This window comes from Sphingobium sp. SYK-6 (assembly GCF_000283515.1).
In the GTDB taxonomy this organism is placed as follows: Bacteria; Pseudomonadota; Alphaproteobacteria; order Sphingomonadales; family Sphingomonadaceae; genus Sphingobium; species Sphingobium lignivorans.
Genome location: NC_015974.1, coordinates 1 through 56,099 on the forward strand (window position 1 = coordinate 1; position 56,099 = coordinate 56,099).

52 protein-coding genes and 2 pseudogenes are annotated in these 56,099 nt (G+C 64.2%); 27 read left to right on the forward strand and 27 right to left on the reverse strand.

What is annotated here, in order from left to right:
• The first annotated feature begins 75 nt into the window (after positions 1-75).
• The 4 genes from SLG_RS19395 to SLG_RS19410 all read left to right on the forward strand — a co-directional run bounded on the left by SLG_RS19395 (position 76) and on the right by SLG_RS19410 (position 4,038).
• Positions 76-1,164, forward strand: a complete 1,089-nt coding sequence (locus SLG_RS19395) for a replication initiation protein (RefSeq protein ID WP_007688083.1) — start codon at positions 76-78, stop codon at positions 1,162-1,164.
• Between the two features lie 195 nt (positions 1,165-1,359).
• Positions 1,360-2,562 (forward strand): AAA family ATPase, encoded by a 1,203-nt coding sequence (locus tag SLG_RS19400; RefSeq protein WP_007688084.1) that lies wholly within the window; start codon positions 1,360-1,362, stop codon positions 2,560-2,562.
• Between the two features lie 47 nt (positions 2,563-2,609).
• Positions 2,610-3,623, forward strand: a complete 1,014-nt coding sequence (locus tag SLG_RS19405; RefSeq protein ID WP_013849890.1) for a ParB/RepB/Spo0J family partition protein — start codon at positions 2,610-2,612, stop codon at positions 3,621-3,623.
• Between the two features lie 64 nt (positions 3,624-3,687).
• The gene (locus tag SLG_RS19410) at positions 3,688-4,038 is read left to right on the forward strand and encodes a hypothetical protein (RefSeq protein ID WP_007688086.1); all 351 of its coding nucleotides are present in this window, start codon (positions 3,688-3,690) and stop codon (positions 4,036-4,038) included.
• A 44-nt stretch (positions 4,039-4,082) separates the two neighbouring features.
• Here the strand turns inward: SLG_RS19410 and SLG_RS19415 are convergent, their stop codons facing one another.
• The 3 genes from SLG_RS19415 to SLG_RS19425 form a co-directional block, all read right to left on the reverse strand.
• Entirely contained in the window at positions 4,083-4,766 is a 684-nt protein-coding gene (locus SLG_RS19415; protein ID WP_013041559.1) for an RES family NAD+ phosphorylase, read from the reverse strand.
• A complete protein-coding gene (locus tag SLG_RS19420) occupies positions 4,766-5,164 on the reverse strand; it encodes an MbcA/ParS/Xre antitoxin family protein (RefSeq protein ID WP_007686501.1) in 399 nt (132 codons plus the stop codon). The genes SLG_RS19415 and SLG_RS19420 overlap by 1 nt, the downstream gene beginning before the upstream one ends.
• A 96-nt stretch (positions 5,165-5,260) precedes the next feature.
• Positions 5,261-6,427 carry a hypothetical protein gene (locus tag SLG_RS19425; RefSeq protein ID WP_007686500.1) on the reverse strand — a complete coding sequence of 389 codons (1,167 nt, stop codon included), beginning with the start codon at positions 6,425-6,427 and terminating at the stop codon, positions 5,261-5,263.
• 146 nt (positions 6,428-6,573) lie between these two features.
• Here SLG_RS19425 and SLG_RS19430 point away from each other — a divergent pair, with 146 nt between their 5' ends.
• Entirely contained in the window at positions 6,574-7,812 is a 1,239-nt protein-coding gene (locus tag SLG_RS19430; RefSeq protein WP_014072599.1) for a site-specific integrase, read from the forward strand.
• A gap of 346 nt (positions 7,813-8,158) precedes the next feature.
• Here the strand turns inward: SLG_RS19430 and SLG_RS19435 are convergent, their stop codons facing one another.
• Entirely contained in the window at positions 8,159-8,770 is a 612-nt protein-coding gene (locus tag SLG_RS19435) for an SDR family NAD(P)-dependent oxidoreductase (RefSeq protein WP_231848818.1), read from the reverse strand.
• A gap of 98 nt (positions 8,771-8,868) precedes the next feature.
• Between SLG_RS19435 and SLG_RS19445 the strand changes: the two are divergent.
• A pseudogene (locus SLG_RS19445) lies at positions 8,869-9,752 on the forward strand (IS3 family transposase); the annotation flags it as partial.
• Positions 9,753-9,812: 60 nt separating this feature from the next.
• Here SLG_RS19445 and SLG_RS19450 read toward each other — a convergent pair.
• From SLG_RS19450 to SLG_RS19465, 4 genes are all read right to left on the reverse strand, one after another.
• Entirely contained in the window at positions 9,813-12,782 is a 2,970-nt protein-coding gene (locus SLG_RS19450) for a Tn3 family transposase (RefSeq protein ID WP_014072601.1), read from the reverse strand.
• A 91-nt stretch (positions 12,783-12,873) separates the two neighbouring features.
• A complete protein-coding gene (gene merA / locus SLG_RS19455) occupies positions 12,874-14,292 on the reverse strand; it encodes a mercury(II) reductase (protein WP_004213247.1) in 1,419 nt (472 codons plus the stop codon).
• Between the two features lie 37 nt (positions 14,293-14,329).
• On the reverse strand, positions 14,330-14,659 hold the full coding sequence (locus SLG_RS21130; protein ID WP_004213249.1) for a heavy-metal-associated domain-containing protein: 330 nt from the start codon (positions 14,657-14,659) through the stop codon (positions 14,330-14,332).
• A 12-nt stretch (positions 14,660-14,671) separates the two neighbouring features.
• Positions 14,672-15,067, reverse strand: coding sequence for a mercuric transporter MerT family protein (locus SLG_RS19465; protein ID WP_014072602.1), 396 nt, complete (start codon positions 15,065-15,067; stop codon positions 14,672-14,674).
• Positions 15,068-15,143: 76 nt separating this feature from the next.
• Here SLG_RS19465 and SLG_RS19470 point away from each other — a divergent pair, with 76 nt between their 5' ends.
• Positions 15,144-15,566 carry a MerR family transcriptional regulator gene (locus SLG_RS19470; protein WP_014072603.1) on the forward strand — a complete coding sequence of 141 codons (423 nt, stop codon included), beginning with the start codon at positions 15,144-15,146 and terminating at the stop codon, positions 15,564-15,566.
• A gap of 170 nt (positions 15,567-15,736) precedes the next feature.
• Positions 15,737-16,297, forward strand: a complete 561-nt coding sequence (locus tag SLG_RS19475; protein WP_004213255.1) for a recombinase family protein — start codon at positions 15,737-15,739, stop codon at positions 16,295-16,297.
• Here the strand turns inward: SLG_RS19475 and SLG_RS22310 are convergent.
• The 9 genes and pseudogenes from SLG_RS22310 to SLG_RS19515 form a co-directional block, all read right to left on the reverse strand.
• A pseudogene (locus tag SLG_RS22310) lies at positions 16,254-16,502 on the reverse strand (EamA family transporter); the annotation flags it as partial. The gene SLG_RS19475 and the pseudogene SLG_RS22310 sit on opposite strands and share 44 nt — an antisense overlap.
• Before the next feature lie 9 nt (positions 16,503-16,511).
• Positions 16,512-16,775, reverse strand: a complete 264-nt coding sequence (locus SLG_RS19480) for a hypothetical protein (protein ID WP_014072604.1) — start codon at positions 16,773-16,775, stop codon at positions 16,512-16,514.
• Positions 16,772-17,614 (reverse strand): prolipoprotein diacylglyceryl transferase, encoded by an 843-nt coding sequence (gene lgt, locus SLG_RS19485; RefSeq protein ID WP_014072605.1) that lies wholly within the window; start codon positions 17,612-17,614, stop codon positions 16,772-16,774. Before lgt ends, SLG_RS19480 begins: the two co-directional genes overlap by 4 nt.
• A 46-nt stretch (positions 17,615-17,660) precedes the next feature.
• Positions 17,661-18,047, reverse strand: a complete 387-nt coding sequence (locus tag SLG_RS19490; RefSeq protein ID WP_014072606.1) for a rhodanese-like domain-containing protein — start codon at positions 18,045-18,047, stop codon at positions 17,661-17,663.
• A gap of 34 nt (positions 18,048-18,081) precedes the next feature.
• Entirely contained in the window at positions 18,082-18,831 is a 750-nt protein-coding gene (locus tag SLG_RS19495; RefSeq protein WP_014072607.1) for an MBL fold metallo-hydrolase, read from the reverse strand.
• A 19-nt stretch (positions 18,832-18,850) separates the two neighbouring features.
• Positions 18,851-19,630, reverse strand: coding sequence for a sulfite exporter TauE/SafE family protein (locus SLG_RS19500; protein WP_014072608.1), 780 nt, complete (start codon positions 19,628-19,630; stop codon positions 18,851-18,853).
• A gap of 3 nt (positions 19,631-19,633) precedes the next feature.
• Entirely contained in the window at positions 19,634-20,071 is a 438-nt protein-coding gene (locus SLG_RS19505) for a DUF6691 family protein (protein WP_014072609.1), read from the reverse strand.
• Positions 20,072-20,075: 4 nt separating this feature from the next.
• Positions 20,076-20,501: a YeeE/YedE family protein gene (locus SLG_RS19510; protein ID WP_041393786.1), complete on the reverse strand. Its 426-nt coding sequence runs from the start codon at positions 20,499-20,501 to the stop codon at positions 20,076-20,078.
• Positions 20,502-20,503: 2 nt separating this feature from the next.
• Positions 20,504-20,824: an ArsR/SmtB family transcription factor gene (locus tag SLG_RS19515; protein WP_173385034.1), complete on the reverse strand. Its 321-nt coding sequence runs from the start codon at positions 20,822-20,824 to the stop codon at positions 20,504-20,506.
• Between the two features lie 247 nt (positions 20,825-21,071).
• Here SLG_RS19515 and SLG_RS19520 point away from each other — a divergent pair, with 247 nt between their 5' ends.
• Both SLG_RS19520 and SLG_RS19525 read left to right on the forward strand, forming a co-directional pair.
• Positions 21,072-22,541: a multicopper oxidase family protein gene (locus SLG_RS19520; RefSeq protein ID WP_014072612.1), complete on the forward strand. Its 1,470-nt coding sequence runs from the start codon at positions 21,072-21,074 to the stop codon at positions 22,539-22,541.
• A gap of 108 nt (positions 22,542-22,649) precedes the next feature.
• Complete coding sequence (locus tag SLG_RS19525; RefSeq protein ID WP_014072613.1) at positions 22,650-23,156, forward strand: DsrE family protein; 507 nt, start codon at positions 22,650-22,652, stop codon at positions 23,154-23,156.
• Between the two features lie 34 nt (positions 23,157-23,190).
• On the opposite strand, the gene SLG_RS19530 is transcribed toward SLG_RS19525, so the two are convergent.
• The 3 genes from SLG_RS19530 to SLG_RS19540 form a co-directional block, all read right to left on the reverse strand.
• On the reverse strand, positions 23,191-23,958 hold the full coding sequence (locus SLG_RS19530; protein ID WP_041393782.1) for a COG4705 family protein: 768 nt from the start codon (positions 23,956-23,958) through the stop codon (positions 23,191-23,193).
• A 277-nt stretch (positions 23,959-24,235) separates the two neighbouring features.
• Positions 24,236-25,114: an AAA family ATPase gene (locus SLG_RS21140; protein ID WP_009824028.1), complete on the reverse strand. Its 879-nt coding sequence runs from the start codon at positions 25,112-25,114 to the stop codon at positions 24,236-24,238.
• Positions 25,041-26,441, reverse strand: a complete 1,401-nt coding sequence (locus tag SLG_RS19540; protein ID WP_004212864.1) for a Mu transposase C-terminal domain-containing protein — start codon at positions 26,439-26,441, stop codon at positions 25,041-25,043. Before SLG_RS19540 ends, SLG_RS21140 begins: the two co-directional genes overlap by 74 nt.
• A 191-nt stretch (positions 26,442-26,632) precedes the next feature.
• Between SLG_RS19540 and SLG_RS19545 the strand changes: the two genes are divergently transcribed.
• Positions 26,633-27,205, forward strand: coding sequence for a recombinase family protein (locus tag SLG_RS19545; protein WP_009824027.1), 573 nt, complete (start codon positions 26,633-26,635; stop codon positions 27,203-27,205).
• A gap of 478 nt (positions 27,206-27,683) precedes the next feature.
• A complete protein-coding gene (locus SLG_RS19550; RefSeq protein WP_009824026.1) occupies positions 27,684-28,697 on the forward strand; it encodes an aspartyl protease family protein in 1,014 nt (337 codons plus the stop codon).
• Here SLG_RS19550 and SLG_RS19555 read toward each other — a convergent pair.
• Positions 28,691-29,110 carry a MerR family transcriptional regulator gene (locus SLG_RS19555; RefSeq protein WP_007406847.1) on the reverse strand — a complete coding sequence of 140 codons (420 nt, stop codon included), beginning with the start codon at positions 29,108-29,110 and terminating at the stop codon, positions 28,691-28,693. The two genes, SLG_RS19550 and SLG_RS19555, sit on opposite strands and share 7 nt — an antisense overlap.
• A 75-nt stretch (positions 29,111-29,185) precedes the next feature.
• Between SLG_RS19555 and SLG_RS19560 the strand changes: the two genes are divergently transcribed.
• The 13 genes from SLG_RS19560 to SLG_RS19620 all read left to right on the forward strand — a co-directional run bounded on the left by SLG_RS19560 (position 29,186) and on the right by SLG_RS19620 (position 43,830).
• The gene (locus SLG_RS19560) at positions 29,186-29,812 is read left to right on the forward strand and encodes a cation transporter (RefSeq protein WP_004212870.1); all 627 of its coding nucleotides are present in this window, start codon (positions 29,186-29,188) and stop codon (positions 29,810-29,812) included.
• Positions 29,812-31,779 (forward strand): cytochrome c/FTR1 family iron permease, encoded by a 1,968-nt coding sequence (locus SLG_RS19565; RefSeq protein WP_004212871.1) that lies wholly within the window; start codon positions 29,812-29,814, stop codon positions 31,777-31,779. The genes SLG_RS19560 and SLG_RS19565 overlap by 1 nt, the downstream gene beginning before the upstream one ends.
• A 73-nt stretch (positions 31,780-31,852) precedes the next feature.
• The gene (locus SLG_RS19570) at positions 31,853-32,149 is read left to right on the forward strand and encodes a hypothetical protein (protein ID WP_007406840.1); all 297 of its coding nucleotides are present in this window, start codon (positions 31,853-31,855) and stop codon (positions 32,147-32,149) included.
• Positions 32,150-32,209: 60 nt separating this feature from the next.
• Positions 32,210-33,487, forward strand: coding sequence for a TolC family protein (locus tag SLG_RS19575; protein ID WP_013039111.1), 1,278 nt, complete (start codon positions 32,210-32,212; stop codon positions 33,485-33,487).
• Positions 33,487-34,665, forward strand: coding sequence for an efflux RND transporter periplasmic adaptor subunit (locus SLG_RS19580; RefSeq protein ID WP_004212877.1), 1,179 nt, complete (start codon positions 33,487-33,489; stop codon positions 34,663-34,665). The genes SLG_RS19575 and SLG_RS19580 overlap by 1 nt, the downstream gene beginning before the upstream one ends.
• Before the next feature lie 3 nt (positions 34,666-34,668).
• Complete coding sequence (locus SLG_RS19585) at positions 34,669-37,914, forward strand: efflux RND transporter permease subunit (RefSeq protein ID WP_004212878.1); 3,246 nt, start codon at positions 34,669-34,671, stop codon at positions 37,912-37,914.
• A gap of 53 nt (positions 37,915-37,967) precedes the next feature.
• The gene (locus SLG_RS19590; protein WP_013849881.1) at positions 37,968-38,456 is read left to right on the forward strand and encodes an SRPBCC domain-containing protein; all 489 of its coding nucleotides are present in this window, start codon (positions 37,968-37,970) and stop codon (positions 38,454-38,456) included.
• Positions 38,453-38,830 (forward strand): hypothetical protein, encoded by a 378-nt coding sequence (locus SLG_RS19595; RefSeq protein WP_009824022.1) that lies wholly within the window; start codon positions 38,453-38,455, stop codon positions 38,828-38,830. The genes SLG_RS19590 and SLG_RS19595 overlap by 4 nt, the downstream gene beginning before the upstream one ends.
• Before the next feature lie 47 nt (positions 38,831-38,877).
• Positions 38,878-39,291 carry a hypothetical protein gene (locus SLG_RS19600; RefSeq protein ID WP_004212881.1) on the forward strand — a complete coding sequence of 138 codons (414 nt, stop codon included), beginning with the start codon at positions 38,878-38,880 and terminating at the stop codon, positions 39,289-39,291.
• A gap of 3 nt (positions 39,292-39,294) precedes the next feature.
• The gene (locus SLG_RS19605; RefSeq protein WP_004212882.1) at positions 39,295-39,981 is read left to right on the forward strand and encodes a ZIP family metal transporter; all 687 of its coding nucleotides are present in this window, start codon (positions 39,295-39,297) and stop codon (positions 39,979-39,981) included.
• Positions 39,978-40,586, forward strand: coding sequence for a cation transporter (locus tag SLG_RS19610; protein WP_004212885.1), 609 nt, complete (start codon positions 39,978-39,980; stop codon positions 40,584-40,586). The genes SLG_RS19605 and SLG_RS19610 overlap by 4 nt, the downstream gene beginning before the upstream one ends.
• Positions 40,583-43,084, forward strand: coding sequence for a heavy metal translocating P-type ATPase (locus SLG_RS19615; RefSeq protein ID WP_004212886.1), 2,502 nt, complete (start codon positions 40,583-40,585; stop codon positions 43,082-43,084). Before SLG_RS19610 ends, SLG_RS19615 begins: the two co-directional genes overlap by 4 nt.
• Positions 43,081-43,830 carry an HAD-IIB family hydrolase gene (locus tag SLG_RS19620; protein WP_004212890.1) on the forward strand — a complete coding sequence of 250 codons (750 nt, stop codon included), beginning with the start codon at positions 43,081-43,083 and terminating at the stop codon, positions 43,828-43,830. Before SLG_RS19615 ends, SLG_RS19620 begins: the two co-directional genes overlap by 4 nt.
• Before the next feature lie 196 nt (positions 43,831-44,026).
• Here SLG_RS19620 and SLG_RS19625 read toward each other — a convergent pair whose 3' ends face one another.
• Positions 44,027-46,918 carry a Tn3 family transposase gene (locus tag SLG_RS19625; protein ID WP_013849879.1) on the reverse strand — a complete coding sequence of 964 codons (2,892 nt, stop codon included), beginning with the start codon at positions 46,916-46,918 and terminating at the stop codon, positions 44,027-44,029.
• Between the two features lie 125 nt (positions 46,919-47,043).
• Between SLG_RS19625 and SLG_RS19630 the strand changes: the two genes are divergently transcribed.
• Positions 47,044-47,664 (forward strand): recombinase family protein, encoded by a 621-nt coding sequence (locus SLG_RS19630; protein WP_008832583.1) that lies wholly within the window; start codon positions 47,044-47,046, stop codon positions 47,662-47,664.
• Positions 47,661-48,191, forward strand: coding sequence for a GNAT family N-acetyltransferase (locus tag SLG_RS19635; protein WP_007686150.1), 531 nt, complete (start codon positions 47,661-47,663; stop codon positions 48,189-48,191). The genes SLG_RS19630 and SLG_RS19635 overlap by 4 nt, the downstream gene beginning before the upstream one ends.
• A gap of 66 nt (positions 48,192-48,257) precedes the next feature.
• On the opposite strand, the gene SLG_RS19640 is transcribed toward SLG_RS19635, so the two are convergent.
• From SLG_RS19640 to SLG_RS19660, 5 genes are all read right to left on the reverse strand, one after another.
• On the reverse strand, positions 48,258-49,553 hold the full coding sequence (locus tag SLG_RS19640; protein WP_013039108.1) for a hypothetical protein: 1,296 nt from the start codon (positions 49,551-49,553) through the stop codon (positions 48,258-48,260).
• A gap of 248 nt (positions 49,554-49,801) precedes the next feature.
• The gene (locus tag SLG_RS19645; protein WP_007683329.1) at positions 49,802-50,191 is read right to left on the reverse strand and encodes a copper-binding protein; all 390 of its coding nucleotides are present in this window, start codon (positions 50,189-50,191) and stop codon (positions 49,802-49,804) included.
• Positions 50,192-50,202: 11 nt separating this feature from the next.
• Positions 50,203-53,346: an efflux RND transporter permease subunit gene (locus SLG_RS19650; RefSeq protein WP_007406408.1), complete on the reverse strand. Its 3,144-nt coding sequence runs from the start codon at positions 53,344-53,346 to the stop codon at positions 50,203-50,205.
• Positions 53,343-54,833 carry an efflux RND transporter periplasmic adaptor subunit gene (locus tag SLG_RS19655; RefSeq protein ID WP_007406384.1) on the reverse strand — a complete coding sequence of 497 codons (1,491 nt, stop codon included), beginning with the start codon at positions 54,831-54,833 and terminating at the stop codon, positions 53,343-53,345. The genes SLG_RS19650 and SLG_RS19655 overlap by 4 nt, the downstream gene beginning before the upstream one ends.
• Entirely contained in the window at positions 54,830-56,092 is a 1,263-nt protein-coding gene (locus SLG_RS19660) for a TolC family protein (protein WP_013039107.1), read from the reverse strand. The genes SLG_RS19655 and SLG_RS19660 overlap by 4 nt, the downstream gene beginning before the upstream one ends.
• Positions 56,093-56,099 lie beyond the last annotated feature (7 nt).

Consider the following 56,099-nt stretch of genomic DNA (forward strand, 5'->3'; position numbering starts at 1 on the left):
ATGGATGACGAGCAAGCCCTAGATCACGCTGTAACGCCCTCCCCCACCGGCGATGACGCTTCTCCGGGACGGGCGATGCGGGTGGCTGCCGCCCTGCAGGCAAAGGGCGGTGACGAGTTCGCCAAGCCCGGCAGCATCGTCGAGGTCAAGTTCGTCAAAGGCCAGTCGCTTAGCCTGACTGCTTCGCGTTTGCTTGCGCTGATGATTTTGACCGCGGGCGGTGATGCCTGGGAGGACCGCCCGCACAAGATGCGAAAGGCGGACATTCGCCGCGGCCACAAGGGCAATGAGCGCATCTCGGATATGCTTGAGGAATTGCACCGCACGCTTTTCGCGGTCGACGACAAGTCCTGGCGCGGCAAGAAGGCGACGCTGCGCTTTTCGCTTATCTCGTCGTCGCGCGAAGAAGCGGAAGACGAAGAGGGCGCGGACGCTGGGTGGATCGAGTGGGAGTTCACGCCCGAAGCCCGAAAGCTGATCCAGGAATCGGAGACCTATGCGGTCCTGAACCGCCAGGCGGTGCTCGGCTTCCGATCAACCTATGCGCTCAAGCTGTACGAGATCGGGGCGCTGAGGCTGCATAGGCGCCAGTCGCTCTGGAAGGGCGACATGACGGCGCTGCGTGCGCTGCTCGGCATCGCGCCGGACGTCTACAAGGATTTCGCGCAGCTGCGCCGCAAAGTTCTCGAAAAGGCGAAGGCCGAAATCGACCAGCTCGCCCATTTTCGCGTGGAGTGGCGGGAGATCCGCCAGGGCAGAACTGTCACCGAAATCGAATTCCGCTTTGAGCCCAAGGATGCTCCGGCCCAAATCGCGACCGTGGATGAGATCGGTCGGCACTCTGCGGGCAGAAAGGCGCGGCGCGAGGACGAGGTGGAGACCGTTGCCGTCGAGGCTGTCACACAGGCGGCGGTGGCGGCCTTGGTGTCAAAGGATAAGGCTGGGGCAGGGGAGGTCACCTTCCCGAACGGCACGATCCGCTTTGGCTCGGACACGCTCGCGGCCATCGGCCGTTCGGCTGGCGGCGGTTGGGACATCGATCTCATTGCCGATGCCTATCGCGCGCAGATGGGCGAAAGGCTGGCGAAGCTCAAGGGCGCCAAGCTGATCGCATCCTGGACCGGCTTCTGCGAGAGTTTCCTGGCACGACGCGGGCGCCCCTGAGCCGAAATTGCACCGGTGCAATTTCGGGGTGAACTGCCCCCAAGGGGTCAGGTTGCGAGGGGGCGCAAAAGGTCTGCGGCGCAGATTGGGCAAGTTTCGCCCTTCGGGCTGGGCCGACTTGCGAAAATCAGCCTTCGATTGACCTAAAAGTGCAAATTGAGCTATGCCCCCTCTAGTTTCGCAAGGGGGCCTCTCTTGGCTGCATCACTCGACATTGAGGGCACGCAGGACCTGCTGTCCGTCTCGACGCTCGCACAACGGACCAGCTCTGTCCTCGAGCGGCTCCGCGACTCCGCGCGGAGTGCCCGGGCGGACGAGCGGCGCGAGCCGACGTTCCCGATTGGCAAGGCCGCGGAACTGGTCGGCCGAACCGCGGCGGCCATTCGCGAGGCCGAGAAGGACGGCCGCTTGCCGCCGCCTCCGCGAACCGAGAATAATCGGCGTGTCGGCTATACCCTGGCGCAGCTCAACGACATGCGCGGACTGTTCGGCACCCGGCCCTGGCGGGCCGCAACCGATCCCTGCTGCGTTATCGCGGTGCAGAACTTCAAGGGCGGGGTGGGGAAATCGACTCTTTCGGTGCACCTGGCCCAATATCTCGCGATCAAGGGCTACCGGGTGGCTCTCATCGATTGCGACAGCCAAGCGTCGGCAACCACGCTATTCGGCTATGTGCCCGACCTCGACCTGACCGAGGAGGACACGCTCTATCCATTCCTGCGGCACGACGACATGGAGTCGCTCGACTATGCCCTGCGCAAGACCCACTTCGACGGCCTCGAGCTTGTTCCGGCCAATCTGCGGCTGTTCCAGTCGGAATATGAAATCGCAGCGCGCATGGCGCGGGGGCAGGGGAACCTGATCGACCGCATGGCGCAAGGCATCGCGAGCATTGCCGATCGGTTCGATGTGGTGGTTCTCGATCCGCCTCCGGCGCTCGGCGCGATCTCGCTTTCGGTGCTGCGCGCGGCCAATGCGCTGGTGGTGCCGGTTCCGCCGACGGTGATGGACTTCTCGTCGACGGCGGCCTTCCTCGCCATGCTCGATGAGACCATAGAGACGCTGGCCGATCGCGGCTTGGCGCCGTCGCTGCAGTTCCTGCGCTTTGTGGCGTCCAAGGTCGATGAGAATAAGTCGATGCAGAAGGAACTGCTGAACCTGATGCGGACCCTTTTCGGTCACGCGATCGTCCGTACGCCGCTCAAGGATTCGGCCGAAATCGACAATGCAACGGCGCGGCTGATGACCGTCTACGAGCTGGACGGCCCGGTCACCAGTTCGACGGTGCGCAACCGCTGCCTTGCCTATCTTGATGGCGTGAACAGTGAAATTGAGGTCGACATTCGGTCGATGTGGCCGAGCCATTTGACGCGGCTTCGCAAGGAGGGACTCGCCTGATGCGAGCAAAATTGCACCGGTGCAATTCCGGGTAGAAGGGGTGGATGATGAGCAAGAAGAACGCCAACTTCGCGGCTGATCTGGTCGCCGGAATCGACCCGGGGGCGCAAGCCCCAGCGGCGCGGCGCCCTGGCATCGGTGCGAGCGTGCTGGCGGGCCGGGAAAGCCGGCTTGCCGAATTGGCGACGGGCAGCGTCGTCTCGCGCACCCATGAGCTTGTCGATCCCGCGCGCTGCCGAATGTGGGCGGGGCATAACCGCGAATATGCGCTCCTCAATGAGGAGCGGTGCGCCGACCTCATCGAGAGCATCAAGGCGCAGGGCAAGCAAGAAATGCCCGCCATCGTTCGCCGCGTGAAGGACGATCCTGCCTTCGATTTCGAGGTGATTTGCGGCGCGCGCCGGCATTGGACGATCAGTTGGCTGCGCGCCCACAACTATCCGGATTTCCGCTTTCTCGTCGATATCCGTAGCCTTACCGACGAGGAGGCCTTCCGTCTCGCTGACCTCGAGAATCGGGCGCGCGACGATCTCACCGATCTGGAGCGCGCGCGCGACTATCTGCGCGCGCTCGACGCCTATTATGAGGGGCGCCAGAAGGTGATGGCCGAGCGGATCAATGTCACGGAAAGCTGGCTCAGCCGCTATCTCGACCTTGCCCGGCTGCCGGCGGAACTGATGGCGGCCTTCGCCCTTCCGCAGGATCTCAGGATCAAGCATGTCACCGCGATCAAGCCTCTCTTGAAACCGGAGGATCGGCGGCAGCGTGTGTTCGCCGAGGCGGGACGTCTCGCTCAGGTGCAGTCCGATCGCGCAGCACCGATGCCGGTCCCCGATATCATACGCGCGCTCGCTCTGGCCGCCGATCCCCCCAAGAGGTCAGGATCCCCCAAGAAGTCAGGAAAGCCGGAAACGATCGTGTCCGAAGGGGGGAAACCATTGCTGAAAGTGGAGGCGGTGGATCGTAAGGGTCTCAAACTTACCTTGCTCCCGCATGCCGGTGGTACGCGGGCTGAAGCGGAGGCCGCGTTGAAAGCGCTGCTCGATCAGCATTGGAGCTAGGACAATCTTCAGCGGTTCTGAGACGTGAGAGTTTTGTCTTCACATGTTGAATATGGACTGCCCTATGACTGCAGCCTTCCAGGATGACATTCGCGAGAATGAGATCATCTCGCCCCGTCGTCTGGCGGAGCGCCTGCGCTTCTCCATGGCGCATTTGGCTCGCGTTGCTCGCCTGGATCCTAAGGCCATGACTCTGTATCCCTCCGCCCCGACCGTGCAGATTAAACTGGAGGAAATAGCCCGAGTTATAACGCGAGCGGCAGAACTTGCAGGCGAAGAAGGCAAGGCGGTTATCTGGTTCAAGCATCAACCCATTTCTGGAGTTGGGAAAACGGCCGCGGAATTGGTTGCGAATGGCGATATCGATATCGTCATGGAAGATCTCGATCGTATGGCTGCCGGGGTCTATTCCTGACAGGCGTCACTCAAGGCCGAAAGGTTAGCTTGTCCGCAGGACCTTTAGGCGAATGTCTTCTTCTCGTAGACGGTGACAATCGCCCGGCCATCCCAAACGTAGCACAGGTGCCGCTCCTGTCGGCTGTTGGCGAGTAGGCGAGGGCGGAACACCGCGGCGCACTCGCCGTCGGCGTCGCGCACGCTTTGGTACACGATGCCATCCGAACCTTGCTCACGCAGGTGCCGGCCAAGCGCCTGGCCGGCGGCATAGCTGTCCGGGGCGTAGAGGGCAGGGCGTTCATCGCGCAGGCCGCGAATATCGTGGAGCATGGCGTCCAGGTCGACCGCGTAGACGCGCATGTCGAGTTCCTGCGCCGGTTCGTGGGTGTACGCCATGAAGCGGGTTCGGTGATGGCGCGTCTCGGCAACCGCAGTCTCGATGGTGCTGGCAGCGTAGAACAGCCCGAAACTGCCGTCACAGAACCGGCTGCCATCGGGATTTAGGTGGGTGAACGCTGCCATGATCGCCGATGTTCCGGGTCCCGATACGCGGTCCTCCGGTGGGACGAGGGCGAGGTCCCCGACCTCGTCGCGAAGCCGGTCGTTGGTCATCGCCTCGATCGCATAGACCGCTTCCAGGTCGGCCGGATCCGCGACATCCTCAAACAGCGATATGGGCGGGAACCGGCTTGCGACGATCCGGTAGCACGGTTGCCACCGCACTTGCGTCGTCGCAATGGCATCCATCAGCCGCGCTGCGCGTCGATATATTGACGCACCACGTAGAGATCGGCGACATTGCCCGAGGCCATCCGCTCGATCGCCGGGCGTCCGGCGAACAGCGGCGCCTCATTGGGTTTGCGTACCCATTCGTTGGCGGTACGGGGCAGGAGCATCTTCAGCCCCTTGTAGATCCCCATGACATAGGAGATGCGCTCCAGCGCATCCTTGGGAATCGCCGCGACCGCGCCGCGCTTCCAGGTCTGGAAGGTCGAGCGGCTGTCGAGCCCGAGAAGCTTCATCTGCTCGGCTTCCTTGAGGTCCCAGGCGTCGGCAATGCGGAAAAAGGTGCGCAGCGCCGGACCGCTCAGATCCTTGCGGCTGGGCGCTTTGGCGGGGACGCCGGAATGGGCAGTTGTGGCCATTGGCCATCTCCTTCTTTCTCTGTCTATGTATGATATCTGTACATAACGTCAAGAAGAGATCAGTTTTCATACACGCCGAATGCGCGCGATGCCGCGTCAGGGATGGCCAGAACTGCCGGCGAGCAGCCGGTCGATCTCACCCATCGCCGCGTCGAACTCGGCAAGAGCCGCATGGGGGAGGGCGGTAGCCTGGTCCAAAGACGCCGGCTGCCCATCCCTTCCCGGTTCTTCGACGACCAGCAGGGCCTTCCCCTTGACCGTCTCCCGCCGTGCCATGCGCGCCGCCACAAGGGCGTCGCCGATCGCATAGGTGCCGCGCCGACTGATCCCGAACGCCCAGGTGATCTGATCGAGCCCGAGTGGCGCAAAACCAGCGAGCAGGATCCACACCTGCGGTGCCCGCGCGCTCGAGCGCAGGTGCCCCAACTGCTCGCGCATCAGCACCGCGCGCCGCCGCGCTTGCGCGACCAGCTCGGCAAGCCGGGTCACGCTGCGCTGGAGGCTGCGGGCCGCCAGCATGGCGCGTTCGCCCGGCCAGAGCTGCGGCTGCAGCGTTTGCGCCGTCACCGCGCCGGGGCAGGGGAGGGCGCGGGCCCACGCGCCGGACGCGGTCAGCAGCCGCCCCAGCGCGGCATCGACCGCCCAGAGCGGGGTGCGCGTGGCGGCCTGCTCGATCGCCACCGCGCGGTTCCCAAACGAACGGATTTGCACCGCGCGCTCCAGCGGCGCGAACCGCGGATCGGCGCGCAGCAGCGCGTGCAGGCGGGCCAGACCCGCGAAGGGCAGGGGGGTCTCGTCATCCGCGCCGGCCTGTTTCATTAGCGTGATCGCCCTGCCGATCGCTTCCTCCGCCAGCGCGTCTTCGGCTTGCATCGGGCGGTCGGCCCCGAAGCGAGCGGCCAGAGCGATGGTCTGCGCGGCATCGGCGAGCGGTTCCCACGGATGACGGCTGAGTTCGCCGAGCAGGGCGCGGACCACGGCATAGGCGGAGCAGCCGGTGAGGGGTGTCTCTTGGGGGCCGCGGTCGAGCCCGGCGAACCAGGCGTTGAACCGGTGTTCGGCGTCCGCAAATCCCGCTTGCGCCAGGGATGAAAGCAACACCTCCCGCAGCAGCCCTACGCAGAACAGCCGTTTTTCGATATCGGTGAGGCTGGCGAGGAGCCCGTCGAGCCGGCCGAGCGCCAGCGCGCATTCGCCTTGCGCGAGGGCGAGCTCCTCGGGTGGGACGTCGGTGTCGGCGGCGAGGGGATGGAAGCGCTCCATGCCGGATGTGTAGTGAATGCCAAAACACTGCACAACTACTCAGGTGGTTGGTGAACGAACATGTGATAATTGCACTTATCACATAAGCAGATTTGACCGTTCTTTATAAGGTGGGCTACAAGCGCGGCTGAGGAGCGAGGCGCGTCGTGAGCACCGAAACCGCCCGGGAAGGGCCAGAAATCCCCGTAGCGCCGCCTGAGGCTGTCCTGCCGGCCGTCAGGGCGCCGGCCGACCTTGCGTGGACGATCGTGCAGATGCGCGCCGGCGAGCGCATCACCGTCAACGAGGGCCTGATCGCCGCCTATCAGGCCGCTTCATCGCCCCATAGCATCCGTGCGCTCAAGTCCGACGTCGAGGCGTTCGATGCGTGGTGTAGGCGCAACAACCGGATCGCGCTGCCGGCCACGCCCGAGACCGTGGCCGATTATCTCGACGCGCGGGCCGGGAAGGGGAGCCGGCCGGCCTCGCTATCCCGCTACAAGGCGTCGATCGCCAAGATCCACCAGCTGCTCGAGCTCAAGGATCCGACGCCGGCGCCGCTGGTGAAGCTGCGGCTCCAGACGGTGCGCCGCGAGAAGGGGGCTGCGCAGAAGCAGGCGCGGCCGCTGCGGTTCAAGGGCCCGGTGCGCGACGTCGAGCGCGACAAGGCGCGGGGGCTCAACATCCGCGCGCTGCTCGAGAGTTGTGGCGAGGATCTGCCGGGGCTGCGTGATCGGGCGCTGCTATCGGCCGCTTATGACACCGGGCTGCGCGCCTCCGAACTGGTGGCGGTCGCCATTGAGCATATTGAGGAGGCGATCGATCCCGAAGCGCGGCTGCTGCAGATTCTGCGTCATAAGGGCGATCAAGACGGGGAGGGGGCGACCGCCTACCTCAGCCCGCGCACCGTCGCGGCGATCGCGGCGTGGACCGAAGCGGCGGGGATCACGACAGGGCCGCTGTTCCGGCGGGTGCAGGTGCGGCGCTACAAGGCGCGGGCAGCCGTGCGCGGTCGGCCGATCGACAGCATCTCGGGCCGGGAGACGTGGGATCTGCGCAAGACGCTGTCCAAGCCGGCGGTGAAGGCGCGCGTCGAATATGACATCGGCACCGTGGCGCTGCACCCGGGCTCGATCGGACCAATCTTTCGGTCGATCATCGGCCGCGCGTTCGACCGTGGCGCGCTGCCCGATTTGACGGCGGACGATCTGGCGCGGTTGCTGAAGGGGATCAGTGCGCACTCGACGCGGATCGGGCTCAATCAGGACCTGTTCGCCAGCGGGGAGGATTTGGCCGGCATCATGGACGCGCTGCGGTGGATGTCGCCGCGGATGCCGCTCGCTTATAATCGCAATCTCGCGGCAGAGCAGGGGGCGGCGGGGCGCCTTATGGCGAAGATTGGCTAGTCATGACGGCCTAAATAGGTCTTTGGATGATGCCGTGCGACCACACGACGGCGGCAGGTAGATCGAGGGATTTGCGCAGCGGCAAGAACCGGAGAAGGGAGGCTGAGCCCCCGGGGTCTTGAGCTACAACGTTAAGCCTAAGAAACGGGCAGGGGCCTGGTAGCGCGTAGTGTATGAGCGAAGCCACCATCGCTCAAACTCATCAGCACAGTCCAATTTCGAAGAGGAAACAAGAAGGGGTGACTACACGAAAGTGACGTATCTGCACGCTAAGGGCGAACAAATCCGGTACGATGCCAGCAGATGCTATTCGCAGGCTTTCCTGCCCCTTTTATGTGGTGCCGCCCTACGGGCGCCGATATGGGAGGGCGGCAATCCGATTGACCAACGATCGAGGTAGAACCCTGCTCGCCAAATATGTGAGCTGGTTGCCCATCCCCGGTATGGCGAAGGATTGCCGATAAACCAGAACGTGGACTGCATGGGCCGCGCACCGGTCAACGTCCATCAAACCCAACCTCCCCCACTTCAAATCGCTGAGGGCAGCCATGTCTGTGTCGATTCCACCGGGTGCAAAAGACCCAACACTCACTCCCGTCCCGGCAAGCTCCACGGAAAGCGCTCGCATGAGGGTGCTCACATAGGCTTTCGACGCGCCGTAGACCGCTTGGAAGGGCACGGATGTTTCGCCCGCCAGGCTCGACACGGCGATTACTGAGGATTCAAACGGCTGCTCCCTGAAAATCGCAATCAGGCGAGCCAGCAAATCCGTGAAACCGAGTATGTTTGTTTCAATTACCTCGGCATAAGTGTCGGCACGGCCTGCATCAAATGAACCAACGCTCGTCATTCCGGCAACCAACAAAGCGGCTGTTACTTGCAATTCTGCAACCTTAGCCGCGATTTTCTCCCTGCCCTCGATTTCACGTTGATCAGCCACTATAATCTCGCACGGCACATTGAACCGCTCGTCAATTTCGGTCTGTAGCTCCCGCAAGTTGTCGTGGACTTGCCCCGGAAAAGTGGAGAGTTCCCTTGAGGTGAAAGGCGAACTCGATGACGAAGCAGCGACGTTTCACGAAGGAATTCGAGGAGGAAGCGGTCCGACTGGTGGCGACCAGTGGACGCACGCAACGGGAGATAGCGGAGGATCTGGGTGTCGGGCTATCGACGCTGGTGCGCTGGATCGGCCGCAGCCGGGATCGTTTGGTGGAGGCACCCGGTCAAGCGCCGCAGGCAGATATGGCTGCCGAGTTGAAGCGGCTTCGGCGGGAGAACGAGATCCTCCGGCAGGAGCGTGACATACTGAAGCGGGCGACCGCTTTTTTCGCCCGGGAGGGAAGTCGATGAAGTTCACGCTCATCGATCGGGCGAGAAAGGATTTCCCGGTCCACCGCCTCTGCCAGGTACTCGGCGTCAGCCAGAGCGGCTATTTCGCCTGGAAGGATCGCCCGGCCAGTCGGCGCCAGCGCGACGACATGGTGATGCTGGCGCATGTCCGCTCGGGGTTCGCGCTGTCGAACGGCACGTACGGCAGTCCACGCATGACGCGCGAGTTGCAGGATGATGGCTTTGCCATCGGGCGGCGTCGCACGGCGCGGCTGATGCGCGAGAACGGCCTGCGCGCCCGGCAGAAGCGCCGGTTCAAACGGACGACCGACAGCGAACACGCCTGGCCGATCGCGCCGAACATCATCGACCAGGATTTCACCGTGACCGCGCCCAACCAGAAGTGGGGCGTCGACATCTCGTATGTCTGGACCAGAGAGGGGTGGCTCTATCTGGCCGTGGTCATCGACCTGTTCTCCCGTCGCGTCGTCGGCTGGGCTGTCGGCGACCGGCTGCACCGCGATCTCGCGCTGGCGGCGCTGCGCAAGGCCCTCGTCCTGCGGCGTCCGCCCCAAGGGCTCATTCATCATTCGGACCGCGGCAGCCAATATGGCGTCACCTCAAGGTTTGTTCGCCAGACAACGATTTCTCGGACATAAGCGGAACATGGGCTACGCTACACGCTTCAACCGCGCCATTGGCTCGTTGAGTGGGTGGAATTCACCTGCTGGAAGTCGCCTGGCCTGCTCCCAGAGGTAATCGCCGGTCAGACTGATGTGCGCCCAGCCCATCGGAGAAAGGTGCGCAAGCAGTGCCGCATCGAACGTCGTGCCGACAGCGTTGAGGTGCTGGGCGGCCCGGTCGAGATAGACCGTGTTCCAGTAGGAAATCGCCGCAATCAGCAGGTTCAGCCCAGATGCGCGAAATTCCTGATTTTCCAGCGAGCGATCGGTGAACCGACCCTGCCGGTTGGTATAGATGGCGGCGGCAAGCGTGTGCCTCGCCTCGCCTTTGTTGAGACCGGCCTGACAGGCACGTCGCAGTTCCGGTTGTTCAAGCCAATCGAGCGTGAACAAAGTGCGCTCGATACGGCCCAGTTCAGCCAATGCAAAATCCAGCCTGTTCTGGCGTTTGTAGGCGGCAAGTTTTCGCAAGATTACTGACGGCGCCACCGTGCCATCCTTGATTGAGGCGACAATCCTGACGATGTCATCCCAATCGGCCTCGATCGCTGCCGTTTTGATGGTGCGGCCCATCAGATTTTCGATGCCCTTGTATGTCGATGGCGCAGCGATCGAACCCAGCTTGCGGTCGCCAATATCGCGCAGCCGGGGCGCGAAGCGGAACCCGAGTAGGTGGCAGAGTGCGAAAACATGATCGGTGGCGCCGCCGGTATCGGTATAGTGCTCATGCAACGGAAGGTTGCCGGCGCCCAGGACAAGCCCGTCGAGCACGTAAGGCGCTTCACCTGCCGTCGCGGACATGATCCGTGATCCGAATGATGCGAAGTGATCGGAAAGGTGAGAATAGATTTTCACGCCAGGTTCGGCGCCATATTTGGCATTGACGTCCGCCGCCCCTGAACGGCTCCGCCCCGACCGGAAGAACTGGCCATCGGACGACGAACTGGTGCCAGCGCCCCAATGCCGCGCGAAGGGTAATTCGTGATGGGCTGAGATGATCATGGCCAGCGCGGCCTGATAGTTCTCGGGTGAAAGATACCAGTTGTGGGTCCATGCGAGTTGGGCATAGCTGACGCCTTCGCTGGCATTGGCCATCCGCTCCAGCCCGAGGTTGGTGCCATCAGCCAGAATTGCGGCGAGTACCGTGCTGGGGTTGTCGTGCTCCTTGCCTGAGCGCAGGTCACGGAATGCGTTCAAAAAACCAGTGCGTTCGGCGACTTCAAGCAGCAGCTCGGTGATGCGCACGCGGGGAAGCAGGGTATCGAGCTTGCGATCGAGGGCTTCAGCTTCCGGTGGGGTGACAGGCGGCATTTGCTGAAGCTTGAGCCGGTCTCGTTCGAGCGACACTCCCTCAAGCTTGTTTGTTTTCAACTGCTTGGCAAATCGGCGCAGCCGCCAGTCAAGATTTCGTGCCCGGTCAGCGAGGTAGGATGCAGCATTTGAATCGAACGGAAGCACATCCGCCACTTTGGCGGCGTCGCGCCGACCCAGCAAATAGGCATCGAAGCGCTGATAGTTGCGGGTTCCCTCGATCCATACATCACCGGCGCGCAAACGATCACGCAAGGTTGCCATGATCGCAATTTCATAACGTCGGCGGTCGATACGGCCGCTTTCGGTGATGAGACGCTTCCACTGCCGATTGGGGAATGGCAGTGGAACGCCATCGGGAAGGTCGCGCGACTTTCGTGTGTTCGCATCGCGAATGACATCGATGGCTTTGATCAGTGCCGTCCCTGTTCCAGACGCCTTGAAGGTGAAGGCGTCCAGAAATGCCGGGCTGAAACGCCGTAGCGTGGCGTAACGCTCGGTTGCCGTTACCAGTGCGTCCTCGCCGGCAAGATCAGCAAGGGCATCTACTTGGGCCTTTGCCGCAACAAGCCGGTGCCAGCCCACCGCTTCGTCAATCAATTCGAGCGGATCGCCGCCATTCTGGACAGCCTCATCAAGTGCTGTAATCGTGGCGCCAAACAGCCGCATGAGTTGCCCCACCGACTGAATACTATCTTGGTAGCGACGCTCGCGCCCACGCCGCGCGCGCGTGAACATGCCGCCGATAAGTCGGTCAAACATTTGGATCGCGGCATCGGCAAGTCTGGCCTCAAGGTCGATCACTGCGGCCGTCAACGTCGCCCGCCTGCGATTGACGCTGTAATCCGAAAGCAGGAATGCCGGTGCCACGCCGCCCTCGCGGACAAATTGGGCAAAGCGGAATTCCGGAATGGCGCCCCCAACTACCGGGTGGATACCTATGCCGCGAACATAGCGCAGGCGCTCAAGCAAGCCATTGATATTGGCCGCAGTCGGGGCTTCTTCGAAATTACGCAACCACGCCAGCGGTGTCATGCCGAAATCCGGGTTGTTGATTACGAGTTCGTCTAGCCGTGTCAGTTCAGCAGAGCTGAGGCCTTCGACGATTGCGGCTGCGGCAGCTTTGCGTGCGCGTGCCCGGCCAGCAAGACCGGCGCGTTCCAGTGTGTCGCCTGACGGAAGAATGAACCGCTCACCCTTCAGGCCAACCATGAGGGCGCGAACAATCGGTTCACCTCTGTCTGTATACTCGGCGGCTTGCGCGGCAAGATTCAGGGCAAGTGCCAGGTCGCCGCGTCGAAACGGGCGTATGCCAAGATAACGCGCCACGAGATCGGCATGATCGGTACGGGTTTGCGCGCGCTGACCATATGCAGAGAAGGAGGAAGGATCGACGAATAACTGTGCCGCGAGGTACTGAAGAATGACGTCGGGAAGCCCGATCTCGGGTTGCAGACCAAAGCCGGGATGTCGCATCAAAGCGATTTGTGCAGCCAGACCGAGGCGATTTGCTGGACCATAGCGGCGCCCAACCAATTCAACATCTTCCGCAGAAAGGGTATAATGCCCAATGATCGCGGTTTCTTGGACAGGAGGATCGAACAGGCGCCGGCGCTCGTCTCCGGTCAGAAGTCGGCGTCGTGCCATTTTGCTCTCCCGCTGAGGCGAATAACAAAATTGACACCAAAGCGGCTTGCACTGGAGGGAGGCCATTCGTTGCCGGTTGATCCCCGAGCAATCACCCGGCGCAGCAAGACAGTTTGGCGACATCCTTATCAAACGTTTGGGCCGCCAGTTTGAGGCCTTCCACAGTGGTCAGGTAAGGAAATATCGTTGCACCCAATTCCAGGGTGGTCATGCCGTGTTTGATCGCCAGCACCAGTGTCTGGATCGAATCCGCGCCTTCGGGTGCCATGATCTGGCCGCCCAGCAAACGGTCGTTCGCCTTGTCGGCAATCAGTTTGATGAGACCCCGCGTATCGCGTGCTGCCAGTGCCCTTGGCACAGCATCGAGCGGGAGCAGCGAAACCTTGATGTCCAGGCCTTGCGCCCGTGCTGTCGTTTCAGTGAGGCCGGCGCTGGCGACTTGCGGGTCGGTGAAGACGACGGATGGCATGGAGGAATTGTCGTAGCGGTATTGGTTGCCCGTCACCGCGTTGCGCGCGGCCAGTTTTGCGCCATAGGCGGCCATGTAGACGAACTGGTCCCGTCCCGTTACATCGCCCGCCGCGTAAATGCCTGGAACCGACGTTTCGAGGTGGTCATCGACGACGATTCCACCATTACGGGCAAGCACTATGCCGCGCTCCTCCAGCCCAAGCCCGTCGCTATTGGGTCGGCGTCCGGTGGCGATGAGCACCTGTTCCGCCGCGACGGTGTCACAATGCCCCTCGCAGGTCAATTCGACCCCGCTCTGTGTTTGGGCGATACGCTGATAGCCGACACCTGCGCAAACCCGCACGCCCTCGGCTTCCAAATAGTTTTTCAGCGCGGCACTCACTTCCGGGTCCATTTCGGGGAGCAGGCGGCTTCGGCAGCAGATGGTGACATCAACGCCCAGACGCGAAAACATCTGTCCCAGTTCTACCCCGATCACCCCGCCACCGATCACCAGCAGCGATTTGGGCAAGCGATCCAGCGCCAGCGCCGATGTGCTGGTTAGGTAGGGCACGCTGTCCATCCCCGGAATCGGCGGCACGGCGGCGTGCGCACCCATCGCCAATATGACCTTGCCGACCTTCATGGGCGCATCGCCGACAATCAGCGCACCATCGGCAAAGCGTGCCTTGCCCTCGATATAGCTCACACCGTCATAGGCGGGCAGCAGATCGACATATTTTTTTTGGCGCAGCGTCGTGACAAGATCGTCCTTCGACGCCGCCAATACGGACCAGTCATCCATCTGGACAGCGCCCCCAAGGCCGGGAAAGCGCGCGGCGGCAAGCCCACCATGCACCGCTTCGGCGGCGCGGATCAGCGTCTTGGAAGGAACGCAGCCAACATTGACACAGGTGCCGCCAATCGTGCCGTGACCGACGAGCGCCACTTTCGCGCCCAGATCGGCAGCGGCGATCGCGGCGGAGAACCCGGCAGAACCCGCGCCGATGACGGCCACGTCAAATCCTTCCTGCCCGGGGCGGTTGCAACAGTCGTTCATTGCTTATCGCTTTCTTGAGGCGCTGGCGGCGCCCCGCTCAGTTTTGAATAGCGCGCGCCGGATAACCCGCGTTGGTTGATGCAGCGGCAATCGCAGCAGCATTGGTGCGGCGCGGGTTATAGGTTGCGCGCGCGGTCTTGGCTGCGAAATCGACCGTGACCGCCGTTACCCCGGCGACGCCTTCCATCGCCTTCTTCACGGTGATCGGGCAGGTGGCGCAGGTCATGTTCTCTATGGCAAAGGTGGTTTGCTTCTGAGCGGTTGCGGTAGCCGCGGGGCGATCTTGCGCCGTGCCACTAACTGCATAGGCGACCCCGCCGCCAGCCATAGCCAGCACGGCCATAGCGATACATACTGTCTTTTTCATGGGTATTTCCTTTCAATAGAACCAGGGTGCCCACCAGTCGATGGTGAGCGCCAGGATGGCGACGGCAAGGCCCAGCCACAGCACCGCCTTGGTGGTCCAAGCCGATTGTGGACGAGCGCAGTAGGAACCGTCTTCACAGGGCGGTTTCGGCTTGAAATAGACATGCCAGAAGCCGTAGCCGAGCAGCGCGAGCGTTACGCCTGCGACATAGGGCTTGTAAGGTTCGAGCGCCGTCAGGTTGGCGATCCACGCGCCGGAAATTCCGAGCATAACCAACAGTAGCGGGACGACGCAGCAAGCCGAGGCGAGCCCCGCGCCGATCAATGCGCCCGCCGCAACCCAGTTTGCCTGCTTCGGCTCGTGGTTTTCGGTGAGGGCTGGCTGTCCCGCTTCCGGCGTTGAGACCATGGCTTGAATCCCTTGTTCCAACTGAGTGATTCGCAGTGTAGGCTCTGTAGCCACTACAGACTCAAGAGGTATTTTCATGGAGCAACAGGTCGGCATCTTGCGTGCCCAGCTTGCCCGGAAAACAGGCTGCAATCTCGAAACCATCCGCTATTACGAGAAGGTGGGATTGCTGCCGGGGCCGCCTCGCAGTTCCAACGGCTACCGCGTCTATTCGCCGGAACTGGTGCAAAGGTTGCAGTTCATCCTGCGCGCGCGCGACCTTGGCTATGCAATGGATGAGATACGGTCATTGTTGTCGCTCACCGATACCGGTGCACAAACCTGCGCGGAGGTTATGGCGAGAACCGAACTCCACCTTGAAGATGTCCGCCGCCGCATTGCAGATTTGCAGAAGATAGAGGTGACGCTGGCGACCACGTTAGCCAGATGCACTGGAGATGACGTTGCCGAATGTCCCATCCTGGAAGCACTCCAGTTTTTACCCCATCAAGGCAATTGACGCCATCTTTGAGGGATTTGATTTTGTGATGTCAGCTTGGAGTATAGCCTAACCGGACGTCAGGGCGCTACCGCGGTTTCTGTCAGATTAGGGTACTAAACGGAATTTGTTGACGAATGTCGTTGCGTATCATAGATTTCAACCTGACATTTTGATGGAGAGAGTGCGCAGTGAAGGGGCAACGGATCGGCTATGTCCGGGTCAGCACGTTCGATCAGAATGTGGATCGCCAATTGGAAGGTCAGTCGCTCGATCGGACCTTCACCGACAAGGCATCGGGCAAGGACGTCAACCGCCCCCAGCTTGAGGCTCTGCTCACTTTCGCCCGCGAAGGCGATACCGTCGTCGTCCACAGCATGGATCGGTTGGCCCGCAATCTGGATGACCTGCGCAAGCTGGTCCAGGGCCTCACCAAGCGAGGTATCCGGATCGAGTTTGAGAAGGAAAGCCTGTCCTTCTCGGGGGAGGACTCCCCGATGGCCAATCTGATGCTCTCGGTCATGGGTGCGTTTGCTGAGTTCGAGCGCGCCCTGATCCGCGAACGGCAACGCGAAGGCATTGCGATCGCTCGGCAGCGCGGCGCCTATCGGGGGCGGAAACGGTCGCTCTCGGATGAGATGATTGCCGATCTGCACCGCCGCGTTGCCGCCGGTGAACGCAAGGCGACCATCGCGCGCGACATGGGCATCAGCCGCGAAACCCTCTACCAGTACCTTCGCGCCGCTGCCTGACACCAATGTTCACATTATGTCCGGAAAATCGTTGTTCAGCGTACAAAGCTTGAGGTGACGCCCTGTAGGCCACGAGGACCGCGCCGGCAGCGATCAGGGCCACGCCCAGCCAGTTAGACCCGGACAGACGTTCGCCGAGGAACACTACCCCGAACACCGCAACGAGCACGACGCTCAACTTGTCGATCGGCGCGACCCGTGCGGCTTGCCACGCTCATAGAAAAGCGCCGCGTCGAGCGAGAAGGTAGCGCCGTCGCACATAGCTTTCCGAGACGATGCCCAAGACGCGGTGATCGGCGGACAGCACCGCCAGCTCGCCCGTGCGCGCCTCGTCAAAGCTCGCCATGACCGCGCTGATGTCCATGTCGGGAGAGAACGCCTCGCTCGCGCGGAGCCATCCCCGGAAGTCGCGGGCCAGCAGGCGCGTACACCGACGCGACAGGACCTGGACGGCCGCCATGCGCCGGGCGTCGATCATGCCTTGACGCTATCGGCCGCCCTTTCCAGGTGCGGCGCGCGACGGCTCGCGGTGGAGATCAGGTAGAGCCCGGCGACGAACATCGGCAAGGTGAGCCATTGGCCCATATGGAGTCCAGTTCGCGCCGCGAACGCCACGAGCTGGGCATCGGGCTCACGGAAGAACTCGACGGTGAACCGGGCCAGTCCATAGCCGATGAGGAAGGTGCCGACGAGAAGCCCAGGCTTGCGCCGCGCATCGGTGAACCAGAAGAGGAAGGCCAGCACGGTGAACAGGGCCAGCCCCTCCAGCCCGGCCTCGTAGAGCTGGCTGGGATGACGGGCTAGGCCATCGTGGCTTCCGGGGAAGACGATCGCCCAAGGGATGTCGGACGGCTTGCCCCAAAGCTCGCCGTTCACGAAGTTCGCGAGGCGGCCGAGGAACAGGCCGATCGGCACCGTGCAGGCGACATAATCGTGGACCCGCAGCCAATCGAGACGGTGCCGTCGCGCGAACAGGATCAGCGCGAGCGAGACGCCGGCGGCACCCCCGTGGAATGACATGCCGCCGTCCCAGAGCTTTAGGATTTGCAGGGGGTGAAGGATCATCTCGGGGCCATAGAAGATCACATAGCCTAGCCGACCACCCAGGATTACGCCGAGCGTTGCGTAGAATACGAGATCATCCGCCTGCTGGCGGTTCATGGGAGCGGCCGGTTGAGCGATCAGCCGCAGCAGATACCACCATCCGGCAATGATGCCGATGATATAAGCCAGCGAGTACCACCTGATGTCGAGCGGCCCGATGGAAAGGGCGATCGGACTTAAGCCGAGGCTGGAAAAAGCAATGTGGCTATCCAATGATCATTTCCTCCAGCGAGAACGGGCGCCTGATCGCACTTTGGGCCTATTCCGGTGCGATCGAGGCACCAGCCTCTTTGAGCGCCGAAAACCCGCCCGGAACGTGGACGACGTTCTCAACGCCCATTTCCTTGAGTGATTTCGCGGCAAGAGCCGAGCGGGCACCGGACCCACAATAGAGCACCAACCGCGATGAGGCGGCGAGTTTCGCATTGTGAGTAGGGCTTTCCGGGTCAACCTGGAACTCCAGCAGGCCACGCGGCACATGCACCGCGCTAGCGACGAGGCCCGTTTTCGCGACCTCCGCCGGCTCTCGGATGTCAACAAATTGCACGTCGGGAGCCCCGACGAGCCGGGCCGCATCCTCGGGCGAGAGACTTTCAACAACGGCATTGGCTTCAGAAACCAGCTGTTTCGAGGTACGTGTCAGCATCAATCTTCTCCTAAAATGAACCTGTATAAGTCTCTCAGCCTTGTTCGGACTTGCCGCCAATCTGGCGTAGCAGCTCGGGCAGGTCTGTCGGGCAATCACCGCACAGCTTGTTCGCGGGAACGGCAACATCGATCTTCTTGGGATATGGAAGATCGAGAGCATCCATGATCGCCACGAATTCCTGAACGGTCTTGCCCGCAAGACGGGGGTTCCGCTCGCGCTCCTGCGCCACCGTCGTGATATGGCGATGATTGTAGTCATGGGCGGGGAAGATCAGGCCATCGCCTGGCAGGGTGAAAATCTTCTGCGTCACCGACTGATAGAGCGTGGCGGCGTCACCGTTCTGGAAGTCGGTGCGGCCACAGCCGTCGATGAGCAGTGCGTCGCCCGTGAAAGCGCGGAGAACGCCGGGCTGATCAACAAGGTAGGTGTGATGGGCGTCGGTATGCCCCGGCGTAAACAGTGGCTGAAGGGTGAGCGCGCCGACCGTCAATGGCTGGTCCTCGGCGACCCCAACGTCAGCACAGGGCAGGCCGTCCATGGCGGGGTACGCGATTTTGGAGCCGGTCAGGCTTCGCAGGTAGCAGGCCGATGTGACGTGGTCCGCATGCACATGGGTTTCCAGCGTATAGGCCAGTTCAAGATCCAGTTCCTGAAGTGCCGCCAGGTCGCGTTCGATCGTCTCCAGGACAGGATCGATCAGGACTGCCTTGCGCGTCTCGGGACAGGCGAGGAGATAGGTGTAAGTCGAGGACTCCGGCTCGAAAAGCTGACGAAAGATCATGATCGGTCTCCAAGGGTGCTTAGCTGCCGATCGCGCCCAGGCTGCGGAACAGCATGTAGGCGGCCACGGCCAACAGGACGAAGGCGAAGATTCGAGTGAGCAGGCTCTTGTGGTCGGCAAGGCGGACTGCGGTTCGCATGCCAGCGATGCCGCCGCCGACGCCGCCCGCGATGAAGAAGCCGGCCACGCGCCAGTCCACGAGCCCTGACAGTGCGTAGTTGAGGGCTGTCGCCGAGCCGAACGCTCCCACGGAAAACAGCGAGGACCCGACCGCATTGAGGATTGGCATGCCGCTTCCCAGCATGATGCCGGGTACGATCAGAAAGCCGCCGCCGATGCCGAAGAACCCGGACAGCAGGCCGGCGAGAAGCCCGATAACGACGAGCCGTACAGCGATCGGCCGCGTGATGTGCACGCCGGGATCACCGCCGCCGGATTTACCTCTCAGCATGGAAACCCCGACCACGACCATGACGCCTGCGAACAGCACCAGCAGGTGCTGACCCGCCACCATCTTGCCGAGGGTCGAACCAATCAGGGCACCGGTGACACCCGATGCTCCGAAAACAAGGGCGCACGGCCACTTCACGGTTCCGGCGCGTGCGTGCTGGACCAGGTTAGCAAAGGCATTGGCGGCGACCGCCAGCGCGCTCGTGCCGATCGCGACGTGCGGGTCCTTCATGCCGACGACGTAAAGGAGCAACGGCATAGCCAGGATCGAGCCGCCGCCGCCGATCACGCCCAACGTGAAACCAACGATCACGCCGGATAGGAGGGTGAGGAGATCGACCGGCGTCATAGGTTAGCTTCCCACCCTCGCCGCCCGATAGCGTTCGAGAAGAGCGAAGGAGCCCATGCCGACCAGCATCGCCATGACGAACACCAGCGCCGCCGGCGCACCCAGGCTCAAGGCGACGAGGGCGGGGCCAGGACAATATCCGACAAGGCCCCATCCGATGCCGAACAGGGCGGCGCCGACGAGAAGCTTTCCATCAAGGGCCCGGTTCGATGGTCCGTTGAACGTAGCGGCGAAAAGCGGGGCAGTGCGCCTTCGGCCGAGTGCGAACCCTAACGCTGCAACGATGACCGCCGAGACCAGCACCAGGACGAGGCTCGGGTCCCAAGATGGCGAGGTGACATCGAGGAACGCCAGAACCTTGCTTGGGCTGACCATGGCGGAGACGATCAGGCCCAAGCCGAAAATGAACCCCGAGGCTAAGGCGGCGAGGAGCTTCGTCACTGTCTCAGAGTCCGACGATGTGGCGGGCGACATACACAGTCACCGCAGCGGTGATGAGGAAGACGCTGGTTGCGGCAAGTGAGCGCGGCGAGAGCCTGGCTATCCCGCAGACGCCATGCCCGCTGGTGCAGCCACTTCCTAGTCGCGTCCCAAATCCTACCAGGAGACCGGCCGCGACCACGACCATGAGGGGTGCAGGCATCGTGAGGTCTGGCAGCGCGCGCCCTGCCGCACGATAGAGCAAGGGCGCGGCGATCAGGCCGGCCAGGAACGTTGCGCGCCACGCTGCATCGCCTCGAGCCGGCGCAAGAATGCCTCCGACGATGCCGCTGATGCCGGCGATCCGTCCGTTCGCAATCCAGAGGAGCGCGGCCGAGAGGCCGATGAGCGCACCGCCCAGGATAGCCGAATATGGGGTGAAGCCCTCCATCATCAGGATGGACCTTGCTCGACGCCGCCCTCGGCGCAGAACAGCTTGTAGAGTTCGGTAAGGATCGGCAGCACGCGCTCGGACGTGATCCGGTAGTAGATCGTAGTTCGCGCGCGGCGCGTTCCCACCAGGCCTTCGTCGCGCAGCGTTGCCAGATGCCGGGACAGATTGGACTGTGTCAGCCCAAGGCGTTCGCCCAGTTCGCCGACCGACAATTCCCCGCCAAGCAGGCTGCACAGGATCATCAGCCGGTGCCGGCTCGCAAGCGAGCGCAAGAACGCTTCAGCTTCGCCGGCTTTTTCCTCCAAAAGCTCCGGAGACATCGCAGCGAGAAAAAGTGACACGGCTACTCCAAGAATCCTATATGAGGCATATATGATAGAACGGCGTTGAATCAAGCGCCCGCTTAGGAGGTTCGTTGTGAGCTGCTATTTCGCCAGAACTGTCGAGGCACCTTGTAAGCGAACGGTAAGCCGAACCGCTGAGGCGCTTGAGCGCCAAGCGGCGGAGCCGATCGACGCGACTGCCCAGCTGGCTTCCAGGCTGCGTCTCGTCTTGGATCAGATGTAGATGTTGGACCGACGCTCGCTGTTGGTCGGCGGAGCGGCCTTGTTCGCCACCGCCGCTTGCTCGCGCTCCGCCTCGACTGGCAGCGGCGGGCAGACTCCGCTTCCGGTGCCGCCCCTGCTGGACGCAGGGGCGAGCCGCTCGTTCGCCCTACGTGTCCAATCGGGAACGACCTCTTTTTATCCCGGCCGCCCGAGCGACACGCTCGGGTACAATGGCAGCTATCTCGGGCCAACGATCAGGGTGCGTCGCGGGGATGATGTCGCGGCTGCCGTGACCAACGGGCTTGGGGCGGACACGACTGTGCATTGGCACGGGCTTCTGGTCCCCGGAGAACTGGACGGAGGCCCTCATCAGCTGATCGCGCCGGGTGCGACCTGGCGACCCACGCTCCCGATCCGGCAGCCAGCAGCGACGCTGCTTTATCACTCTCACGTCCATGGTTTGACGGCCGAGCAAGTCTATTCAGGGTTGGCCGGGGCATTGCTGGTAACCGATGACGAAGAGCAGGGCCTGGGCCTGCCCTCCGAATATGGCGTGGATGACCTGCCGCTGCTTATTCAGGATCGCCAGTTTGAAGATGGTCGCCTTGTCCTGCCGGGCGGCATGATGGTCGCCATGCAGGGGCGACGCGGCGACACGATCCTGGTGAACGGCGCGGTTAACCCTTCCGCGGTGGTCCCCAATCGGTTGGTCCGCCTGCGGCTCGTCAACGCATCGAACGCCAGGATCTACGAACTATCGTTCAGCGATCAGCGCAGCTTTCACTGGATCGGCACCGAAGGCGGCCTGCTAGAAAGGGCAGTGGAGATCGCGGCTATAGCCTTGGCCCCAGGGCAGCGCGCTGAGCTTCTCGTGGATTTCACGGACGGCAGAGCCGCTTCGCTTGTGACGGCGATCGATAGCAACAACTCGATGACGGGCGGGATGGGGATGATGGGGCGAAGCGCCGGCAGGGGCAATGCCAACGCGCCCGCGACCGTGGTGCGGTTCGAGCCGCGGCCGATGGGACAGGCTCGTGCCAGCGGGGCGGTGCCGGCCCTTCTCGCATCGCGAGCTCGGCCTGACGCCAGCAAGGCGGTGCGCCGCCGCCGCCTCGTCCTTAACATGGGCATGGGCGGCATGATGGGATCAGCAAGCGGAGGTGGCGGGCTGACGATCAACGGCAAGCCATTCGACATGAACCGCATCGATGAGACCGTGAAGCTCGGCTCCACCGAGATATGGGAGGTGTCTGGCGAAATGATGCGCCACCCGATCCATATTCATGGCGTCCACTTTGATGTTCTCAGCCGGGCCGGCGGGAGGCCGGACGTTCTTGATCAGGGGCCGCGCGACACGGTGCTTGTCAGGGAGCCCGTGGAGCTTCTCATCCGCTTCGATCATCCGGCCAAGAGTGCTCCCTTCATGTACCACTGCCATATCCTTGAACATGAGGATAACGGGATGATGGGCCAGTTTAGTGTTGCTTAGCGGCAGGTCACCGTTTTCGCGGTGCGCATCCAGCCTCTGCGGCTCAAGGGGAGAGCAACGTTGTCGAAAAGAGTTCTTACCGGGCTTTTACTCGCGGCCACGACGCTGATGGGCGGGACTTCGGTGGCGGCACCACCTGACCTCCTCTATCCCGTGATACCGCGTTTTGGCGGCATAGTGGCCGTGCCGAGCGCCGCTGAGCGCCCCGATCCCAAGCTCCGCTACCGTGTCCTGTTCAACATCACCAAGGCCGCAAGCGCACCCGACCACTTGAATCCCAGCCTTGAAAAGGTTGCGCGCTTCGTCAATCTGCTCGGCGCCGACAAGGTGCGTCCAGGGCCTGGCGATATCGTCGTGATCATCCATGGCCCCGCAACCCCCGTCATCCTGCAGAACGCGCCCTACGCCGCCCGCATGAAAGTGGCCGAGAACCCGAATGTCATGCTCATCGAGGCTCTCCGGACCGCGGGCGTTTGGGTCCATGTGTGCAGCCAAGCCATGATCGCCAACAAAATAACGTCGGATCAGGTAACGCCCGGCGTGGTGATCGACGATTCCGCGCTCACGACATTAGCCAATCTCCAGCTTCGAGGCTTCGCGCTAATACCCGATTGATAAGGGACACTTACTGGGGCGAGGCGCAGCAGTTTTAATCGCGGCTCGGTCGATTGGGATGCTCTCCGGCCCGTTGGGGGAGGACCACGATCAGGAGCAGGATTGCGGCCGTTAGCACCGCCGACGCGAGCGGCCGACTGAAGGCGAGGCCGCCATGATCGAGCGGCTTGTCAAGAAAATCGCCGACCGCTGCGCCCAGCGGGCGGGTCAGGATGAAGGCCGCCCAGAACAGCAGCACGCGGCTTGCATTGGTCAGGTAGTAGAGCAGCGCCAACACGGCGAGCAGCGCCGCGAAGATACCCGCTGCGCCGATATAGCCGAGGTTGCCGGTATCGGCCGTCCAGTCCCCGAGCGCCGTGCCAAGCGTTTGCGAGAGGGTGATCGTGATCCAGTAGAACAGCTCGGCTTTCGGCTCGCGCACGGTATCGACTGAAATCGATCCGAGCGCCCGATGCCAGACGATCAGCGAGGCCAGAACGCAGCCGAGCAGCAGCGCCGATCCTCCGGTATAGCCAATACCGAGCGAGCGCGTGGCGAAGTCCGCCATCGTCGTCCCCGCCGTCGTCGAGGCGATGATCGTTGCCCAATAGAGGAAAGGGTGAAAGCGTGTCGCCATTACCTGCCACCAGACCAGGGCGATCAGCACCGTCAGGAAGATCGCGGTGCCGACTAGGTAGCCGAGGTTCATGGTCATTGAGACGGTATCGCCGCCCGTCTCGCCGAGGGTGGTCGCGAGTATCTTAATGATCCAGAAACCCAGCGTGACCGCGGGCACTTTGCTTGCCAATTCCTGCTTTGTCATTTCGTTCACGGCGTCTTTCCTTTCAAGTTTCACGCCGCGCTGACGGTTTGATCAGAGGCGCAGGCCAAAACGCGGGCCGACCCCCATAGTCGCGAGGATAGGGCGATCGTCAGCAGGCAAGCGGCCACCCCCTTCCTACCAAATCGAATCGTAACGGCTATCAGCTATGCCTCAACCGGGTCAAAACCGGTCGGTTTTGACACCAGCAACTCGCCCCAGCTTTTCCATGGGTTGTAAACGCTCGCGCTAAATGGCGGCGTTCTGATCGCGCTATTTGTCAGTTGCCGGGTCCGATGACGAGGCAATCGCGCGCGGCCTGAACGATGTCAGCGGTGACCTCCTCGACGCGGTTGAGGGTCATGATCCGCCGCATCTGCGCGAACAGGCGCTCCATGAGCCGGAAGTTGCCGCGCGTGATGCGGATCACGGCTGCCTGCGCTTCGATCGCGTCGAGTTGGGCCGGGTCGAAGCTGATCCCGAAATCGCCGGCGTGGGTCGCGAGCAGCAGCCGCATTTCGGTCTCGGTAAGCGGTTTGAACTCGTGGACGAAGCCGATCCGCGAGTAGAGCTGGGCATAGCGGGCGAGGCGCTTCTCCAAGCCCGGCATACCCATCAGGATCAGCCCGAAGCCGTGGCGATCGGCCATGTCGCGGAGATGTTCGAGCGACTTTATGGTCAGGCGGTCGGCCTCGTCGACGATGACGAGGGGGCAGGCGATGCGGGCGGCGTCATGGGTGATTTCGTCCTGCGAGCCGCCCGCGACCGTCAGCCGGGCATAGCCCAGCTTAATGAGGTTGAGGCCCAACACCGCGTCGATCGTCTTGGGCGTGTTGCTGACCGACACGGTGTAGAAGACGGCGCGGCAGCGAGCGACCTTTTCGCCAAGGAGCGCGGCAATGGGACGGAGCGCGGCATATTCCCCCAGGTCGGGGAAGCTGGAAAACTCGCGCGCCGATCGCGTCTTTCCGACGCCCGGCCGGCCATGACACACGCCGATATAGCGGTAGTGCGCGCAGGCTTCGGCAAACTCGACGAACCGGGCATGTTCGCGGGTCGCCAGGAACGGCTGCTCGACCAGGAACTCAATCGTCAGCGGCGTAGAGCCGGAGCCCTCGGTAGGTGGTGGGCCGGGAAGCCGTATCCTCTTGGTCGCCATCGAAGGTCTCCGTGGGGGCAGGCACCTGCTTGTCGCGCTCCTTCGCGCCGCGCCGGGCGCGCTGGATCGCGCGCAACGACGGGTGCCCAGCGTGCTCGGAGCTGAGCGCACGGCAGACGAACCGGCCCTGGTGGTAGACGTGGATCTCGGTCAGGTCGCGGGGGTCATAGACCGCCTCGACCTGCTCGCCGACGAAGGCCGCGAGCGTGGGTTCGACATAGCGCCTGCCCATCAGACGGATGCCGTCGCGCAGCACTTTACGGGGCTTGGGCACGTGCACGAGCAGCATGTCGAGCTGTTCAAGGCTGTCGGGCATTGCGGGCAGGAACCCGCCCTTCTGCCAGCGCGTGATCGGCGGTTCGCCGGTGCTGCCATGCGGGCGACGATGATAGACGCCGCACACGAACGCCTCGAAGCGGGCGCGCAGCTCGTCGAGCGTGAGCACTGGCGCCGACAGCGGCTTGCCCGCGATCAGGTGGCCGGGCAGGTCGGGCAGGAACATGTCGTTGATGGTGCGGAACAGCCGCTCGATCTTGCCGCGCCCGCGAGGACGCCCCGGCAGCGAATGGATGAGGCGGATTTTGAGGGCGATGCACGCCTGCTCGATATGCTCGGAGATGAAATCCGAGCCGTTGTCGACGTAAAGCTGTTCGGGAATGCCGCTGACGATCCATTCGGGATTGGGCTTGCGCCAGATCGCCTGCCGCAAGGCGAGCGCCGTGTTGAGGGCACTGGGGGCATCGAGGCTGAGGAAGTAACCGGCGATGGCTCGGCTGTGATCGTCAACGATGACGGTCAGCCAAGGACGCACCGGGGTTCCGGCATCATCGAGCACGAGAATGTCGAGAACGGTATGATCGGCCTGCCACATCTCGTTCGAGGTCGCGGCTTCGCGCCGATGCACTAGCTCGTGCTGGTCGCGGTAGACGGCCGGATCGGAGGCTGCGGCGATCTGGCTTGCCGGTATCGCCCTGACGACACGCGCGACGGCCGCATAGCTGGGGGTTCGGTGTCCATGCGCGATGGCGAGTTCCTGCACCTTTCGGTGAATGGCGGCGACCGGGGGTCGCGGGCGCTTGGTGGCGAGAGTGCGGGTCAGTTCGACCAGATGTTCCGGCAGGTGCAGCCTGCCCCGATCGTTGCGCGGCAGACGCGCGAGACCGGCAAGTCCTTCGGCACGGTAGCGCCCGAGCCAGCGCTGCAACGTCCGCTCGCTCAGCGTGCCGGTGCGGGCGAGGTCCGCGAGCGGGATGCCATCGGCGAGGTGCGGTTCAAGGACGCGGTAGCGCTCGATCGCCAGCGGCGGGACAAGCGCCGGATGCGTCACCGCCGACGGTCCGTGTCGCAGGTAAGGAAAACGGAGATTTGCCTGCCCATCGCCATGCGAGTCCGCTCGCGTTGCCAAACCGGCCTGTTCGACGTAAATCTACCCGGTAAAGAAAACTAGGGCAACATAGACCTGCCGATGACGACTTTCTTCCCAAACCGCGCCCGATCGGGGCGCCACCGGCCCTACGCATGAAAATCGGTTACGCCCGCGTATCGACCGCCGAGCAGAACCTGGACCTCCAGCGTGATGCGCTGAAGGCTGCCGGCTGCGAGAAGGTCATCACCGACAAGGCCTCCGGGGCGACTGCCGCTCGCCCTGGATTGGAAAAGGTGAAGGAGCTGCTTCGCGCCGGCGACACACTGGTGGTCTGGCGCCTCGACAGGCTCGGCCGCTCGCTCCGTGATCTGATCGGATGGATGACCTACCTCGACGAGGAAAAGGTCGGGCTGCTGAGCCTGCACGAGGCGATCGACACGACCACCACGTCGGGCAAGCTTACCTTCCACCTGTTCGGGGCATTGGCGGAGTTCGAGCGCAACCTGATCCGCGAGCGGACCCAGGCCGGTCTCACCGCAGCCCGCGCTCGCGGCAAGAAGGGTGGCCGGCCGGCCGCACTCGGCAAGGACAAGCGCGACCTGCCCGTCAGGCTCTACCACGAGAACACGATGCCGATCGCCAAGATTTGCTCGATGCTCGGCATCTCCAAGCCAAAACTCTACGCCTATGTGCGATCGGCCGAGACCAAGCCGGTAGCCGCGTAGCGACGCTCGCCGACAAATAGCGCGATCAGAATGCCGCCACTTAGCGCGAGCGTTTACACCGTTCGCGGTCCCGATCGGCCCAGCGTCCCCCGGAACCGTTCGTTATCGGGAAGGCATCTAAGCGGTCTGCACCATCCTTCATCTAAAGTTCTCCAAGCGCTTCTGAGGATTTTCGGGCGCACCAAAAGCACTTGCTCCTCCAGTGGCTGGAGCATGTAACCGCAATTTGCTCTCCTGCGGACGGGGGGCTGGAGGTGGCTTTTTGACGGCCCGTGTTGAAGCAATCGGTATGTCTCGACGCTCATTAGTGGCGCGGCTGGTGGCCTGTGGAACCGGCTTGGTGCTCGGTTCTCCAACGCTCGCGCGACAGACTTCCCGGTCTGCGGGCTCGTGGAACTTCGGTGCGGCTCACCTCGAATGGGAGCCGCTGGAAGTCGGCACGGGTGATACCCTCCTTGTTTCGGCACAAGTGCGCGGAGTGCCGGTGCGGGCGGTGCTCGACAGTGGCAGCGGCGCGTCGATCATGAGCACGGCGCTCGCGGCGAAGCTCGGCTTGAACGATGGTGAGCGGCGCATGATTAGCGGGCTGAGCGCCAAGGCCCCGGTGCTGCTGGTCCGCGACATCGACGTACAGCTCGCCCGCGAAACCCGTCGCTTACCCTTTGCCGTCGTTGGTGATCTGAGTTCAGTGTCGGCGGCCTTCGGACGACCGATCGATATCCTCCTCGGTGCCGATATGTTCACGGGTAGCTGCATCGCGCTCGATTTCGCGAAAAGGCGTATGGCGGTCGTCAAGTCAGGCACGTTTCTCGCCGGTCCCGACTGGCGCGCTGTCGCGCTCGGGCGCGGTGCCAAGCAGGAGCTGTTCATTCGAGCTTCCGTCTCGGGTTTGCCTCCCGTGCCCTTGATGATCGATCTTGGCAGCTCGGCCGCGCTGATGCTCTCGTCGGCCTATGCCCGCGATCAAGGGCTGTTGAACGGGAAGCTCGTCTCGACCGCGGCGATCGGCGGCGTCGATGGTGTGCGTATCAACGATGCTTTCACGATCCAGAACATCAACATCGAAGGGCTTGGCGTCTCGAACGTCCCCACACTCGGGATGAGAGCTTGGCTCTCCACCAGCACGGTTGGCAATGTCGGCCTACCGCTGATCGCTCAATTCGACGTGGTGTTCGACGTGACCGCCGGATTCGTGTGGCTCCGGCCACTCGGTCCTCGTCGTCGCCTGCCGATGCTGAAGGACCGTAGCGGCCTTGGCCTCGCAGCCTCACCAACGGCGCTCACCGTTGTTCATGTGGCGGCGAACAGTCCCGCGGAAAAGGCTGGCTGGGCGGTCGGCGACCGGATCGTGGCGGTGAACGGCCATTCGATCGATGCGAACTATACGCGTGGGGAGCTCTGGCAAGTGCGCTCCCGGCCTGCTGGCACCCTCGTAAAGCTGACGATGGCCTCGGGTGATGTGCGCGAGCTCAGGCTGGCCGATTATTATTGATCGGCTTGAGGGTGGCCTTTGCCGATCGCCTTCATGATCCGACAATCGGCCATGCGCGCCTTGGTGCAGCTCTGGCTGAGCATTGCCAACTCATCCCGCAACACCGCGAGTTGCGCCAGTCTCTCCTCCACATCCTTGAGGTGCTGAGCAGCGATAGCTGAGGCGGCACCACAATCCTGGTCCGGGTTCTGCGCCAGCCCCATCAACGAACGGATCTCGTCGACGGAGAAGCCAAGCCGGCGACCGTTGCGGATGAAGTGCAAACGCTCAATGTCACTGGCATCGTAGGTTCTGCGACCCGACGCCGTGCGAGGGGCGGATCGGAGCAACCCGATCGACTCATAAAAGCGGATCGTCGTCACCTTCGTCGAGGTCTCGCTGGCGAGCTGCCCAATCATCACCGGCTTCATCATGCCATCCTTGCTTATGCGAACGTGTCGCACATTTCGCTTGCTTCTACAGCGACTGGAGGTGGTAAGGAAGGCCGCATGAATGCTTCTACCGAAAGCTGCGGGTGCCACGGGGAGCCCGCGCGCGCGCAAACCGATCCGGCCTATCGCCGTGCGCTGCTGACCGTCGTGGTGCTCAACCTCGGCTTCGGAGTCGCCGAGCTGTTCGGCGGGTTCATCGCCGATAGCCAAGCGCTGAAAGCGGATTCCCTCGATTTTCTCGGGGACGGGTCGATCAGCCTTATCGGTCTTCTCGCGCTTGCCTGGTCCGCACGGGCGAGGGCAAAGGTCGCGCTGACGCAGGGGTTGTTTCTCGGTGCGCTTGGCGTGGGCGTAATCGGTTTCGCGATTTGGCGCGCCCTGAACGCAACCGCGCCCGATGCCGAACTGATGGGCACAATCGGCGTTGTCGCGCTCGCGATCAATGTCGTGTCCGCCTTGGTGCTTGCGCGTTTCCGGGAAGGGGACGCCAATGTTCGCGCGATCTGGCTGTTCAGCCGCAACGACGCGCTCGCCAACGTGGCGGTGATCGCCGCGGCCGGTCTGGTGGCGTGGACAGGAAGCGCCTGGCCGGACCTCGCCGTCGCCGGCCTCATCGCCCTCCTGTTCCTCCACTCCGCTTATGAAATCGTCACTGGCGCTCGGCGCGAATTGGGAGAGCGGTAGTGCGTCTGCTCGCGTTGATCCGGGCAATGCTCTCGTTGCGGCTGCTCTCCGCGCTCGCGGCGCTGCTGATCCCTGCTGCGGCAATCGCCGAACCCGGCGACGTGCAAACCGCATGGCGGCTGCTCGACTATATGGCCGTCGATTATGGCGGCGCGGTCGCCAACGGTCGGATCAAGAGCACGTCGGAATATGCCGAGATGACGGAGTTCGCCGCGTCGGTCTCGACACGGCTTCAGGGCCTGCCGGCGAAGCCGGAGCGTCAAGCCCTCATCCAGCGGGCTGCCAACCTCCAGGCGGTGATCGCGGAAAAGGGACCGACTGAACAGGTGGCAACATTGGCGCACGGGCTCGCGGCCGATCTGTTGCGCGCCTACCCGGTGCCGCTCGCGCCCGATAAGGCTCCGAACCTCGTCTCCAGCGATGCACTGTTCCGACAATCCTGCGCGTCCTGCCACGGGATGACGGGCAACGGCCGTGGCCCTGACGCCGCCAAGCTCGCTACGCCCCCGATTGCTTTCACCGATGCCGAGCGCGCGCGCCAGCGCAGCGTGTTCGCGCTCTATCAGGTGGTGACGCAAGGCATCGACGGGACCGCGATGCAGAGCTTCGCCGATCTGCCCAACGATCAGCGCTGGGCGTTAGCATTCCGAGCCGGGAGCTTCGCCTTCACGGATGCGCAGGCGCGCGAAGGCGAGCGGCTTTGGAAATCCGACCCGACCCTTCGCCGGCGCATTCCGGACCTGAAAACCCTGGTCGCGCTCACCCCGGCCGCGCTCGGCGCGGCGATCGGCGACGCCAAGGCTGACCCAGTGCTCGCGTTCCTGCGTCGTCATCCCGAACAGGTGATACAACAGGCTCCCGGCTCGCTCGCGGTCGCCCGCGCCAAACTCGCCGAAAGCGTGGCGGCTGCGCGGCGCGGCGATGCGCGCATGGCGAAAGAGCTGGCGCTGTCGGCCTATCTCGATGGGTTCGAGCCGATCGAGCCAACACTCACCGCGCGCGACGCGACGCTGATGGGTCGAATCGAGGGCGCGATGGGGGAGTTCCGCGCCTCGATCGACCGGGGCGCGTCGCCCGATGATCTCGCGGAGAAGGTCGCAGTACTGGGCGGCCTTTTCGACGATGCGGAAGCGGCGCTCGCGCCTGATGCCGCCACCGAAGCGTCCACGTTCCTGGGCGCGTTCACGATCCTGCTGCGTGAAGGGCTCGAAGCCCTGCTCATCGTTGTCGCCATGATCGCGTTCCTGCGTAAAGCCGAGCGCGGCGAGGCGCTGCGGTACGTGCATGGCGGCTGGGTCAGCGCGATCATCGCGGGCGGGATCACCTGGGCGGTCGCCACCTATGCGATCGGGATCAGCGGTGCGAGCCGGGAGCTGACGGAAGGGTTTGGCTCGCTGTTCGCCGCGGTCGTGCTGCTCTCGGTCGGGATTTGGATGCACGGCAAGGCGCAGGCCGATCAGTGGCAGCGCTATATTCGCGAGAAGATGTCGCGGGCGCTCTCGGGCGGGTCGGGCTGGTTCCTGTTCGGGCTGGCGTTCGTCGTAGTTTATCGCGAGGTCTTCGAGACGATCCTGTTCTATGCCGCGCTTTCGGCGCAAGGTGACAACGGGATGCTTCTCGCGGGGGCCGGGTCGGCGATTGGACTGCTCAGCCTGATCGCTTGGGCCATGCTTCGCTACAGTCGCAAGCTGCCGATCGCGCAGTTCTTCCGCTATAGCTCCTGGCTCATGGCGGTCCTGACCGTCGTGCTGGCGGGTAAAGGCGTCGCCGCGCTCCAGGAAGCCGGCCTTATCAACATCGCACCGCTCGCGGACGTGCCACGGCTGTCGATGCTCGGCGTGTTTCCCACTTGGCAATCGGTGCTGGCGCAACTCCTGATGGCGGTCGCCATTGCGGTCGGGTTCGCCTGGAACGGGCGCGACCGATCCCGCTCGGGTTCCGGCTCAGTGACCCTTGGTTCGAATTAGTGCAATGACATGAAAACCCTTCCGTGATAGAGGCAAGCTAGTGCGAGCCTTTTTGCCTTTCCTGACATGCCTGATGCTGGTCCTGACCAGCTTCTCCGGCATGGCCCATGCCGCCGATCTGGCGGGGGGAAGCATCGCGGGCGTTGAGTTCACGGTCCATACCGCCGGTGACATCGATCAGGTGCCATCGGACTCGGACAAGAATGTCCCGCATCATCACAATTATTGTCACGGACACGACGTCGGCGCGCCTGCGCGCACGACGATGGAATATACCCCCGTCCTCACAGTGCCCAAGCCGACAATCTCCGCCTCTGCGTCGCTCGACGGCCGCACCGGCATGGTCCATTTGAGGCCCCCCCAAGCCTGACGTCCGATTTGGGCGTGCGTTGGCGCGCCCCTGTCGATCATCGTCAGGAGTCCTATTTTCATGAATCGTATCCTCGCGGCCATGCTGGCCGCAGCGTCTTGCGCCACGATGGCGCAGGCGCAGGTCGGACCGTCCGCGCCTGTTGCGCAGGATGCGCCGGTCTACACGCTTGACCAAGCGGTCAGTGCAGCGGGCGGTTCGGCCCCTGCTGCGGAAGCGGCGACAGCTGGAATCGACGCGGCCCGTGCAGGTCGCACAGTCGCCGGCTTGCGGCCCAATCCGGTGGTTCAAGGCCAAGTCGAGAATGTCATCGGCTCCGGGCCGTATCGGGGGGTCCGCAGCGCGGAAACCACGGTCGGCTTTGCGATCCCGATCGAGCTAGGCGGCAAGCGCGGCGCCCGCGTCGCGGTCGCCAATGCGCAATTGTCCCGGGCCGAGATCCAGGCCGCGATCATCGCGGCGGATGTCCGGCTTCAGGTAACGCAGCTCTATGTCGAAGCGGTCGCGGCCGATCGCCGGGTAATGACAGCCCGCGATCAGGCCCGGATCGCCAGCGATGCGCTGCGGGCCGCGAGCGTTCGCGTGCAGGCAGGGCGGGCATCGCCACTCGAGCAACAGCGCGCGGATGTCGCGCGTATCAATGCCGACGCCAATGTGGAGCGGCAGCTTCGCTTGGCCGAGGCGGCCCGCGCCAATCTGGCGCGTCGGATCGGACGGCCGATCGACGGCCTGCTCGATGACACGCTGCTCGATCGCCTTCCCGATGTGAACGTCTATGGGCCGTTGGCACCGGTCAACACGACCGGCACACTCGCGCTGGCGGCAGCCAACGCGGATTTCTCCATTGCCGAAGCCGGCGTGCGGCTCGCGCGCGCCAATCGCGTGCCTGACCTGAACGTCGGGCCGTCGATCCGCCGCCTGGAAGCGACCAACGACATGGCGGCGGTGTTCAGCGTGTCGATCCCGATCCCGGTGTTCAACAATGGTCGCGCCGCGATTGCGCAGGCGACCGCGCAGCGGACCCAGGCGGATGCGCAGCGCCGCGTGACCGCGCTCGACATCGAACAGGCGATCACGGACGCGCAGGCGCAGGCGGCCAATGCCGCAACGACGGCTCGTGCGGCGTCGGGGCCGGCGCTGGCGGCTGCACAGGAGGCCGCCCGCATCGCGCGGATCGGCTATCGCGAGGGCAAGTTCGGCCAGCTCGAATTGCTCGATGCTGAACGCACGCTCGCCGAAACGCGGGTCGCCGCGATCGACGCGCTTGCCAATTACCAGAATGCCCGCGCGCAAGTGGAGCGACTGACCGCTCGTGCGCCCAATGGGGGGAATCAGTGATGAAGAGCTTTTATCTCGCGGGCGCGGCGTCGCTCGCCCTGCTCTTGGCTGCCTGCGGCGGCAAGGATGGCGGAAACGAGGCAACTGCCGAAGGCGCAGCTGCCAATGAGACGGCAGCGGGCACGGAAAAGGGCGGTGCTGAAGGCGGTCATGCCGGTGAAGGCGTCGTCACATTGGGTGCCGACCAGATCGCCACAGCGGGCGTCCAGGTCGGACGGCCGATCATCGGCGGGGCCGGGACGATCGAGCTGCCCGCGATCATCGAGGGCGACCCACAGGGAACGCAGGTCGTCTCGGCCGCAATTGCGGGACGCGTGGTCGCGCTCACCCGTAACCTCGGCCAATCGGTCGGACGCGGCCAGACCATTGCGGTCATCGAAAGCCGCGAGGCGGCGCAGATCAAGGGCGAGGTCGAGGCGGCGCGGGCGCGGCTTCAGCTCGCTAATTCGAACCTCGCGCGCGAACAGCGGCTGTTCGCGCAGAGAGTCTCCCCTGAACAGGATCTGATCGCCGCCCGCACAGCGGCGACGGAGGCGCGGATCGCCCTGACGCAGGCGCAGAGCATGGTTTCGGCGGCGGGTGTCGGCGGCGGCGGGCTCAACCGGCTCGGCATTGCCGCGCCGATCTCGGGCCAGATCATTGCGCGCCCCGTGACGCTGGGACAAACGGTCGCGGCGGATGCCGAACTCTATCGCATCGCCAACCTGAGCCAGGTGTCGATCGCGCTTAATCTCAAGCCCGAGGATGCGGGCCGGGTGCGTCCCGGCAATACGGTGCTGGTGAAGGCGGCAGGCCGTCAGGCGACCGCCCGCGTGACCTTCGTGTCGCCGGCGCTTGATCCGCAGACGCGGCTCGTGCCTGCGCTCGCCACCCTCGACAATCGCGGTGGCGAATGGCGGGTCGGCGAGCCTGTGACGGCAGCCGTGCAGCTGACGGGCAGCGGCGGGAGCGGGGCGGTCCGCGTGCCGACGACGGCGGTCCAGAGTTTCGAGGGCAAGTCGGTCGTGTTCGTGCGCACGCCCACCGGCTTCAAGGCGACCCCGGTCCAGCTCGGCGATGCGTCGGGCGACACGGTGATCGTCCGGTCGGGCCTGACCGGCAACGAACAGATCGCCACCACCGGAAGTTTCACGCTCAAGGCCGAGATCGGCAAGGGCGAAGCGAGCCACGAGGATTAAGCCATGATCGCCCGTATCGTAACCTGGGCGGTCGAGAAGCGCTGGCTAGTCCTGCTCCTCACCGTCATCGTCGCCGCCATCGGCGCCTTTTCCCTCTACCGGCTACCGATCGACGCGGTGCCGGACATCACCAACAATCAGGTCCAGATCAACGTCCGCGCGCCTGCCCTCTCGCCCGAGCTGGTCGAGAAGCAGGTGTCGTTTCCAATCGAAACCGCGCTCGCCGGCACCCCCGGCCTGGAATATACGCGCTCGTTGAGCCGCAACGGCTTCGCGCAGATCACGGCGGTCTTTTCGGACGCGACGGACATCTATTTCGCCCGCCAGCAGGTGGGCGAGCGTCTGCGGGGCGTGCAAGAGAATCTGCCCGACGGCGTGAACCCTGAAATGGGTCCGATCGCGACAGGCCTGGGCGAGGTGTACATGTACACCGTTCGTCTCGATCATCGCGAGGACGACAAGCACAAGCCCGGTGAACCGGGCCAACAGCCCGATGGCAGCTACATCACGCCAGAGGGCGAGCGACTGACGACCGAAGAGGACAAGGCGACCTACCTGCGCACCGCGCAGGACTGGATCGTGACGCCGCTTCTGAAGACCACACCGGGCCTCGCCGGTGTCGACTCGATTGGCGGTTACGCCAAGCAGTTCCTCGTCGTGCCCGACGTGCAGAAGCTGGCCTCGCTCGGCATCACGCTGACGGACCTGGGAAATGCGCTGGAGCGCAATAACACCAGCGTCGGCGGTGGCTTCGTCAATCGCAATGGCGAAGGTCTGGCTGTTCGCTCGGATGCGCTCGTTCGCAATGCCAGCGAGTTGGCCAGGACCGTGATCGCGACACGTAACGGCGTGCCGATCACGGTCGAACAAGTTGCGACTGTGAAGACGGGTCAGGCGATCCGCATGGGTTCGGCATCGGAGAACGGTACCGAAGTCGTCGTCGGCACGGCGATCATGCGGATCGGCGAGAACAGCCGCATCGTGTCGACCGCGGTCGCTGAGAAACTGAAGACGATCAACGCTTCGCTGCCTCCTGACGTCGTAATTCAGCCGGTGCTGAACCGCACCGAGCTGGTCAATTCGACGATCAAGACGGTCGCGAAAAACCTGTCCGAAGGCGCGGTGCTGGTCATCGTCGTGCTCTTCCTGCTGCTCGGCAACTTCCGTGCGGCCCTGATCGCGGCGTTGGTCATCCCGATCACCATGATGCTGACAGGCTTTGGTATGCTGCGCGCTGGGGTCTCGGCCAATCTGATGAGCCTTGGGGCTTTGGACTTCGGTCTGATCGTCGACGGCGCCGTCATCATTGTCGAAAACGCGCTGCGCCGGCTTGCCGAGCAACAGCATCATGAAGGCCGATTGCTCAGCGTCAAGGAACGGCTCGCGACCGTGGCAGCCGCTGCGCGTGAGATGATCCGTCCCTCTGTGTACGGGCAGGCAATCATCATCCTCGTCTACGTACCGCTGCTCACGCTGACCGGCGTGGAGGGTAAAACGTTCGGACCGATGGCGCTGACCGTCATCATCGCGCTCGCCTTCGCCTTCATCCTCTCTCTCACCTTCGTGCCGGCGATGATTGCGATCTGGCTGTCGAAGAAGGTCGAGGAGAAGGACGGCCGCATCATCACGTGGCTGAAGAAGCGCTACGAACCCGGTCTCGACCGGGCCATGAAGCGCCCGACGCTGACGATCGGTGCGGGTGTGGGAAGCCTTGTGGTGGCGGCGCTTGCTTTCACTACGCTCGGCTCGGTGTTCCTGCCGCAGCTCGACGAAGGCGATTTGCTGATCCAGTCGCTCCGCATTCCGGCAACGTCGGTCCAGCAGAGCCAGGCGATGCAGGTGCCGATCGAGCGGATGATGTCGAAGCAGCCGGAGGTGCAATTCGTCTATTCCAAGACGGGCACCGCCGAGCTGGCGGCCGACCCGATGCCGCCGAACGCGACCGACATGTTCGTCATCCTGAAGCCGCGCAAGGATTGGCCGGATCCTGAGCTTCCCAAGGAGGAGCTGGTCAGCCGGATCGAGGGTAATCTCGCGAAGATTCCGGGAAATGCCTACGAGATCACCCAGCCCATCCAGATGCGCTTCAACGAGCTGATCGCCGGCGTGCGCGGCGACATCGCGGTGAAGGTGTTCGGGGACGACTTCAACCAGATGAACCGGACGGCCGAGCAAATCGCGGCGGTGCTGCGCAGAACGCAAGGCGCAGCGGACGTGAAGGTGGAGCAGACGACCGGTCTTCCCATGCTCGACATTCGCGTCAACCGCGACGCGATGGCGCGGTTGGGCGTTACGGCTCAGGATGTGCAGGACACCGTGACTGCGACGATCGGCGGGCGAACATCGGGCCAGATCTTCGAGGGCGACCGTCGCTTCCCCGTGGTGATCCGCCTGTCGGAGGCGCAGCGTGCCGACATCGGCCTGCTCCAACAGGTGCAGGTGCCGGTGGCAGGCGGCGGCTATGTACCGCTGTCCAGCGTCGCCGAGATCAAGGTGGTCGATGGTCCGAACCAGATCAGCCGCGAGAACGGCAAGCGGCGCGTGGTGGTGCAAGCCAACGTGCGTGGCCGCGACGTCGGATCCGTCGTGGCGGATGCGCAGGCGGCGATCGGCAGCCAACTCCGGCTGCCTGCCGGCACCTATCTCGAATGGGGCGGCCAGTTCGAGAACCTCCAATCGGCAAGCGAACGGCTGAAGCTGGTCATTCCGGCTTGCTTCATTTTGATCCTGCTGCTCCTCTACGGGGCGTTGGGATCGGTCCGCGACGCCGCGATCGTGTTCACCGGCGTGCCTTTCGCGCTGGTGGGCGGCGTCCTGTTGCTGTTCCTGCGGGGCATGGACTTCTCGATCTCGGCGGCAGTGGGCTTCATCGCCCTCTCGGGCATCGCGGTCCTCAACGGCCTCGTCATGGTCAGCTCGATCCAAGATCTGATCCGATCAGGGATGAGCCGCGAGGAAGCCGCGCATGTTGGCGCGATGCAGCGTCTGCGACCCGTCATCATGACCGCGCTAGTCGCCAGCCTCGGCTTCGTGCCGATGGCGCTGGGCGAAGGCGCCGGCGCAGAGGTTCAAAAGCCTTTGGCGACGGTCGTCATCGGCGGTCTGATCTCGGCGACGCTTCTTACGCTGTTCGTGCTGCCGACACTCTATGCCCGGTTCGGGCAGAAAGTGATCGAGAAACCCGAGCACTACAATGAGGAGCATGAAGGGGACGACCACGGTCAGACCTTCGTGAACAACTTGGCCTGATGGATGGGCGGGGCGATCCGCGATCGCCCCGCCCATCTCTGGGAGATGGGGATATGCCTCGCACCATAACCAGCTCGATGCTTCACGGCGGGCCACTGCGCATCTGGTCGGCACTCACCGATCCGGATCATCGCCGGGCGTGGAGTCCGCTCGTATTTCTCGATGATCCGTCCCGGCTCGGCGACACAGAATGCACCTTTGCGATCCAGGGCATCACCCGGCCAATTCGGACGCCAGCACGGATTGATCGATTCGATAAACCGCACGCCTTCGCTTGGTCCTGCGGCATCCCCTATCTGTTCACGCTCGAAGAGCGGTACGAGCTGGCGGGGGACGATGGCGGCACCAGGCTAACGCATAGCTGCACGCTGCGCGGGGCGCTCTCCCTGCCGTTCGCGGCGATGATGTTGCGCCGCCTGCGATCCCTGATGGTCGAATCTGACGATCGCCTCGCAACCTATCTCCGCTGGCGGGTAGGTCAGCCTGCCCGGGCTATCAATCGTCAGCGCGTCCCCTTCCGCTGCAGGAGGAAGGCGCGATGATGATGCACTGTAAGCGGGTGCTGCCCGCCGTCATCCTCGTTGTCGGGCTCGCGGCGTGCTCGGAAAGAAAGCCGCCAGCCCCGCCAACGGAGCAGCAGATCCATTCGTCCGACAGCGCCGTGGCGACCGGGGAAATGGGGCGGCATAGATATCGCTGTTCCGACGGGGAACCGCTGTTCGTCGATTACAAGGACAACGGCCTGCAGATCGATTTGCGGCGCTCCAACGGGGGACCGCCGATGATGCTGACCGCGCCAGCGCAGGGCCTGCAATATGTCGGCGAAACAGCCACCGCGACCTTCAAGGGGTCGCAGCTCACCATCGTGGAAGGCGATGGCCGTACCCGGATCTGCGAGCAGGAAGGCACGCGATGAACTGCCCTGCCTTCGAACGCCACAGGGCGCTTCGTCGGAAGAGACCGATGTCTGACACGTCGATTTCAAATGTGACAACCTTGTGCGGCCTGAATCGGGCCGGTCTGGCGATCGCGCGCCTCGGCGTCGTTCTCGTCTCCGGGGCGGTTATAGGGGCGTGTAATCCAGCGCCGACCCAGCCTACCGAGCCGGCGCATGAAAAGCATCTGACGTCGAAACTAATCGCGCAGCGCATCATGTACTGCGACGACGGCACACGCGCCGATGTCGACTTCATCGATGACGGCTTGAAAATGGCCGTCACCTGGCTGCCGAAGGGCAGGACCGAGATCCTGCGCGCGCAGCGAACCGGTGACGAGTTTCGCGGCGACCATTCGCGGGCTGTCGTGGCGGGCGGATCGATCGCGTTCACGCGACGCGGGAAGATCCGCGTCTGCCACCGAACCCCGGAGGAGTCCTAGGAAATGCAGGCACTGCTCTATACGCTTGCGCCTGTGCTGGCGGTCGTGCTCGGCGCGATTGTCGCGAGCCGCACCAAGTTGAAACCTGGCCTCGTGGCGGGCCTACAGCATCTCGCTGCCGGCGTCGTGTTCGCGGCGGCAGCGACCGAAATCCTGCCGCAGGTCAAGCATGAGGCATCGCCCAGCGCGACGTTGATCGGCGGGGCGGCGGGCGTCGCGACCATGCTGGGGCTCAAGGCTCTTGAGGCCCGCTTCAAGGGGCCGATGGCGCTACTCGCCGCGATCGGCATCGACATTCTGGTCGACGGCCTGGTGCTCGGCCTCGCTTTCGTGGCGGGCGAGAAGGCAGGTCTCCTGCTGACGATCGCGCTCACTCTGGAAGTGTTATTTCTGGGACTGACGCTGACCGACGAGCTGGCGGAAACCTATCGCTCGCGCTTGCGCATCATCGTGATCGTCTCGGCATTGGCCCTGCTGCTGCCGATCGGCGCGCTCGCTGCCGTGCCGGTCGCCGCGCTGTCGCCGGTGATGATCGCCGGCTTCCTCAGCTTCGGGCTGATGGCGCTGCTCTACCTCGTCACGGAGGAGTTGCTGGTCGAGGCGCACGAGAAACCCGACACCCCGCTCATCAGCTCGATGTTTTTCGTCGGCTTCCTGGCCCTGCTGACACTTGAGGAGATGATGGGATGATCCCGGGCAACGACAACAATGGCGGGCAGGAGCGCCGCACACTGTGGATCGTCCTGCTGCTGAACGCGGCGATCGCTGCGGGCTTCTTCGTTTCCGGCTTCTTCGCGGACTCGAGCGCGCTGATCGCCAACGGCGTCGACAACCTGTCCGATACGGCTGTGTATGCGCTGAGCCTTGTGGCGCTCACCCGGGGCCAGACATGGAAGACACGCGCCGCGGTCGCTTCGGGCGTCATGCTGCTGATCTTCGCGGGCGGCATCTTGATCGATGTCGGACGGCGCTACGTGCAGGGCAGCGAGCCCATCGGACCTACCATGATGGTCATGTCCGCGATCGCCGGCGTCGTGAATTACCTCTGCCTGCGGCTGCTCCAGCGCCTCAAGGATCCGGACGTCAATCTCCGGGCCGCAACCACCTTCAGCTTCAACGACTTCATTTCCAACGGCGGCATCCTGATCGCCGGCGTGCTGGTGCTGTGGTTGGGTACCAATTGGCCGGACCTGCTGGTCGGCTTCGCCACCGCCATCATCGCCATCAAGGGCGGTGTCGAAATCCTGCGCGACGCGCGCGCCGAAACCAAGAAAAGCGAAAGGAGGTCGTCATGAACGACAAGCTCGAACTCGACATTCCAGTGTTGTTGCCGGACCTTCCTGACGCGGCCGATGCCTGCCTGGACCGTCTCGTATCAACCCTGTCAAAGCGCGAAGGTGTCGAGCGGGCGCATGTGATCTGTCTCGACGGCAACACGCCAGCGGCGCTGTGCATCCATTTCGATGCCGCCAAGCTGCCGCTGCCACGGTTGCGCGAAATGGTGCGCGCCGCAGGTGCCGAAATCACCGAGCGCTACGGCCATGCGATCTGGCAGGTGACGGGGATCAACCACGAACGTCGGGCGCGCACGGTCAGCGATGCGCTGTGCGCCTTGCCCGGCGTGGTCCAGGCAAGCGCCAGCACCAGCGGGTCTGTCCGGGTCGAATATGATCGCCGCGAAACCACCGAAGAGGAGGTGCGCGCTGCGCTTCGCAAGCTGAAGGTGAGGGTGGGCAAGCGGGTCGCTGCCGATGAACATGCCGGCCACGACCACGGCCCCGGGGGCCACGGCGCGGGCGAAGAGAAGCACGGCCCCGGCGATGGCCACGACCATAGCCACGCCGAATTTCTCGGCCCCAATACCGAGCTGATCTTCGCGCTCGCCTGTGGCGCGCTGCTGGGGATCGGCTACGCGATCGAGAGGCTGGTCGCTGGCGCGCCCGAATGGCTGCCGACCGCCTGCTATATCGCAGCCTATTTCTTCGGCGGATTCTTCACGCTGCGCGAGGCGATCGACAACCTCCGGATGAAGAAGTTCGAGATCGACACGCTGATGTTGGTCGCTGCGGCCGGCGCCGCTGCGCTGGGCGCATGGGCCGAAGGTGCGCTGCTGCTGTTCCTGTTCAGCCTCGGCCATGCGCTTGAGCATTATGCAATGGGCCGCGCCAAGAAGGCGATCGAGGCGCTGGCGAAGCTCGCGCCCGAAACCGCGACCGTGCGACGCGGCGGGCAGACCAGCGAAATCCCGGTCGAGCAGATGGTCGTCGGGGACATTGCCATCGTCCGCCCGAACGAGCGCCTGCCTGCCGACGGCTTCGTCATCAAGGGCACCAGCGCGATCAACCAGGCCCCGGTCACGGGTGAAAGCATCCCGGTCGACAAGGTGCCGGTCGCAGATGCCGCAGCGGCACGCGCCAAGCCCGATGCAGTCGACGCGGAAAGCCGGGTTTTTGCTGGTACGATCAACGGCGGCGGCGCGATCGAGATCGAGGTGACACGCCGTTCCAATGAAAGCGCGCTTGCCAAGGTCGTGAAGATGGTGAGCGAAGCGGAGACGCAGAAGTCGCCGACGCAGCGCTTCACCGACCGGTTCGAACGGATCTTCGTGCCCGCCGTCCTGGTCCTGTCAGTGCTCCTGCTGTTCGCATGGGTGGTCGTCGACGAGCCGTTCCGCGACAGCTTCTATCGCGCGATGGCGGTGCTGGTGGCGGCAAGCCCGTGCGCGCTCGCGATCGCAACGCCGAGCGCGGTCCTGTCGGGCGTTGCCCGTGCAGCGCGGGGCGGCGTGCTCGTGAAGGGCGGTGCACCGCTCGAAAACCTCGGGTCGCTCAAAGCGATCGCTTTCGACAAGACGGGCACGCTGACCGAAGGTCGTCCGCGCATCACTGATGTCGTGCCCGTCGATGGCGCCGATGAAGGCGAGTTGCTGGCGCTGGCTGTCGCCGTCGAAGCGTTGAGCGACCATCCCCTGGCCCAAGCGATCGTCAAGGACGGCCGCGAACGTCTGAACGATCGTGCCGTGCCGACTGCCGGCGACCTCAAGAGCCTGACCGGTCGGGGCGTCACCGCGAGCGTGGATGGCGAGACGGTGTGGATCGGCAAGGCCGAGATGTTCGGAAGTGAGGGCATTCCGGCGCTGGGGCAGGGCGCGCAGGACGCAATCGCGAAGCTGCGCGAGAACGGCCGCACGACAATGGTGGTCCGCAAGGGGGACCGCGACCTGGGCGCGATCGGCCTGATGGACACGCCTCGCGAAGCTGCCAAGACCGCGTTGCGTCGGCTGCACGAGATGGGCGTGTCGCGGATGATAATGATCTCCGGCGATCACCAGAAAGTCGCCGAAGCGATCGCCGACGAAGTCGGGATCGACGAAGCGTGGGGCGACCTCATGCCCGAAGACAAGGTTGCCGCGATCAAGAAGCTCGCCGGCGAAGACAAGGTCGCGATGGTGGGCGACGGCGTGAACGATGCGCCGGCGATGGCAAGCGCCACGGTCGGCATCGCGATGGGCGCGGCGGGGTCGGACGTTGCGCTGGAGACAGCCGACGTGGCGCTGATGGCCGACGATCTGGCGCACCTGCCATTCGCAGTCGGTCTTAGCCGCCATACCCGTGGAATCATCCGGCAGAACGTCTTCGTCAGCCTGGGTGTCGTCGCCTTCCTGGTGCCTGCTACCATCCTCGGCCTCGGCATTGGGCCAGCGGTGGCGGTTCATGAGGGATCGACGCTGCTCGTCGTCATCAATGCGCTCAGGCTGCTCGCCTACCGCGATCCGGCAGGGAAGGCGGCATGAAGTGGCTGATCGCCTTCGACCTCGACGGCACGCTTGCCGAGAGCAAGCGGCCGTTATCGGAGGATATGGCCGCAATCCTCGCCCGATTGCTCGCCATCACGGATGTGGCGGTGATCTCGGGCGGGGACTGGCCGCAGTTCGAAAAGCAGATCGCCTCGCGCCTTCCTGCCGGCGTCGCGCTCGACCGTCTCTGGTTGATGCCGACCACAGGCACGAAACTCTATCGGTTCATCAATGGCGCTTGGCGCGCGGTCTATGCCGAACTGTTCGACGACGCGGAGAAGGCGAAGATCCGCACGGCCTTCGATCAGGCGCTGACCGATGCCGGTCTCGCCGACGAACGTATCTGGGGCGAACGGATCGAGGACCGGGGCAGCCAGATCACCTTTTCGGGCCTGGGGCAGGCAGCGCCGCTGAAGGAAAAGGAAGCGTGGGATCCTGACCGAAAGAAGAGGACCGCGTTGCAGGCCACGTTGCGCGCGAAGCTGCCGGAGCTCTCGATCAATCTCGGTGGCACGACATCGATCGACGTGACCAGAGCAGGGATCGACAAGGGCTATGGCCTGAAGCGCCTGAGTGCCGAGAGCGGTGTCCCGCTCGACGGGATGCTGTTCATTGGGGATGCGATATTCCCCGGTGGGAATGACTATCCCGCTGCTGAAATCGGCCTCGACACAGTGAGGGTGCGCGACGTCGCGGAAACCACCGCCGTCGTGACCGCCATCATCGCGTGTCTGCACCGATAGGATCAAGATACATGGTCGGCTCCATCGCGGAATGCCGCATTGTCAAAGCTCTGGCTTCTGTCGCTTAGGGCAGCGCTTCCTAAAACGAAAAGAAGGCAATGTGCGCGTCTCCGCGAACAAAGCCTCCAGCGATCAATCTAAGAGATTCCGCCGCGCTTCTCAATCGTAGGGGGCGTTTGCGGGAGGGGGCGGAATCCTACGCTAAGGATTTGGGCCAGCGATATTCCCCGGTTAGATTGATGTGTTCCCATCCCAACGGCGAGACGTGGGCGAGTAGATCAGGCGCGATATGGGTACCGCTGGCGGCCCGGGTATTGACGACCTCGCCGAGCTTCATGGTGTTCCAGAATATGATGATGGCGGCGAGCAGGTTCATTCCGGCGATGCGATAGTGCTGGCCTTCGCCGGATCGATCCCGGATTTCACCTCGGCGGTGGAAGCTGATGGCGCGCTTTAGGGCGTGGTGGGCCTCACCCTTGTTGAGGCCGATCTGAGCCTGGCGCTGGAGGCCGGCATCAAGAATCCAGTCGATCATGAACAGGGTTCGCTCGATGCGGCCCACCTCTCGCAATGCGAGGGCCAGCTCATTCTGGCGCGGGTAAGAGGCGAGCTTGCGAAGAATCTGGCTGGGGGCGACGATCCCCGCTGCGATCGTCGCCATGATGCGCAGGATGTCGGGCCAGTTGCGCTCGATGAGCGGTTCATTGATCTTACCTCCGACCAGCGCTCGCACATTGGCCGGCGTCGCGTTGGGCGTGAAGGCATAGAGTCTTTTCTGAGGGAGATCGCGGATACGGGGGGCGAACCTGTAGCCGAGCAAGGCGCAGGCGGCGAACACATGATCGGTGAAGCCGCCCGTGTCGGCAAAATGCTGGCGAACGCGGCGGCCCGCGTCATTCATGAGCAGCCCGTCCAGGATATAGGGAGCCTCGCTGACCGTTGCCGGGATCACCTGGGTTGCGAACGGCGCATATTGATCGGACACATGGCTGTATCCCTTGAGGCCCGGGACGTTGCCATATTTCGCGTTGATCAGATTCATCGCCTCGCCCTGCTCGGTAGCAAGGAAGAACTGCCCGTCGCTGGATGCCGATTGCCCTTGTCCCCAGAAGGCGGCCATGGGCAGGGCGGCGTGGGCCTCCACGATCATGGCGAGCGCCCGATCATAGGCGCTGCCTTCGACATGCCAGCGCGCGATCCGCAGCAATTCCCAGAAGCTGTGCGTGTTGGTCGCCGCCGCCATCTTGCGCAAACCGAGATTGACGCCTTCCGCCAGCAACACGTTCATCAGGCCGATCCGGTCGCTGCAGGGCGCGCCGGTGCGCAGATGCGTGAACGCCTCGGAAAATCCGGTTCGCTCATCGACTTCCAGCAACAGATCGGTGATCCTCGCGGGCGGGAGCTGTTGATAGAGATCGAGCACGAGATCCTCGGCCCCTTCGGGCGTGTCGGCCCTCAGCTTGTCGATGTGCAGCTTGCCGTTCTCGATGATGCCGCCTGGGATCGTGCCGGTTCGCGCCGCGCGGCCAAACTCCTTCAGCCGTGTATCCAGTCGAGCCCTGCGCTCGGCCAGCCATTCGCCGGGTCGCAGCGGCACGGCGAGCCGCGCGGTCTGCTCTATCGCCTGTGGCGGGACCAGAAGCTGCTTGAGGTCGCCATAGCGGCGCGATCCCGCCAACCATATGTCACCGGACCGGAAGGCGTCGCGGATGTGGAACAGCACCGCGATTTCCCAAAGCCGGTGGTCGCCGCTGGGCTCAGCGCAAAGATGACGATGCCATTTCGAGTTGGGACGTAGAAAATCCACCGGCGGATCGACCTTGATCCCGTTACGCAGCATCGCAACGGCCGCCAGAAGAGGCGTGGCGATCGGCGCCGCCTGCATGTCGAGCAGGCGCAGCATCCTGGGCGCGTAGAGGCGGAAACGGTGATAGCCGTCCAGCACACGGCTGAGCGGGTCGGCCGCGAGCACGTTGGTCAGCGCGGAGGCCGTGGCGACAAGGGTTCTGAACCGTTCCCAGCCAGGACCGGTGGCGATTATCCCGTCCAGGGCCGTGCCATCGTCCTGCGCTCCAAGCAAAGCACCACCGATTTCGGCAAAGGACTTCAGCGTGTCCCGAACGGCCGCCTTTTCGTCGGCGATCCTGGTGTTGCAAAGGCGTTCGGAGGCCCGATAGAGACGGCCTACGATGCGATCGTGGGTCTCCACGATGACATCGGCCAGCGATGACCGCCATTCCAGGGTGCAGACAGCGAGGATCGCAAGCCGCCTGTCTTCGGGCAGATCACGCATGCCGTCGGCGTAATAGCGCTCGCCCTGCCGGCGAAGCCGGGTCACACGATGCGCCGGCACGCCGTCCAGCAAATCCGCCGGAAGATCGAACCTTTGAAGATATTCCAGTCGATCCATCAGCCGGTTAGCGGCTGCTGAATTTGCGCCAACCTCGAACTGTCGCAGCCATACGAAGCGCGTGACGCGACCATCCACCGTATCCTCCAACAGGTGAGCCAAATTCTCGCTCAGGGTTGGCGTGATGCGATGGGCGATAAGATCCTCGATCCGGCGCTCGGCCTCAACCAGCGCATCGGCGCAAAGGCGCTCGATCGTCGAGGAGCCGGGAAGGATCGTGCGGGTGCGGCGACACTCCGCAACGAAGCGACGGGCAAGATCCTCATTCGATGTCGCCGCCTCGGCTTCCCGAGCGATCCATTCGCGCAAATCCCGTGCGCCCCGCCCCGAAAAGGAGCGATAGCCGTAGATTCGGCGAAGGTCCGCCAGATGCTCGTGCCGGGTCTCCTCGCGCGCGGCATAGAGGAGTAGATCGTCGCTGGTCAGGCCGAGCTGGGCCGCGATGAAATCCGATACCTGCGCCGGGATCAACTCGCCAGGAGCGAGCACCCGGCCCGGGTAGCGCAGGACGCACAGTTGCAGCGCGAAGCCAAAACGATTGTGGGCGCGCCGGCGCTGGCGGATATGCCCGAGATCCTCATCGCTGAGGGTATAGTGCCGCAGCAGCTCACCTTGATCGACCGGCAAGTGAAGCAGCGCCTCGCGCTGTCGATCGGTCAGGGTCACGCGACGCGGCATACATGCTCCTTATTCTTTCCGAGCTACGGTTTGAGATAGCTTGATTGAGATGCTGGTTAAGATACACAATAGCCCAATCTTATGTGCTCATGTTCGTCACCGCCTCAAACCTTCGTTTGTGATCCATGCTGATCGGCTACGCCCGCGTGTCCAAAGCCGACGGCTCGCAGTCGCTCGACCTGCAGCACGATGCCCTTCGCGCTGCCGGTGTCGAGCCAGGCAATATCTATGATGATCGTGCATCCGGTAGCCGTGATGATCGCCCCGGTCTTGCCGCCTGCCTGAAATCGTTGCGCGACGGCGATGTCCTCATCGTTTGGAAGCTCGACCGGCTCGGCCGAACGCTCACCCACCTGGTCAGCACGGTGCAGAATCTGTCGGATCGCGGTATCGGTCTGCGGGTGCTCACCGGCAAGGGCGCGCAGATCGACACCACGACGCCATCGGGCCGGATGGTGTTCGGCATTTTTGCCACACTGGCGGAGTTTGAGCGGGATATGATCCGCGAGCGCACCATGGCTGGCCTGGCCGCTGCCCGCGCGCGGGGACGCAAGGGTGGCCGCAAGTTCGCCCTCTCCAAGGCCCAGGTGCGGCTCGCTCAGGCTGCTATGGCCCAACGCGACACGTCCGTTTCCGACCTCTGCAAGGAACTCGGGATCGAGCGCGTCACTCTCTACCGCTATGTCGGTCCCAACGGGGAACTCCGGGATTACGGTCAGCGCGTGCTTGCTGCCAAAACGCGATGATGATGACGGGAGCCCCGATCAAACTTACCCAAGCGGACGCCGCAGACGTTGCAGACCTGTACAACCGTTGCAGCGACTATTTCCTGTTGCAGGACGGGGCCGCGCCCACGCTGGACGATGCTCGCGAGCTTTTCTCCGATGTGCCGCCCGAAAAGAGCGCCCACAATCAAGCTGTCCTGGGATGGAAGGGGCCTGGCGGCCTATATGCAATCGCGGCCATCCTCCGCGATTATCCGCGTGATGGCACATGGTATCTCGGCTTCATGATCGTAGATGCCGCACAGCGTGGTCGTGGCGTCGGACGCTCAATTTACTCGACGGTCGAAAGCTGGGCCGCTGCGAGAGGTGCCACAGAGATTCGGTTGGCCGTGCTGGAAGCGAATGAAGCGGCAGAGCGATTTTGGCGTTCTCTCGGCTTCATTGAGTATCGGCGCGTTGGGCCAGACACCTTCAAAATGCGTAGCCATCGCCGGATAGAACTGAGCCGTCGCCTTTCTGGCGCGACCGTAGAAGGCAGCAACAAGTAAGATCTCGCGCCGGCTATCTGGGCGAGCTTGGCGTAGGATTCCGCCCCCTCCCGCAAACGCCCCCTTTCAGGGAAGGGGGCTTGAGATCGCCTTGATGGCCTTCAATCCCGTTCCAAAACGAGCGATCGCGTCCCTGTTTCTCTCCAGCTCGCCATAGGGCAGATAGGCGAAGTCGAGATCGGCAATACGGCTGAAAGCCGGGCGACGGAGTTGCGCGCGAACGTCCTGCTCGCGCGCATTCGGTGCGACCAGGAATAGCCCGGCGGCAGCGTGCAGATCGCTCCCCGACAGCGCCAGATCGAGCATGCGCACGATCCCCGAGTAGATCGAGGTCGAATGTTCAACCTCGAACGCGGCGGCGACGCCGTCGCCACCCTTCGCCAGCCACAACACGTCGATGAGGCGGATCGAGTCCGCTCCGGGAGAGGTCGCAATGGCGTCTGGAAGGCGCTCGAGGCATCCCTGTCCAAGCGGGCAGCCAGCGTGAAGTCGACCGCGGTCATTGGCGGCGATCCACACATCGTAACCGAGGGCATGGCCGAGGTCGCGCAGCCAGGCCTGGATTTCGGCGTGCGTGCGATCGGTTTCGCCCTGCGCGGCGGCTGTCTTGTCGAGCCGGCTTGCCTCCGCTCTGGCATGTTCCAATCTGCCGAGCCAGTCGTCGGCCGCCGTTGCGTCATCCTCCAGCGGTGGCGCGGGATAGCGGCCCGAGCCAATGTCGAACAACAGTCCGCCGATCGCGCCGAGATCGTTGGAGAGCAACTCGCGGTAACGGTCGTTGAGGTCGAGGATGCCGGCGCGCATGGCGAGAAAATGATCCCATGACCCGAGCTTCACCTTGGCGCCGGTGACGGCATTGTAGCCCTTGACGATCGCGGTATTGAAGGGCGGCACCAGCGTCGGGTGAAGGAAATAGAGCAGGTTGGCCGCCGCCGGCCCCAGCCCCTTGATCTTGAGCGCGTCTATGCTGCGGATGTGGCTGATGATCTCCTCGGCGGTATCGCAGCACGAGCAATTGTCGAGCAGGCGACCGAACGCCCGCTGGTTGTCCGGGCTTTCGTAGATGTCTGGAATGCGCAGCTTGGGCTTCCACAGCCAGGCATGGTCGGCGCCCTTGAAGATCTGCCGCTGTTCGGCGATCGAGTGGACAACCGTTTCCAGTGACGAGCCGCGATAGGCGACGCCGAACCGCCCACTTTCGATTTCTGCGACCACCTGCTGCAGCCCGCGACGGATGGAGCGGAAGTTTTTCAGCCGTTCGTCCCACAGAAACCAGGAGCGATAGGTGGCGCCGGGATCGTCTCGCCAACGACGGACAAGCTCGCTCACGAGATCATGATGTGTCGCGGGTAACAAGGTCATACTGGCTGGGTCATCTAAACTGGGCTCCTTGCCGTTCAGGCTATCGCGAGCAAGGGCGGCTTGCACGTTCAATGTGCGATCCGCGAAGCGTGCTCAAATTGTCGGTGATCGCGCAGGGAAACGCCGCTGGCATTGGGCGTTGCCGGTCGCAACCGTCGACCGGGCGCACAGCCAGGCAGACGGCCGGCACGGGCGTCGCCGCCCGGGAGCGGCGCCGCAACCAGCTTTTTCCGGTCGAACTTAGCGGATCACTGCTTTGCGATCGCGGTGACCTCGCCATCGCTGCCCTTGAGCGAGAGGTCGAAATCGACCTTGTCGCCGACCTTGACCGCATCGGTGATCGACGGCGCGGCCTTGAACGCCATCGTCATCGCGGGCCACTTGGCCTCCGGGATCGGACCATGATCGAGCGTGATCGTGCCTGCCGCCTTGTCGATCGCGGTGACGGTGCCATGGCCCTTGGCCTTGATCGCGGCGTTCGCGTCAGGCGCCATCGACATGTTGCCCATGTCGCCGCTCATGGTCGCGGCGGGCGCCGCCTCGTTGGTCTCAGTCGCAACGGGGGCCTCCGCCTTCTTGCCGCACGCGGCAGTCAGGGCGGCGAGGCCGAGGGCAATGGTCAGTCGTGCATGGTTCATCGTCTTCTCCTTCATGATGAAACGGGTTGAGGGATGGGATCGGTCTTGGGCCGGCGCAACAGCAGGTAGGCGGCGGGCAGGACGAACATTGAGAGCAAGGGCGCGGTCAGCATGCCGCCGATCATCGGCGCGGCAATCCGGCTCATGACCTCCGAACCCGCGCCTGATCCCAGCAGGATCGGCAGCAGGCCGGCCAGGATCACCGCCACCGTCATCGCCTTGGGACGGACGCGCAGCAGCGCGCCTTCGCGCACGGCGGCCTCGACCTCGGCAGCGTCCGGATGTGCGCCGCGCTCGGCCAGCGCGTTCTTGAGATAGATCAGCATCACCACCCCGAACTCGGCGGAGACGCCGGCGAGCGCGATGAACCCGACCCCGGTGGCGATCGACTGGTTGAACCCCAGCAGATAAAGCGTCCAGATGCCGCCGGTCAGCGCAAACGGCAGCGTCCCCATGATCAGCGCCGCCTCGTCGAAGCGGCCGAAGATGAGGTAGAGCAGCACGAAGATGATCAGCAGCGTCGCGGGCACGACCAGCTTCAAGCGGTCGACCGCGCGCTCGAGATATTCGAACTGGCCAGAGTAAGCGATGCTGACCCCAGGCGAGAGCCTGACCTGTTTCGCCACCGCACGCTGCAGATCGCCGACCACCGAGGCAAGATCGCGCCCGCGCACATCGACGTAGACCCAGGTCGAAGGCCGGGCATTCTCGGTCTTGAGCATCGGCGGTCCCTCGGCGATCGAGACGTTTGCCACGGTGCCCAAGGTGATCTGCTGGCCCGCGGGCGTCAGGATCGGTAGCGCCCGCAGCCTTTCGAGGCTGTCGCGCAATTCGCGCGGATAGCGCACGCTGATCGGATAGCGGGCGAGGCCCTCGACCGTCTCGCCGATCGTCTCGCCGCCGATCGCGCCGGAGACGATGGCCTGGACGTCGGCGATGTTGAGCCCGAACCGCGCGGCGGCGGCGCGGTCTATGTCGACATCGACATAGCGTCCGCCGGTCAGCCGCTCGGCGAGCGCCGAGCTGACGCCGGGCACGCTCCTGGCCACGGTCTCGACATCATGCGCGATGCGGTCGAGCTCGGCGAGGTCACTGCCCGACACCTTGACCCCGATCGGGCTCTTGATGCCCGTCGCGAGCATGTCGATGCGGTTGCGGATCGGCGGCACCCAGATATTGGCGAGACCCGGAAGCTTCACCCGGCGATCGAGCTCGTCGACAAGGCGTTCGGGCGTCATGCCCGACCGCCACTGGTCGCGGGGCTTGAATTGGATCGTCGTCTCGAACATTTCGAGCGGCGCGGGATCGGTCGCGGTCTCGGCGCGGCCGGCCTTGCCGAACACGCTTTCGACTTCGGGCACGGTCTTGATCAGGCGGTCGGTCTGCTGGAGCAGCTCACTCGCCTTGGCGGCCGAGAGGCCCGGCAGCGCCGAGGGCATGTAGAGCAGGTCGCCCTCGTCGAGATTGGGCATGAACTCGCCGCCGAGCCGGCTGAGCGGCCAGGCCGTGGTGGCGAACACCAGAGCCGCGATCAGCAGCACTGCCTTGGGCCGCTTCATCGTCCAGTCGATCGCGGGCCGGTAGATATTGGTGAGCCAGCGATTGACCGGATTGGCCTGCTCGGCCGGAATGCGGCCCCGGATCAGCCAGCCCATCAGGATCGGCACCAGGGTCACCGACAGGATCGCGGCCGCGCCCATCGCATAGGTCTTGGTGAAGGCGAGCGGCGCGAACAGCCGGCCTTCCTGCGCCTCCAGGGTGAAGACCGGAATGAACGACAGCGTGATGATCAGCAGGCTGAAGAACAGCGCCGGCCCGACCTCGGCCGCCGCCTCGGTGACGACGATCCAGCGCATCTCGCCATCGAGATGTCTGTCCGGGTGATCCTGCTCCCAGCGTTCGATCCTCTTGTGGGCGTTCTCGATCATGACGACCGCCGCATCCACCATCGCGCCGATGGCGATGGCGATGCCGCCCAGCGACATGATGTTGGCGTTCACCCCCTGGAACCGCATTACGACGAACGCGGCCAGCACACCGAGCGGCAAGGTCAGGATCGCGACCAGCGCCGAGCGGACGTGCCAGAGGAACAGGGCGCAGACCAATGCGACGACGATGAACTCCTCGACCAGCTTGCGGGTGAGGTTCTCGACCGCGCGATCGATCAGCTGCGAGCGGTCATAGACCGTGACCACCTCGACGCCCGGCGGCAGGCTTTTCCTGAGATCGGCGAGCTTGTCCTTGACCGCCGCGATGGTCTCACGGGCGTTCTTGCCTGACCGAAGAATAACGACGCCGCCGGCGACCTCGCCTTCGCCGTTCAGTTCGGCGATGCCGCGCCGCATCTCGGGGCCGACCTGGATCGTGGCGACATCGCCGAGCCGGACGGGCACGCCGCCCGCCGCAGTCTTGAGCGGGATTGCCCGGAAATCGTCGAGCGTTTTCAGATAGCCCGAGGCGCGGACCATATATTCGGCCTCGGCCATTTCCAGCACCGAGCCGCCGGCTTCCTGATTGGCTTGGCTGATCGCCTGCACTGCCTGGGCGTGGGTTACGCCGTAGGCCGCGAGCTTCACCGGATCGAGCAGCACCTGGTACTGCTTGACCATGCCGCCGATGCTGGCGACTTCGGCCACGCCGGTCACGGTCTTCAGCTCGTAGCGCAGGAACCAGTCCTGCAACCCGCGAAGCTGCGAGAGATCGTGCCGGCCGGTGCGGTCGACCAGCGCATATTCATAGACCCAGCCGACCCCGGTCGCGTCCGGCCCGAGCGCGCTGCGGGCGCTGGCCGGCAACCGACCCTGGACCTGGTTGAGATATTCGAGCACGCGGCTGCGCGCCCAGTAGAGATCGGTGCCGTCCTCGAAGATCACATAGACGAAGCTGTCGCCGAAGAAGCTATAGCCGCGCACCGTCTTGGCGCCGGGCACCGACAGCATGGTGGTGGTGAGCGGATAGGTGATCTGGTTCTCGACGATCTGCGGCGCCTGACCCGGATAGGAAGTGCGGATCACGACCTGCACGTCGGAAAGATCGGGCAGCGCGTCGATCGGGGTCGAGCGCACCGCCCACAGGCCCGCGCCGACCAGCGCGAGCATGCCGAGCACGACGAAGAAGCGGTTCCTCACCGACCAGCGGATGAGATGGGCGATCACTGGCCCGCCACCTTCGCCATATGCCGCAGCGTCGGTCCCGCCGGGGGCCGGTCGAACCCGAACCGGACCCGGTCACCCGCCTTGAAGCCGCGCGCGATGCCCGGATTGGCGAGCGCGAAGGTCATCGTCATCGCCGGCCAGTCGAGCGCGGGAACGGGCTCGTGGCTGAGCGTCACCGAATTGGCCGTGATCCGCTCGATCTTGCCCGTCGTCTCGTACAGCGTGGCTTTCGACGCCGGCGCGGCGATGGTCGCCGATGCCGCACCGCCGCCGATCGGCCGCGCCTCGATTCCCGACAGGCTCGCCTCGGAATCGATCAGGAACTGCCCCGAGACGACGACGTTCTCGCCGGGCGACAGGCCGGCAAGGATCTCGGTCTCGCCGCCTGCCTCGCGGCCGATGCGGACCTCGGCGGGATGATAGCGCCCGTCGCCTGCGGCCAGCATGACGAGCGTGCGCCTGCCCGTGCGGATCACCGCTTCGCTCGGCACCAGCAGCGCCGGCTTGGCATCGCCGCCAAGCGCGACGCTGGCGAACATGCCCGGCCGCAACCGGCCGTCCCGGTTGGGCAGCTCGATCCGCACGGTGAGCGTGCGGCTGTCGGCCTGCGTGGTCGGCAGGATCGCGATCACCCGGCCGGCGAAGCGCTCGCCGGGGAAGCCCGCCAGCGTGGTGCTGGCATTCTGGCCGACCCGGACATCGCCCGCGCGCGCTTCGGGCACCGCGGCATTGAGCCAGACGGTGCCGAGCCCGCTTACCTGGGCGAGCGTCTGGCCCATGGCGAGCGTCACGCCGGCACGGGCGTCGAGCGTCTGGATCGTGCCCGAGATCGGCGTCGTGATCGTCACCACGCCGTTCGGGCGTCCGCTCCGCTCGACGCTGGCGATGAGGCCGTCGGACATGCCCATCAGCCGCAGTCGCTGGCGCGCGGCCGCGGTGAGGTCGGGCTTGCCGAGCCGCCTGACGCTCAGATATTCGGTCTGCGCGCCGCCCCATTCGGGCAGGAGCAGGTCCGCGATCGGCGCGCCGGCGCGGACCACGTCCCCGGGCGCTCGCGCATAGACGCGGCTCACGAACCCGCCCGAACGCGCCTGGATGACGGCGACGTCGCGCTGGTTGAAGTCGATCGTGCCGGTGACCTCGAGGGCCGAGGCAAGGCTGCCCATCTTCGCCGCGACGACCCGCAATCCCAGGCTCTGCCGCGCGGCGGGATCGACGGCGACCGTGGGGGCCGCGCCGGCGCTTCCTCCGTCCGCGTATCGCGGCACGAGCTGCATATCCATGAAGGGCGACTTGCCGGGCTTGTCGAACTTCTGGTTGGGGAACATCGGATCGTACCAGTAAAGGACTTTGCCTGCCCCGGCGGGCGTGGTCGCCTCCGATTGCGGTGCCTGGCGATGGCCAGCCCAATAGCCTGTGCCGCCGGCCAGCAGCGCGACAGCCAGGATCGATGCGCCCCAGCGCAGCGCGGATTTATCGAGCGTCATGGCCGCTCCTCCCCATAGGTGATAGTGATGCGGACCGCGTCGCGCGCGACGTCGGCTTCGCGGTTGAGCGCCTCGACCTCGGCCTCCGCGAGCCCGAGCGTCGTGAGCAGCGCGGCGCCAAGGTCGAGCTTGCCGGCGCCATAGCTGTCGCGGTCGAGCTCGGCGCGGTGCCTGGCGAGTGGCACCAGCGTCTCGCGGGCATTGCGCAACCGGGAGAGATGCATGGCATGGTCTGCGAGATCGGCGTCGAGCTGCGCCACCAGCTCGCGGCGGATCGCCTCGCGGTCGAACCGACCCCCTTGCGCAAGGCTCTCGCTTGCAGCGATCCTGGGGTTCTGGCGCTTGCCGGCGAACAGCGGCAGGTCGATCGACACGCCGACCGAGGCCATGTCGCCGTACATGGGATCGCGCCGGCCATAGGTGACGCCGACCTTCCAGTCGGGGCGCTTGTCGGCGCGCGCGAGACGCACGTCCGCTTCGGCGACTGCGATCCGCGCGTCCTGCGCGCGCAGGGCGGGAAGCGCATCGATCCCGGCCCGCAGCCGGATCGGATCGACATCGAGCATCGGCGGGTCGCCCGTCGCCTGCGGGTCGGGGTCGCCGGTATAGCGCGCGAGCCGGGCCCGCGCCTGCGCCACCACCGCAGCCATCTCGGCGCGGCGATCGGCGATGGCGGCGCGGAGCTGGTCGGGCTCGAGCGCCTGGCTCGGGCGCGCGCTGCCCGACGCCAGGCGTGCGGTCACGGTCTTCTGCAGGTCGTCGAGGCTGGCATCGAGCAGGTCGAGCTGCCGGAGCCGGCGTTCTCCATAATAGAGATCGACCCAGGCGAGGGCGGTCTCGAGCCGCACGTTGCGGCCTTCGACCAGCTCGCCCGCCTCGGCGATACCGATATCGGCCGCGGCGCGCGCGGCGCGTGCATGGCGCTTGGCGAGATTGGGGAAGGTCTGGCTGAACCCGATCGTCGCCATAGTGAAATCGTCGCGCGTGAAGCTGCCGGCATTGGGGCCGCTCACCGGGAAGTTCTGCAGGCCCAGGTCGAGCGTCGGATCGGGCAGGCGATCGGCCGCGACCGCCGAAGAGCGGGCGCCGGCTGTCGCCGCCGCGCGCGCCTTGAGGCTTGGCGCGTTGGCGGCAGCGAGCCTCACTGCCTGCTCGTAGGTGAGCGGGCCGGCCGACACCGGCACGGCCCAGGCGCTCGCAAGCGTCGCACCGATAGAGAGCAACAGGCGTCGCACAGCGCGCCTCGGCATCATGATCATGGATATC

What these genes read in the sequence shown, in the direction of transcription:
- SLG_RS19395 (WP_007688083.1), top strand. Translation starts at nt 76, where the DNA reads ATGCGGGTGGCTGCCGCCCTGCAGGCAAAGGGCGGTGACGAGTTCGCC.
- SLG_RS19405 (WP_013849890.1), top strand. Translation starts at nt 2,610, where the DNA reads ATGAGCAAGAAGAACGCCAACTTCGCGGCTGATCTGGTCGCCGGAATC.
- SLG_RS19410 (WP_007688086.1), top strand. Translation starts at nt 3,688, where the DNA reads ATGACTGCAGCCTTCCAGGATGACATTCGCGAGAATGAGATCATCTCG.
- SLG_RS19415 (WP_013041559.1), bottom strand. Translation starts at nt 4,766, where the DNA reads ATGGATGCCATTGCGACGACGCAAGTGCGGTGGCAACCGTGCTACCGG.
- SLG_RS19420 (WP_007686501.1), bottom strand. Translation starts at nt 5,164, where the DNA reads ATGGCCACAACTGCCCATTCCGGCGTCCCCGCCAAAGCGCCCAGCCGC.
- SLG_RS19425 (WP_007686500.1), bottom strand. Translation starts at nt 6,427, where the DNA reads ATGGAGCGCTTCCATCCCCTCGCCGCCGACACCGACGTCCCACCCGAG.
- SLG_RS19450 (WP_014072601.1), bottom strand. Translation starts at nt 12,782, where the DNA reads ATGGCACGACGCCGACTTCTGACCGGAGACGAGCGCCGGCGCCTGTTC.
- merA (WP_004213247.1), bottom strand. Translation starts at nt 14,292, where the DNA reads ATGAACGACTGTTGCAACCGCCCCGGGCAGGAAGGATTTGACGTGGCC.
- SLG_RS21130 (WP_004213249.1), bottom strand. Translation starts at nt 14,659, where the DNA reads ATGAAAAAGACAGTATGTATCGCTATGGCCGTGCTGGCTATGGCTGGC.
- SLG_RS19465 (WP_014072602.1), bottom strand. Translation starts at nt 15,067, where the DNA reads ATGGTCTCAACGCCGGAAGCGGGACAGCCAGCCCTCACCGAAAACCAC.
- SLG_RS19470 (WP_014072603.1), top strand. Translation starts at nt 15,144, where the DNA reads ATGGAGCAACAGGTCGGCATCTTGCGTGCCCAGCTTGCCCGGAAAACA.
- SLG_RS19480 (WP_014072604.1), bottom strand. Translation starts at nt 16,775, where the DNA reads ATGATCGACGCCCGGCGCATGGCGGCCGTCCAGGTCCTGTCGCGTCGG.
- SLG_RS19490 (WP_014072606.1), bottom strand. Translation starts at nt 18,047, where the DNA reads ATGCTGACACGTACCTCGAAACAGCTGGTTTCTGAAGCCAATGCCGTT.
- SLG_RS19495 (WP_014072607.1), bottom strand. Translation starts at nt 18,831, where the DNA reads ATGATCTTTCGTCAGCTTTTCGAGCCGGAGTCCTCGACTTACACCTAT.
- SLG_RS19500 (WP_014072608.1), bottom strand. Translation starts at nt 19,630, where the DNA reads ATGACGCCGGTCGATCTCCTCACCCTCCTATCCGGCGTGATCGTTGGT.
- SLG_RS19510 (WP_041393786.1), bottom strand. Translation starts at nt 20,501, where the DNA reads ATGGAGGGCTTCACCCCATATTCGGCTATCCTGGGCGGTGCGCTCATC.
- SLG_RS19515 (WP_173385034.1), bottom strand. Translation starts at nt 20,824, where the DNA reads ATGTCTCCGGAGCTTTTGGAGGAAAAAGCCGGCGAAGCTGAAGCGTTC.
- SLG_RS19520 (WP_014072612.1), top strand. Translation starts at nt 21,072, where the DNA reads ATGTTGGACCGACGCTCGCTGTTGGTCGGCGGAGCGGCCTTGTTCGCC.
- SLG_RS19525 (WP_014072613.1), top strand. Translation starts at nt 22,650, where the DNA reads ATGGGCGGGACTTCGGTGGCGGCACCACCTGACCTCCTCTATCCCGTG.
- SLG_RS19530 (WP_041393782.1), bottom strand. Translation starts at nt 23,958, where the DNA reads ATGACAAAGCAGGAATTGGCAAGCAAAGTGCCCGCGGTCACGCTGGGT.
- SLG_RS21140 (WP_009824028.1), bottom strand. Translation starts at nt 25,114, where the DNA reads ATGGCGACCAAGAGGATACGGCTTCCCGGCCCACCACCTACCGAGGGC.
- SLG_RS19545 (WP_009824027.1), top strand. Translation starts at nt 26,633, where the DNA reads ATGAAAATCGGTTACGCCCGCGTATCGACCGCCGAGCAGAACCTGGAC.
- SLG_RS19555 (WP_007406847.1), bottom strand. Translation starts at nt 29,110, where the DNA reads ATGATGAAGCCGGTGATGATTGGGCAGCTCGCCAGCGAGACCTCGACG.
- SLG_RS19560 (WP_004212870.1), top strand. Translation starts at nt 29,186, where the DNA reads ATGAATGCTTCTACCGAAAGCTGCGGGTGCCACGGGGAGCCCGCGCGC.
- SLG_RS19570 (WP_007406840.1), top strand. Translation starts at nt 31,853, where the DNA reads ATGCTGGTCCTGACCAGCTTCTCCGGCATGGCCCATGCCGCCGATCTG.
- SLG_RS19575 (WP_013039111.1), top strand. Translation starts at nt 32,210, where the DNA reads ATGAATCGTATCCTCGCGGCCATGCTGGCCGCAGCGTCTTGCGCCACG.
- SLG_RS19580 (WP_004212877.1), top strand. Translation starts at nt 33,487, where the DNA reads ATGAAGAGCTTTTATCTCGCGGGCGCGGCGTCGCTCGCCCTGCTCTTG.
- SLG_RS19585 (WP_004212878.1), top strand. Translation starts at nt 34,669, where the DNA reads ATGATCGCCCGTATCGTAACCTGGGCGGTCGAGAAGCGCTGGCTAGTC.
- SLG_RS19590 (WP_013849881.1), top strand. Translation starts at nt 37,968, where the DNA reads ATGCCTCGCACCATAACCAGCTCGATGCTTCACGGCGGGCCACTGCGC.
- SLG_RS19595 (WP_009824022.1), top strand. Translation starts at nt 38,453, where the DNA reads ATGATGATGCACTGTAAGCGGGTGCTGCCCGCCGTCATCCTCGTTGTC.
- SLG_RS19600 (WP_004212881.1), top strand. Translation starts at nt 38,878, where the DNA reads ATGTCTGACACGTCGATTTCAAATGTGACAACCTTGTGCGGCCTGAAT.
- SLG_RS19605 (WP_004212882.1), top strand. Translation starts at nt 39,295, where the DNA reads ATGCAGGCACTGCTCTATACGCTTGCGCCTGTGCTGGCGGTCGTGCTC.
- SLG_RS19610 (WP_004212885.1), top strand. Translation starts at nt 39,978, where the DNA reads ATGATCCCGGGCAACGACAACAATGGCGGGCAGGAGCGCCGCACACTG.
- SLG_RS19615 (WP_004212886.1), top strand. Translation starts at nt 40,583, where the DNA reads ATGAACGACAAGCTCGAACTCGACATTCCAGTGTTGTTGCCGGACCTT.
- SLG_RS19620 (WP_004212890.1), top strand. Translation starts at nt 43,081, where the DNA reads ATGAAGTGGCTGATCGCCTTCGACCTCGACGGCACGCTTGCCGAGAGC.
- SLG_RS19625 (WP_013849879.1), bottom strand. Translation starts at nt 46,918, where the DNA reads ATGCCGCGTCGCGTGACCCTGACCGATCGACAGCGCGAGGCGCTGCTT.
- SLG_RS19630 (WP_008832583.1), top strand. Translation starts at nt 47,044, where the DNA reads ATGCTGATCGGCTACGCCCGCGTGTCCAAAGCCGACGGCTCGCAGTCG.
- SLG_RS19635 (WP_007686150.1), top strand. Translation starts at nt 47,661, where the DNA reads ATGATGATGACGGGAGCCCCGATCAAACTTACCCAAGCGGACGCCGCA.
- SLG_RS19640 (WP_013039108.1), bottom strand. Translation starts at nt 49,553, where the DNA reads ATGACCTTGTTACCCGCGACACATCATGATCTCGTGAGCGAGCTTGTC.
- SLG_RS19645 (WP_007683329.1), bottom strand. Translation starts at nt 50,191, where the DNA reads ATGAACCATGCACGACTGACCATTGCCCTCGGCCTCGCCGCCCTGACT.
- SLG_RS19655 (WP_007406384.1), bottom strand. Translation starts at nt 54,833, where the DNA reads ATGACGCTCGATAAATCCGCGCTGCGCTGGGGCGCATCGATCCTGGCT.
- SLG_RS19660 (WP_013039107.1), bottom strand. Translation starts at nt 56,092, where the DNA reads ATGATCATGATGCCGAGGCGCGCTGTGCGACGCCTGTTGCTCTCTATC.